Source organism: Bradyrhizobium sp. Kon69 (assembly GCF_055807515.1).
This window is the reverse complement of the sequence record NZ_JBVVOS010000022.1, coordinates 55,757-111,954: the sequence shown is the minus strand read 5'-3', so window position 1 is coordinate 111,954 and position 56,198 is coordinate 55,757. Positions and strand designations below refer to the sequence as shown.

The window sequence follows — 56,198 nt, the reverse complement described above, 5'->3', positions numbered from 1 at the left end:
TGTCCTTCCAGGTGTTGACCGGATTGAGGATCTCGCTCGGCACGCCCGGCAGCGCGGTCGGGACCGCGAAGCCGAAATATTTGTCGGTGCGGAATTCGACGTTGCGAAGCGAGCCGTCGAGCGCCGCGGTCAGCAGCGCGCGCGTCACCTTGATCGGCATGCGCGAGCCGGTGCCGTACTTGCCGCCGGTCCAACCGGTGTTGACCAGCCAGCAGTCGACATTGTGCTGGGCGATCAGGTCGCGCAGCATGTTGCCGTAGACGGACGGATCGAGCGGCAGGAAGGGCGAACCGAAGCAGGTCGAGAATTCCGGCTGCGGCTCATTGCCGAGACCACGCTCGGTGCCCGCGACCTTGGCGGTGTAGCCCGACAGGAAGTGATACATCGCCTGCGCCGGCGAGAGCTTGGCGATCGGCGGCAGCACGCCGAAGGCGTCGGCGGCGAGCATCACCACGTTCTTGGGCTGCGGCGCGCGGCCGGTGCGCGAGGCGTTCGGGATGAATTCGAGCGGATAGGCCGAGCGCGTGTTCTCGGTCTTGGAGCCGTCGTCGAAATCGACCACGCGGGTGTCTTCGTCCAGCACGCAATTCTCGAGCACCGCGCCGAAGCGGGTCGAGGCGGCGTAGATCTCGGGCTCGGCTTCCTGCGACAGCTTGATGCACTTGGCGTAGCAGCCGCCTTCGAAATTGAAGACGCCGTTCGGGCCCCAGCCGTGCTCGTCGTCGCCGATCAGCGTGCGGTTCGGATCGGCTGACAGCGTGGTCTTGCCGGTGCCGGACAGGCCGAAGAAGATCGCGGCATCGCCCTTGGCGCCGACATTGGCCGAGCAATGCATCGGCATCACGCCGCGCTCGGGCAGATAGTAGTTCAGCGTGGTGAAGACCGACTTCTTCATCTCGCCGGCATAGTAGGAGCCGGCGATCAGCACGATCTTGCGGGCGAAATCGATCGCGACGACGTTCTCCGACTTGCAGCCATGGCGCTTCGGATCGGCGCGGAAGCTCGGCATGTCGATGATGGTGAGCTCGGGCACGAACGCCGAGAGCTCGATCGCCTCGGGACGGATCAGCAGCGTGCGGATGAACAGAGAGTGCCACGCGAGCTCGGTGAAGACGCGGGTCTTGATGCGATAAGCCGGATCGGCGCCGCCATAGAGGTCCTGCGCGAACAGCGACTTGCCTTCGGCGTGCTTGAGGAAGTCCTGGTAGAGCGTCTCGAACTGCTCTGCGGTGATCGACTGGTTGCCGGCCCACCACATCTTCTTGTCGGTGGTGGCGTCACGCACCGTGAATTTGTCCTTGGGGCTGCGGCCGGTAAACTCGCCGGTGTCGGCGCAGAGCGCGCCATCGGCCGACAGCACCGCCTCGCCCGCGGAGAGCGAGTATTGATAGAGTTGCGGCGCACCGAGGTTCCAGTGAACCTGCTTGAGATTCTTTAAGCCGAATTTGTCGGCGCCGAAGGCACCGTTGCGCACGCCCGTCTCTTGCACGAAAAATCCTCCTAGAACCCACTCAGCGCGATCATGCTTGGCGCCGCCGCGGTCACCGTGATTGCAGGCCGTCCGGCCTCGGTTGGAACGACCTAATACTGATGAACGCTGGCGTTGCCAAGCTGATCCCTTAGGATTTGGTTTATTCAAGGACCGCGCCAAACGTCGCGCATGTCAGCTCTGAGCAGGCGCATCAAAAAATCAACAATGATCGCGCAACCAAATAGGCGTTTCGGCGTTTCCCAAGGTTATTGCGACGCACAACGCCGAATACAGTCTCGATGAATTTCCAAGCCCACCCTATCTTACCGCGCCTTCGCCGATGAGCGCGAACGGCCCCCACATTGCAGGATAGGCGTTGCGCGGAGACGAGGTGTCGTCAACATAGGTTAACATTGCGCGGCGCAAGGCTTCGGCACGCCCCATTTTTGGTTCGTTTTTGAGCAGCTCGAAAGTCATCGTGGTCAGGCGTGTGGCAGCTTCCGAATCCACGGCCCAATGCGAGACCAACAGTGCGCGCGCGCCGGCATAGAAGAACGAGCGTGCCAGTCCGGACAGGGCCTCGGCGCCCGGCTTGTCGCCCGCGATGGTGTTGCAGGCCGACAGCACAACCCAATCCGCATTGAGCTTGAGCTGAGCGACTTCACTCGCGGTGAGCAGACCGTCGTCGAACTCAGTCGGCTGATCGGGAATGGAGAGCGCGAGCGAGGGCTCACCCAGTCCCTTGATGTCGCCGGCAACGAGGCCGTGGGTGGCAAAGTAGATGATGCCGTATTGAGCAAGCGCTGCACGCTTGAGCGTCGTCTCGCTGGCGTCGCGGCCGAGATGAATATCGGCCTCGGCAGCCCCGACATCCCGGGCCACCGCGTTCAACTCATCGGCGGTGTCGGGCAGTTGCGGCAGCGCCTGAGCAAGCCGCGCGCGATCGACGCCGGCACCGCGCCAGAAATCACTATAGGCAACGGTCGCGATGCTGCGCGCGGCGATCTTGCCGCTCGCGGCGCGCCGTTCGGCGGGCGCTTCCAGTGCGGGATTGAACACGGGATCGCCAAAGCCGGTCATCGGCTTCACGCTTTGGTCCCGGCGCGCGAAGGCGCGCAGCGATTTCAGACTGACCACCGAGGGCAGCACCGAGACGGCCTGACGCCGCAGCAGCCAGGCAGCGCCGCGATAGCCTTCGAGCGTGTCCGGGATCGCAGCCTGCGGCTTCTCGGTGACGAGCAGATGAAACGGCAATGCGGTCAGCGCAGCCGACGGTACCACCAGCAGGCTGCGCTTGTCCTTTGTCAACGCCTCGACCGGACCGAGCAGCGCGACATGGAGTTCGTTGGCGAGCGCGAGATCGAACAATCCGGATTTGCCGGAGGCATCGCGCGCTTTGCCGACCTCGAGTCCCTTGCGGAATGCGGTCACCTTCTGCGTCAGCGCATCTGCGCCGAGTGGAATAGCCTTCCAGTCGACGCCCTCGCGCGTGATCGCGATGACATAGCTCTGCCTGTCGACAACGGAGTAGAGCACCATCGCCTCATCGGCCGACAGCAGCAACTGGATGTCCTTTGCCGTCAACGGCAGGGGATTGGAGAGCGACGCGTAGTCGGGAAACTCGACCGCGAGCGTCTTCTGCAAGCCCGCACGCTCGTTGGCAATCGTTGCAATCCGCGCGCGGCTGCGCTGCTCGGTTGCGAGATCGCGCTGCGCGGACTGCTTCGACACCGCGGTGACGATCGCCTTGTCGAGCGCCTCGGACTCAGCCGCGAGATCCTGGTCCCGGCGCACCAGCTCGGCGAGGCGGTCGCTGCCGGCGGCAAGCCGAACCGCGAGCTTGTTCACGGCGGATGCGGCGGAGGATTGTGTGCCGCGCTGGATCGCGGCGAGAGCCTCGTCCAGCGCCTTGTCGCCGGACAGCAGATCTTGTTGGCGCGCGGCGAACAGGACCGGCAACACGACGCGCAGCTGGGCGCGATCGCCCCGAAGCGTCTTTTCCGCGAACGGCAATGCGTCCGCGGTGCGCCCGGCCACGTAGAGGAAATAAGCGAGATTGCTGGTCGAGGTCATGACGTCAGGATGATCGGGCCCAAGCGCATTTTCGCGGATGACCAGCGCGCGGCGATAGAGCGGCTCGGCGTCGCCGTAGCGCTGCTGGTGCTCGTAGAGGCCGGCGAGATTGTTCAGCGAGCGGGCGACGTCGGGATGATTCGGTCCCAGCACCTTCTCGCGGATCGCGAGCGAGCGCTTGATCGGAGCTTCCGCGTCCGCATCGCGGTTGAGATCGCGATAGACCTGGCCGAGATTGTTCAGGACGGTGGCCACCGCCGGATGCTCGGGTCCGCCGGCCTTCTGGTAGATCGCGAGCGCCCGCTGAAACAGCGGCTCGGCGTCGGCATAGTGCTGCTGTTTCACGTAGAGCGTGGCGAGATTATTGAGCGACTGCCCGACATCGGGATGCTCGCGCGACAGTCCCTTCTCGCGAACGGCGAGCGCGCGCCTGAACAACGGCTCGGCCTCGGCGTAGCGGCTCTGCCGCTGGTAAAGCGCGGCGAGGTTGCTCAGTTCGGCGCCAAGCAGCGGGGTTTCGAGACCGAGCGACTTTTCCATCAGCATGATGGCGCGCTTGTAGAGCGGCTCCGCCAGATCGTCGTGGCCCTGACCGGCATGAACCTGGCCGAGGTTGTTCAGCGCGGCGGCGAGTTCGCGACCTGTGTCGCTCTTCTCCAGGCTCGCGACCATGCCTTGCGCCAAAGGCAGTGCTTCCGAATATCTGCCGGCGCTCATGAGGGTGTTGATCCGCGCGCTCTCCGCGGCGAGACCTTTCTGGGCAGGGCTTGTCTGAGCAAGGCTGGGCGTGACAAGCGATGCGGTGATCGCGAGCGTCAAACCCGCAACCAGCGTCAGTCTATTCCATTCTGCCATGACGCTCTCGCCGCCGCCTTCTGACCGGTAACGAACTTGGGTCGCGGCGATGGGCAGCAGCGTTCAATCTGTTGCGCTCTGGTCCATCCTGGTGCGCGCTTCGCCGGCGAGGCGAACCAGCATCTTGCGCAGCGCCGTGCCATCAGCGACCCGCTCCGGAAAATCCAGCCGCAAGGCGGTCTGGCCGTCCTGCATGTCCAGGCCCTCCGGATCGCAGCCGGTGCAGTGCCAGTCGCCCGCGGCAGCACCGAGCAGCTTTGTGGCATAGAGCCCCATGGCCTCGCGGTGGTCGGCATTCATGTGCTCGACCGCGCCCTCCTCCGCCGCCAGCAAGTCCTCGGCCCCCGTGAGGTCCGTCAGGAATTGCTCCGGCTTGAGATCGACGATCCGGCCGAAGCCGGCGACCAGATGGGTTCCCGTGGGCCGAATCCGGAAGAAGGAGAAATCCTTAAAGGAAACAAAGGCCTCCGCTGAGGGATGGGCATTGAGATACCGTCGCCGGAGCAGGTCCTTGTCCGCGTCGGCCGGCTCGGCACGGCCGGACAGCATGATTCGGGCACCTTCCAGCGGATCGCCCGCCGCCCGCTCGTCCAGCATCAGAGACACCCGGCTGTCGGCCAGGATGTTCCTGGTGTGCACGGCCAATGCCGAGATCAGCAGGATCGGAGAGCCGTCCGGATGGCTGGCCAGATTGACCAGGGAGCAATAGGGATCGCCGCTGCCGGCCATCAACGTCGCCAGAGCCCCCTGCCGTGACCGCCGCAGCAGCGATTTGGCGAGCTTTCCGGGGTCGAAATCGGGGGTCGGTTGCATCGGCTTTCTCGGGTCAGGTGGTTGCATGGAGGGCCTTTTTTCGGGTAAACCGGGGCCCGGTTATGGGTCGAGATGCGGCGAATCTGCCGTGTTTCGTGGAACTTGGTCACACTTCAGCCTAGCTTGCATTGCTCGGTGACAAGGTTCGAATGCCAACATCGGCACCCATGTATGCGGCGCATCAGTGGATTGCTCGCCGTTTTCAAGCCACGACCCAAACGGAAAGCAGAAAGCAGAGGCTCATGCCCACAATCGCTTTGGTCGACGACGACCGCAACATTCTCACATCCGTCTCGATCGCGCTGGAGGCCGAAGGCTATCGCATCATGACCTATACCGACGGCGCCTCCGCGCTCGACGGTTTCCGCACCACCCAGCCCGATCTTGCCATCCTCGACATCAAGATGCCGCGCATGGACGGCATGGAGACGTTGCGCCGGCTGCGGCAGAAATCCGACCTGCCGGTGATCTTCCTGACCTCCAAGGACGAAGAGATCGACGAGCTGTTCGGCCTCAAGATGGGCGCCGACGACTTCATCCGCAAACCGTTCTCGCAGCGCCTGCTGGTCGAGCGCGTCAAGGCGGTACTGCGCCGTTCGGCGCCGAAGGACCCGACCGTCACGCCGAAGGAGAACGACGCCAAGGCGCTCGACCGCGGCCTGCTGCGTATGGATCCTGAACGGCACACCTGCACCTGGAAGAACGAGCCGGTGACCCTGACCGTCACCGAATTCCTGATCCTGCAGGCGCTCGCGACCCGGCCCGGCGTGGTGAAGAGCCGCAACGCGCTGATGGACGCCGCCTATGACGACCAGGTCTATGTCGACGACCGCACCATCGACAGCCACATCAAGCGGCTGCGCAAGAAGTTCAAGGTGGTCGACAACGAGTTCGAGATGATCGAGACGCTCTACGGCGTCGGCTACCGCTTCAAGGAAGCCTGAGGCGCACGCGCCTCCACGAAAGACCGAGAGCATCGCCGGTTCTGATTCCATCGGCACCGGGATGGCTCTAGGATGCGGGGACCTTCGCACGAGCTGTCCTAACGCGGGCGTGAGCATTGCTTGACCGAACGCAGCCTGACGAGAACCAGAACGCCGAGGACCTCACCGCCCACGGCGCTCCGGATCAATTGGCCGAGGACAAGCTGGCCGTGCGGGGCTGGCGTCCGCTGAACTGGCTCAAGCGCGCCGGCCAGTTCTTCTTCGCGCTGTCCTTCTCGAGCCTGACCCGCCGCATCGTCTCGCTCAACCTCGCCGGCCTGGTCGCGCTGGTGGCGAGCATCCTCTATCTGTCGCAATTTCGCGCCGGTCTGATCGACGCACGCGCGCAGAGCCTGCTGGTGCAGGCGGAGATCATCGCCGGCGCGATCGCGGCCTCCGCGACGGTGCAGACCAACGCCATCACCATCGATCCCGACCGGTTGCTCGACCTCAAGCCGGGCGAGACCTATGGCGGCTCGGACGAGTATTCCCCGCTGGATTTTCCGATCAATCCGGAGCGCGTAGCCCCGGTGCTGCGCACGCTGATCTCGCCGACCAAGACGCGCGCCCGCATCTACGACCCGAACGGCAGCCTGCTGGTCGACAGCCGCAGCCTCGATACCGTGGTGCGCTTCCCCCTGCCGTCGGTCGCCGCCGAGAAGCCGGGCATGGTCGAACGCGGTATGGTCGCGGTCCGTACCTGGCTCAATCGCGGCGACCTGCCGCTCTATCGCGAGCTCGGCCCCGAGAACGGCAATGGCTATGCGGAGGTCGGCGACGCGCTCCAGGGCCAGAAGCGCTCGATGGTGCGGGTCAATGCGCGCGGCGAGGTGATCGTCTCGGTCGCGGTCCCCGTGCTGCGCTCGCGCGCCATCCACGGCGCGCTGATGCTGTCGACGCAGGGCGACGACATCGACCAGATGGTCACCGCCGAGCGCCTCGCCATCCTCAAGGTGGGCGGCGTCGCCGCCGCGGTCATGATCATGCTGTCGCTGCTGCTCGCCAGCACGATCGCAGGTCCGGTCCGCCGGCTCGCCGACAGCGCCGAACTGATCCGCCGCCGCATCAGGACCCGGGTCGAAATTCCCGACTTCACCCGTCGTCGCGACGAGATCGGCCATCTCTCCGGTGCGTTGCGCGACATGACCAGTGCACTCTACAGCCGCATCGAAGCGATCGAGATGTTCGCCGCCGACGTCGCCCACGAATTGAAGAACCCGTTGACCTCTTTGCGCTCCGCGGTCGAGACGTTGCCGCTGGCGCGCAACGAGAACAGCCGCGCGCGCCTGCTCGAGGTGATCGAGCATGACGTCAAGCGGCTCGACCGGCTGATCTCGGACATCTCCGACGCCAGCCGTCTCGATGCCGAACTGCAGCGCCAGGATGCGATCCCGGTCGATCTGCGCCGCCTGCTGACCACGCTCGTGTCCGTCGCCAATGAAACCAAACTCGGCCATGACGTCGCGGTCGAAATGCGTTTCGAGGGCCGCGGCCCGACCGACAATTTCGCCGTAACGGGTCACGATTCGCGGCTCGGACAAATCGTCTCCAACCTGCTCTCGAACGCACAGTCCTTCTCCGAACCCGGCAACAAGGTGCGCCTCACCTGCCGCCGCGTGCGCGGCGAGATCGAGATCGTGGTCGACGACGACGGGCCCGGAATCCGCGACGACGCGCTGGAGCGCATCTTCGAGCGCTTCTACACCGACCGCCCTCATCAGGGCTTTGGCCAGAACTCCGGCCTCGGTCTGTCGATCTCCAAGCAGATCGTCGAGGCGCATGGCGGACGCATCTGGGCGGAGAACCGTCCCGGCCCGGCGGACGAGGACGGAGCGCCTGTTGTTGTCGGCGCGCGCTTCGTGGTGAGGCTGCCGGCGCTATGAGCCAAGGCAGCTTGGACGAAGGCGGCCCCAGCGTTCACGCCTCGGCGGTCAAGGTTGGAGATCTGGCGGTGCTGATCCGCGGGCCCTCGGGCTCCGGCAAGTCGCGCCTTGCCTTCGATTTGATCATGGCGGGACGTAGCGGCGTGCTCGAAAGGGCCGTTCTGGTCGGTGATGACCGTGTCCATCTGGCGACACTCGGCCGCGAAATTGAGGTCCGCCCCGCCCCGGTCCTGGCCGGCCTGATCGAGATCCGGGGGCTCGGAATCCGCCGCTGCGACTTTGTGGAGCATGCGACCGTCGGCCTCGTGGTCGATCTGGACGCCGCGGATGCGGAGCGGCTGCCGCCGGCCGAATCCCTGAAAACAGCCATTTTAGGTGTCGAAATACCGCGAATCCCTGTAGGCCGCGACTATTCGCCCCTCCCTCTGGTTGTTGCGGCCTTGACCACTACCAAGAGTTCATCTTCCGTTAACCCTTCAGGCGATTGTTTGAAGGGAAATGGTAACCATATGAACCCCACACTCGCGACCGAATAGACCGGCGCAGCTCCCCTTATCCATCCGTCTAGATTCAGGGAGATACGCAACATCCCCTCTTGCGCGGGGGCTCTGGATGGTCAAAGTGGCGCGTTCGTGCGGTGCACCAAAAGCGCCCGCGAGGAGTTTTCCGATGATTGGTCTAGTACTTGTGACCCACGGGCGCCTTGCCGACGAATTCAAGGCAGCGCTTGAACATGTCATGGGCCCACAAAAGCAAATCGAAGCGATCACGATCGGCGCCGAAGATGATTCCGATCTCTGTCGAAGCGACATCATCGAGGCGGTTAACCGCGTCGATTCCGGCGACGGCGTCGCGATCCTCACCGACATGTTCGGCGGCACGCCATCCAATTTGGCAATATCCTGCATGAGCCGGCCGAAGGTCGAGGTGCTCGCGGGGATCAACCTTCCCATGCTGGTGAAGCTCGCCAAGGTGCGCGAGGAGCGTCCGCTCCCCGACGCGATCGCGATGGCCCAGGAAGCCGGCCGCAAATACGTCACCATCGCCAGCCGCGTCCTCGCCGGCAAATGAGCGACGAGGCGCCGCAAGCCGGGACGGGCGTGCCCGCGGGCGCGATCTCCAAGGACCTCCTGATCATCAACAAGCGCGGCCTGCACGCGCGGGCCTCCGCCAAGTTCGTCCAGGCCGTCGAGCGCTTCAGCGCGCAGGTCTGGGTGACGCGCGGCGGCGAAACCGTCGGCGGCACCTCGATCATGGGCCTGATGATGCTCGCCGCCGGTCCCGGCACCACCATCACGGTCGCCGCGTCCGGCGACGATGCCGAAGCCGCGCTCGCGGCGATCACCGAACTCGTTGAAAGCAAATTCAACGAGGAAGGGATTTAGGCGGCGTCGCCTCGATCACTTCCCCGGCGGCGCGATATAAATGTTCCAGCTCATCGATGGACCGGCCTTGCCGTGGGTGAAGCGGCGCGTCGTCATCACGACGCGCTCGGCGTTCGGCGCAACCTCGGACACCCATTTCTCGAACGCCGGCAGGCGACCGTCGGCCGGGTCGAACACGCCGATGAAGCCGTATCGCCTGACGTCATCGGGCGAAATCAATCCGGACCCCCAGGCTTCAAGCGGCGTGAATGCGGCCGGATGATCCGGGCTGTAGAACACCATCGGCTGGATCGACTCCATGGTGCCGGCGACGACCGCCCAGCGCGAGGCGAAGCGCGCGTGCCAGGCTTGCGTCAGCTCGCGCGCGAGATCCGAGCGCGCGCCGTAGGTCGCCGTGTTGCCGGCATTGGCCGCCATCTCGCGCGCGGCGATCCAGGGCGAGGCAGCGAGCGTGGCGACGCTGAGCACGAGCCAGATCGCGACAATGTTGAACAGCGCAGCACTCTGCACCCGCAATGTCGGGATCGCGACCAGCGAGAGCGGCACCAGAAAGAATAGCGAGATGCCCCAATCGGTCTTCATGTAGATGCTGAACGCCAGCGCGCCGAGCGCGGGCCCGACCGCGACGATGATCTGGATAATCCAGACGTTGCGCGCCTGCGAAGGGTTCACGCTCGCATTCGCGCCGCGCGCCCAGGCCCGCGTGACGATGCGCGTGGGCGAACGCAGCAGCAGCCTGAACCAAGGCGGCACCAGCGCCATCGCCAGCGCGGCCAGCGCCACCGGCAGTGCCAGCAACGCGGCATTATGCAGGGCATAGCCGGCCACGAGCTGATGCACCTGGCCGCTGTCCTCGAGGCTGTAGGTGTCGCCGGCATAGGTCAGCGGCACGAAATGCGCGTCCGCCAGCCAGACGATGTGCGGGATCATCGCCGCCGCCATCGTCGCGATCGCAACCCACGGCGCCGGCGACGCCAGGAACCTCATTCGCTCCGGATGGATCAGCGCGGCAAGCCCGATGGCGCCGATCATGGTCAGCACCCAATATTTGGTCATCAGCGCCAGCGCGCCGGCGAGGCCGAGCAGGACTCCGGATTGCCAACTCCGCTTCTCGAACGCATTGAGATAAGCGAGCACGAGGAGCGGCAAGGTGACGAGCTGGAGCAGGTCGGGATTGTACTTGAAGCCCTTGAAATTGAAGATCGGGTAGAGCGCGACCATCACCACGACCAGGAACGCGCGCCGCGCATCCACGACGCGTAGCGCGATGAGCCAGCAGATCACCATACCGGTGCTGACGGTCGCCATCGCGAGCGCATAGGTCGCCCAATCCGTCGCCGGGAACATCGTGAACCAGAGGCCGGCGACCCAGCCCGACAGCGGCGGGTGCTTGCCATAGCCCCAGAGGAATTTCTGGCCCCAGCCCCAGGCTTCCGCGACGTCCATGTGAACGTCCTGCGCGGCCTTCAAATTGATCAGGATGAAGGTCCAGAGCACCGCATGCAGGATCGCGAGCTGAATCACCAGCCACAGGCGCGCCTCGGGGCGGGTCGCGCTGGCAACCAGCCAGGCCCGAAAGCGGGCATAGCTCACCCGGGTCTTCGCGCGGGCTCGGGCAGACGGGATCGAGGTCGTGGACATGGGCCTGGACATCAGGCGTTGCGTAGCGCGTTTCGGGCCTTCGTGGAATCAGCTTGGCGTGAACAAAGGCCCTGAAAATACAGCAATATGGTTGCCGCACGGGGGTGTGAGTGGTATCCCGCGCCCATGACGACCGTCCCCATTTCCAACATCCGCAATTTCTCCATCGTCGCCCATATCGACCATGGCAAATCGACGCTGGCCGACCGCCTGATCCAGATGACCGGCGGCCTCACCGACCGGGAAATGGCGGGCAAGGAGCAGGTGCTCGATTCCATGGACATCGAGCGCGAGCGCGGCATCACCATCAAGGCGCAGACGGTGCGCCTCGCCTACCGCGCCAAGGACGGCAAGGATTACATCTTCAACCTGATGGACACGCCCGGCCATGTCGACTTCGCCTACGAAGTCTCGCGGTCGCTGGCGGCCTGCGAGGGTTCCCTGCTGGTGGTCGACGCCAGCCAGGGCGTCGAAGCGCAGACGCTCGCCAACGTCTACCACGCGCTCGATGCGGGGCATGAGATCGTTCCGGTCCTGAACAAGGTCGACCTTCCCGCCGCAGAGCCGGAGAAGGTCAAGCAGCAGATCGAGGACGTCATCGGCATCGACGCCTCCGAGTCCGTGATGATCTCTGCCAAGACCGGCCTCGGCGTGCCCGATGTGCTGGAGGCGATCGTCACCCGCCTGCCGCCGCCGAAGGGCGACCGCGACGCGACGCTGAAGGCGTTGCTGGTCGACAGCTGGTACGACGTCTATCTCGGCGTCGTGGTGCTGATCCGCGTCGTCGACGGCGTCATGAAGAAGGGCAGCCGGGTCCGCATGATGGGCACGGGCGCGGCCTATGACATCGAGCGCGTCGGCTTCTTCACCCCGAAGATGACGCAAGTCGACGAGCTCGGCCCCGGCGAGATCGGCTTCATCACCGCCGCGATCAAGGAAGTGGCCGACACCCGCGTCGGCGACACCATCACCGACGACAAGAAGCCTGTCACCGAGATGCTGGCGGGCTTCAAGCCGGCCATTCCCGTGGTGTTCTGCGGCCTGTTCCCCGCCGACGCCGACGACTTCGAGACCTTGCGCGCGGCGATGGGCAAGCTGCGCCTCAACGATGCCAGCTTCTCCTACGAGATGGAGACCTCGGCCGCACTCGGCTTCGGCTTCCGCTGCGGCTTCCTCGGGCTGTTGCATCTGGAGATCATCCAGGAGCGTCTGTCGCGCGAATTCGATCTCAACCTGATCGCGACCGCGCCGAGCGTGATCTACAAGATGAGCCTGACCGACGGGCAGGAAATCTCGATTCACAATCCTGTCGACATGCCTGATGTGGTCAAGATCGCGGAGATCCAGGAGCCCTGGATCGAGGCCACGATCCTCACCCCCGACGAATATCTCGGCAGCGTGCTGAAGCTGTGCCAGGATCGCCGCGGCGTGCAGAAGGAGCTGACCTATGTCGGCTCCCGCGCCATGGTGAAATACGATCTGCCGCTCAACGAGGTCGTGTTCGACTTCTACGACCGCCTGAAGTCGGTCTCCAAGGGCTACGCCTCGTTCGACTATCATCTTACCGACTACAAGCCGGCCGACCTGGTCAAGATGCAGATCCTCGTCAACAACGAGCCGGTCGACGCGCTCTCGATGCTGGTGCATCGCACCCGCGCGGAGGGGCGCGGCCGCGCCATGGTTGAGAAGATGAAGGACTTGATCCCGCCGCACATGTTCCAGATCCCGATCCAGGCGGCGATCGGCGGCAAGGTGATCGCGCGCGAGACGGTGCGCGCACTGCGCAAGGACGTCACCGCAAAGTGCTACGGCGGCGACATCACGCGTAAGCGCAAACTTCTGGAGAAGCAGAAGGAAGGCAAGAAGAAGATGCGGCAGTTCGGCAAGGTCGACATCCCGCAGGAAGCTTTTATTGCCGCGCTGAAGGTGGACAGCTAAGGCGACGGCTTCACCGATCATCAGCCACCGTCATGCCTGGGCTCGTCCCGCCTGCGCGGCCGAAGCCGCTTCGGCGAGGCGGAGGCCCGGGCATCCACGTTCTTGGTCAGCGGAAAAGCCGTGGATGGCCGGGTCAAGCCCGGCCATGACGACGAAGGCGAGACCAAAATCTGGTGGTGAGACAGGTCCGGTCCGAGCCTTTCGCGGCTGGATAATAAAAACGCGAAAACAACCCCATGCACAGTAGCCGGCACGTTGTTGCCATTGTGTTTTTCGATTTTTACGAATCCTGTTTGACTCGTCGGGCAAAACAGGGGCATGATGGCATCATGGCAGCGATGCGATCGACAGGCCGCGATGTCCCATCAAACCAGCCCAATCACGCTCGTACTCATGGCCCGAATACCGGCAGAAGGTGTCGCGGACTTTCGAGCCTACGAGGATGCGGTTCTGCCGCTCTTGCCCGAGTTCAATGGACGTCTGGACCGTCGGCTTCGAAATCCTGATGGCACCACCGAGATGCACATCGTCAGCTTCGCATCCGATCAGGACTTTCAAAACTATCGGAATGACCCTCGGCGGACAGGTCAAGCCTCGTTGCTGGAAAAATCAGCAGCCAAGCTGGAAGTGTTTCCGATGGCGGACGTCTGACGGACCTCACGCGAGGTCTTCGGTGCGATTGGAGGAAACACCGGCTCGACAAGGCATCGATGCACATTCCGGTCATTTGGACCAACGCACGATCAGCTCGTAGCTCGTAGCCTTCGGACGAATTGCTTCTACGCCGGAGGCAGCGTCACCCCGGTCAACTCACCCAGTCTGTCCAGAAGCCGCTCCTGAAAATCGGGATCGGTCGCTTCGTGGGCCGGCTCTTGTTGCCGGAGGTCATGCCAGTAGCGACCGCTGACCAGGGCGGCGGGATCATCGCTCGCGGCCAGCCAGGTCTGCGTCCGTTGTCCGGTGGCCACGCCGACCGGCGCGCCGGCACCGCCCATTTTGGTGCGCGCCCAGCCGGGATCGACGGCGTTGCTCAGCACCTGCGGCCAACGCCGCGCCAAGGCAAAGGCCAGTGCAACCACGTGCAGCTTGCTCTCCGCATACGCCTTGGCTGGATCCCAGGTTCGCCTGGTCCAGTCGAGATCGTTCAACGATCCCTCTCCGCCACGATGTAGTCCGCTGCTGAGATACACCAGCCGATCGGGGCGCTTCATCAGGGCGGTGAGCAAATAGGGCGCGAGCGTGTTGACCGCCAGGGTGGTGGCGTGGCCTTCGGGCGTCGGGCCGCGGCTGCGCTCGGTATAGACCCCGGCGTTGTGGATGACCGCGTCCATGCGTCCGATTGCGTTGACCTGGTCTGCCACGTGCCTCGTCTGGGCGGCGCTCTTGAGATCGCCGATGACGACCCGTGCGGAATGCGATTCGAGCCCGGCGATTGCCGCCGCACGTTCCGCCGATCGCGCGTGCAGGACGATTTGGTGGCCCTGTTCGAGGAGAGACTGGGCTGCTGCGCGGCCCAGACCGTCCGTGCTGCCCGTGATGAAGACGATTGCCATGGCCACTCCTGTCCGATCCCCGCTTCGGCGCCTGCGTCGAAACCTCAAGGAGAATGCAACATGTTCGACTGATCATGCCGTGCGCAGGTCGCTGCAAACGAAGACATCACAACCGAACAATCTTCCAGGATGCGCATTAACATTCGATAAGTTGGGAATGACCGCATGTCGAATTACGTCATGCTGCTGGTCGAGGACGACTCGCTCCAGCGCGAAGTTCTATCCGACCTTCTCAAGGACGAAGGGTTCGAAGTCGTCGAATGTGCCACCGCGGAAGCGGCGGAGCTTATCGTGGCGTCGACGGGCACGGAGCTTCGGGCGCTCATCACGGATCACAATCTCGCGGGAAGAATGACCGGGCTCGAGCTCGCAGAGTATGCGCGCAGTGCTCATCCGGGGCTCAACATCGTGCTGATGTCGGGGACGGTGATGGCGCCGCTGCCGCCCAACACGACCTTTCTGCGCAAGCCGTTTGCGCCCGCCCATTTGCTGGCGGCCGTGTAGAATCAGAATGCCCTCGAGGGTCATCCGCCCGAATTTTCTGCGCCGACGGCGTTCTCGCTCTCCGGCACCGTCAACCGGACGGAGTGACCCTGCCGCATGGCGAGCGATGCCGCGGCCACAGCCGCCTCGAAAGCGGCTTCCTTGGTCTGGTAAGTGTTCCGGATTTCGCCATCGTGGTCGACGTGCCAGGCACCATCCCTGCCGACAATATCATAGGCTGCGAGGCCCATGGTCTATCCCTCCTTCATGCGTCCGGTGTTGCCTTGGAGGCCTGGGTGCTGCTCACCGGGTCCGACGCCGGGAAACTGTCCTTCAAGCCCTTGTCCAACTCGTCGTCCCTGGCCTTGTCGCGCCGGATGCCGCGCTTGAGATCTTCCGCGTTCTTGTCCGGCGGTGCCGGATTGAATTTCTCGGTCATGCAAGTGTCCTTTCGCTACCTCAAACGCCTGGAGCTCCTGACCGTTCCTTTTCATGGAACCAATGCTGTCGCGGTTTGGTGTAGAATGGATAATTCAGAAAGCGCGCGCAGCTGGAGCGACCCATGGAATGCGCAATCCGACCCGCACTTCGAGATGACGCCGCCCATATCAGTGCTGTCATCGCGCGTGCACTGCGGGAAACGAACGCGAAGGATTATACGAACGAGATCATCGAAAGGATCGTGCGCAGCTTCAGCCCGGAGGCCGTGCGGCAGTTAATCGGACAACGCACCGTGTTCGTCGCCACCATCCGCGGCCGCGTCGTTGGAACTGCGAGCCTCGACGGGTGCGTAGTCCGCACGGTGTTCGTCGCTCCACACGTTCAAGCACGCGGCATCGGCAAGCTGCTGATGGCCGAGATCGAGCGCACGGCGCGCGCACGAAACATTGCTTCGTTGACCGTCCCTTCTTCCGTCACCGCCGAGACTTTCTACGCGCGGCTCGGGTTCAAAGCGGTGCACGACAGCTATCATGGCGACGAACGCACGACCATCATGGAGCGCCTGCTAAAGGACCCGGCCTAGATCCGGCTGGGGCTGTTCTCTGGGATTCAGCAGCCTGAGGGCTTATCGTATCGCCTAGCGCCGCGCGGCGAGCACGTTCAACGGAGCCGGCTGCAACGCCGCGCGCCTCTCGACGACGGCATGATTAAACAGTTCGAGCACCAGGCCGAAGGCTGCCAGCTCCTCCTCCTCGATGGCGCCGTCATCGTAGCAGCCAAGCGTTTCCTCGATGATAGCATCGACCTCCTGCTGCATGGCCAATAGTTCGTGGTCGAACTCCGCAGTGCGCACCTTGGAAACCAGCGCCAGAATCCTGTTGCGATGGCTGGTGTTCTCGTCCCTTTCATCCCGATTTAGGTATTGACGCAGCCAGGCGCCGGCCGAACCAATGCCGGAGAGAAGCAGGAGCGCAAACCAGAAATAGTCGCCGTATCTGTCGAGGAAGGTGCGCTCAGTGCCGTCGATCACGGCCGCCGCTCCCCGGTGTACCGGCAGCTCGGCTTCTTTCTCGGTGTCCGGCTTGGTGATTTGCGCAGCGCCAGGCACTTGCCTCGCAATCGCCTGGCGGAGGGCGAATTGCTGGCGGTAAAACGCCGCCACTGTCGTTTCGGACAAGGCATTCCGTGCGACAATCAAATGGCTGACGCTGACGGTCTCCACCTTGTCATCGGGCCAGGCTGGATTCGCATTGAAAATGCTTGGCGGAATTTCCTCCGATTCATAACGCGGGTGCTTCAAGGCGATGGCTTCCGATGCGTCGATCGCGAGAAATTTGGGCGCGCCACGCGTCCGGGCGGTCGCGGCGACCGCGTCGGCGGTTATCTTGCTGTCGAGCGGACCGACCGCCATGAAGGCGTCGAGGCTCGGGTCACGCGCCAGCTCCTCGAGCTGGCCCGTGCCGAATTGAGCGACCGTGACCTTGTCCGGCGCCACACCGGCGGCGCTCAGGATGACTCTCAGCAACGCGGCGTTCGCCGCCGTCGCGCCGATCACCCCCACCTTGTGCCCTGCGAGATCGGCGACCTCCTTGATTTTCGGCGCCGGCTTTCGCTTGGAGCCCTTGCCCGCAACTCCCGAAGAAGACCACAGCACGACGAAATTCTTGCGCAAGATGACGACCGTTTGCGCGTCGGCCGGCATTTCCAGATCGCCGCGACCGACCGCAAGGTCGGCCTTGCCGGCACCGAGCAGAGCCAGAGCTTCGGCCGCTCCGGCAGTCGCGATCGGAGACAGCCTCACGGTCCTGCTCTCGCCAGCAAAGGCATCGGTCATCGCCTCGATCACCTTGTGATCGTTGCTTCCCGGCGGTCCGACGGCAATCCGAAGTGTTATCGGCCGTAGCGCGTAATACAACGTGCCCGCAGCGGCACCGAAAACAAGAAATCCGATGGCTAAAATCAGCAGCAGGGTCTTCGTCTGTCTCCGCCCTCGGCGAGCCGCGTCACTGCGTTTCATGGGAGCATCAGACGAGGACATTTGCCGCTGCCGGTTGGAGGTCAAAATCGCTGCCTGTTTCGGAAGAGTATCATGCTGTTCTGGAAAACGATAATGTCCGAGCAGCACCAATAGTTTCTTGGGGCCAGCGTGAGCTCTTCGAGCTTGCGCCATCATCTCTGACTCCGCACTTCACGTAGCGATTGCCGGATTGACGCCACACCACCTTGATCGTCTTCGCCAAATAGATCACCATCGCGCGATTGACCGCTCACGGCAGAATGGGCGAGGAAACGCGAAATGAACGAGCTTCCTGGAGCTGGCCTGACTGAGCCGCCGGCGTCGACCATGCAGACGCTCGCGCACGCGCCGATGAGCGACGTCATCGATGCCTTGGCCGGCGGACGGATCACCGCGAGGGCGCTGGCCGAATTCTATCTTGCCCGCATCGCGGTCTATGACCGCGACGGGCCTAAACTCAACTCGGTCCGCGCACTCAATCCCGATGCGCTCGCGGGCACGCTCGACGGCACGAGGCCGTCGGCCCAGCGGCCGCTGGCGGGCGTGCCGATCCTGCTGAAGGACAATATCGCGACCGGCGACGAACAGCCGACCACGGCGGGCTCGCTGGCGCTGGAGGGCGCGCGCGCCAGGGATAACGCCACCATTGTCAAGCTGCTGCGGGGCGCCGGCGCGGTGATCCTGGGCAAGGCGAACCTGATGGAGTTCGCCAACATGCTCGCGATCGACATGCCCGCGGGCTATTCATCGCTGGGCGGCCAAGTGAAGAACCCCTATGCGCCGGCGCTGATGGACGATCGCGGGATTCCGGTGGTGTCTCCAGGGGGATCGAGCTCGGGTTCGGCGGTCGCCGTGACAGCCGGCCTCTGCGCAGCCTCAATTGGCACCGAGACCTCAGGCTCGCTGCTGCACCCCGCCAGCCTGAACGGCCTCGTCACCGTGAAACCGACCGTCGGGCTGATCAGCCGCGCCGGCATCCTGCCGATTGCGCACAGCCAGGACACCGCCGGTCCGATGACGCGCACGGTGCGCGATGCCGCGATGCTGCTGAATGTGCTGGCTGCCAAGGACCCGCTCGACCCAGCGACGCGAGAGCAGCGGCGGCCGACCGACTACACCGCCGGCCTCGTCACCGACGCGATGAAGGGCGCGCGCATCGGCGTGCCGAGCGACCCCGCTGACCCGCTGAACGATTGCTATTACGGCAAGCTGCCGCCGAAGTCGGCCAAGCTGATGGCCGAGGTGATCAAGGTGCTGGAGGATCTCGGCGCCGTCATCGTGCGCGCCAGCATGCCGACACTTGGCTGGATCGGTGGGCCGGGCACGACCATGGCCGTGCTCAACCGCAATCCGCTGAGCGCCCACAAAGGTACGGTCGCAAGACCGCCGGTCGTCTTTCTGTATGAGATGAAGCACGGTCTCAATCTCTACCTGAGGGATTGGGCGACCAACACTGACATCAAGACCATGGCCGACATCGTGGCCTTCAACGCAGCGAACCCCGACAAAGCGCTCCGTTTCGGACAGGACCACTTTCTCGCCGCTGACTTGACCAGGGGCGATCTGAGCGAGTCCGAGTACAAGTCCGCACGTGCCATGGACCTGCTCTCCGCCAGGACGCACGGAATGGACGCCTATATGAACCAGCACGAGCTCGATGCGGTGCTATTCCCCGGCGCCTATGGCGCCGCAATTGCCGCCAAAGCAGGTTACCCCGGCGTCATGGTGCCTGGCGGCTTCGTCTCGGGCACAGACGACGGCAAAGACACGCCCGACTATCCGCTCGGCGTCACTTTCGCAGGGCGCCCTTGGAGCGAGCACAAGCTGCTGCGTCTGGCGTATGCCTTCGAGCAAGCAACCAACGCACGCAAGCCGCCGCCGGGTTTGTCCGAGCTGTGATATCGCCCGCGTCAGCGCGAGCTCGAGAGATCGAACCGTCATTCCACGGCGCGCCAAATGGCGCGGGCGCGGAATGACGGTGGGACCAGCTTGATCCTCCCCGCCAGATAGACCACCATTGCCTCCTTACCGCTCACAGCAAGAATGGGCGAGGAAACGCGCATGAACGCAACTCCCGGATTTGGCCTCGTCGAGCGGGCACTGGCGATCGCACCGCTGATCGCGCGCGAAGCCGACGAGATCGAGCGGACGCGGCGGCTGACGCCGGCCGTCGTTTCCGCGCTGATCGAGAACGGGCTCTATCGCGCGCTGCTGCCGGAGAGCCTTGGCGGCGTCGAAGCGCCGCCGGAAGCTTTCATGCAGATGCTGGAGGAGATCGCGAAAGCGGACGCCTCCACCGCCTGGTGCCTCGGCCAATGCAGCGTCTGCGCGATGATCGCGGCCTCGCTCGACCACGACACCGCGCAGGAGATCTTCAACACGGCGCCGGGCATCCTCGCCTGGGGTGCGATCGGGCATGAGGCGCGCATCGTCGAGGGCGGCTATCGCGTCACCGCCCGCTGGGATTTTGCCTCGGGCTCGCGGCAGGCGAGCTGGCTCGGGGCGCATGTCCGCATCGTCGGGGCCGACGGCGCGCCGCGCAAGAATGCCGACGGCTCGGCGGAGGTGCGCACCATCCTGTTTCCGGTCGCGAGCGCCGTGCTGCACGACGTCTGGCAGGCGATCGGGCTCGCGGGCACCGGCACCGATTCCTACGAGGTCGCCGACCTCTTCGTCCCCGAGCGCTTCACCGCGTTTCGTGACGTGCCGTCCGCGCTCCGCGAGCAGGGTCCGCTTTACAGGATCGGCACTGGCTCCACATTCAGCCTCGGCTTTGCCGCGGTGTCGCTCGGCGTGGCGCGCGCGACGCTGGATGCCGCAATCGCGCTGGCGCGCGGCAAGCATCAGTCGCTGGCGGCCAGCGCCATGCACGACAACCCGGCGGTCCAGGGCCTGATCGGCCGCACCGAGGGCGATCTTCGGGCTGCGCGCGCTTATCTCTATGCGACGGCAAGCGCGATGTGGCGCGATCTCTGCGCGACCGGCGAATTCAGCGCGGCGCATCGGAGCTCGGTTCGCCTCGCCGCGACCTGGACCATCCACCAGTCGGCCAGGGTGGTCGACACCGCCTATCACATGGCCGGCGCCACGGCCGTATTCCGCAGCAATCCGTTCGAACGACGGTTTCGCGACATGCACGCCATCGCCCAGCAAATCCAGGCGCGCGACACGCATTACGAGGATGTCGGTAAGATGATCCTTTCCGGAGACCGCTGACGTCGACCAGTTGCGACAGTGCACGCACGCTGACCTATATTGAGTTCGCCAACCGGCGTCTTTGTCGCTGAACCTTTGTAGATTTTGCCGGACCAATTTCTATAGCAACAAAAAGAACAACAGCATTTCCGCTGTAACCGCGCCGAGCATGTGGACGTGATAATTCCGAATTGTTTCTAGCGCGCTGCCTTTGCGCAAGAGAGGTCCGTTATGGGCCGAACAGCTGGCAGGAAAGTCAGTCGCCATGCCATTCAGGGGCGTTCACCGGGATGGCGCCATGGTGGCATTCTCATCGTTGCCATCCTCTGCGTCGCATGCACTGTCCTGTACGCGAGCGAAGCCGTGGCTCAATGCTCGGCCCGAGACGTGCTGCGGAATCACCTCAAGCTGAAGCAAGCGCGCTCTGATGGGCCGCAGATCCCGATCACATCCGCCGTCGATCACCCCGTGTGGAAGACGATCAGGATCGGGACGTTTGCAAATGTCTTCGCCCTCAGCAACGCATTGGATGCGGCAGGTTGCGGCATCGGAAACTCGGCCGGCGAAATTCTCGCACGACCGACGTTTGCCGTCAGCGCCACGACAAGGAGCGTAGAGCTTTTCACGGTGTCGGCAGCCGAACTTGGCTTTCGGACCGACACCGCGTTGCTGACGGACATCTATGCGCGCGCCAAACAATTGGGTTTCGGCCTCGCGGCTGCAGAAGTCGGACCACAATTGAGGCTTCAATATTTCGGCCAGCCGATCGGTGAGTTTCTCATCATCGGAATGGAGCCGATCAGGACCTGGCAGGGTGCCCCCGTCATCTTGAATGTAGCCAATGGCGGCGCGGGACTCATTCTCATCGGCCAGGATGGCAGCGCCGATGCTCAGATCCCCACGGCATCCCGCTTCGTATTCGTGCGGTCCCATGAAACCGCTCCTGCCGAGGCCGTAACACTTGTCGGCCACTGAATTTCAACTGTGCCCAACTCAAGACGCAAGCCGGCATCCCGCAGCCTAGGCCACCAGCGCGGCATCCTCGCCTGCACCGTCGATGCCGCGCTGTGCCGCCAGCAGGCTAACGATCTCTGCATTCGGCCGGGCCTTGCTGAACAGAAAGCCCTGGCCTTCGTCGCAGCCCTCAGTGCGCAGACAGCTCAACTCGGCTTCGGTCTCGACGCCTTCAGCGGTGATGGTGACGCCGAGGCCTTTGCCGAGGCTGACGATGGAGCGAATGATCGCCTGGGCCTCGCGATTGGCGCCGAGATCGCGCACGAAAGACTGGTCGATCTTGATCTTGTCGAACGGGAAGCTGCGCAGATAGCTCAGGCTGGAATAGCCGGTGCCGAAATCGTCCATCGAGATACGCACGCCGAGCGCGCGCAGCGCATGCAGCGTCGCCAGCACCTGGGCGCTCTTTTCCAGCAGCAGCGTCTCCGTGATCTCGAGCTCTAGCCGTCGCGGCGGCAGGCCGGAATGCTTCAGCGCATCCGTCACCACCGAAAGCAGATTGCCGCTGCGGAACTGCAGCGGCGACAGGTTGACGGCGACGCGGACGTCGTCCGGCCAGGTCGCGGCATCGTGACAGGCCCGGCGCAGCATCAGGCCGCCGAGCGGATTGATCAGCCCGGTTTCTTCCGCGACCGGAATGAACTCGGCCGGCGAGACCATGCCGCGCTCGGCATGCGGCCAGCGCACCAGCGCCTCGAAGCCGGTGATGCGGCCGCTCTGGAGGTCGATCAGCGGCTGGTAGTACGGCCGCAGCACGTCGTTCTGGATGGCGTCGCGCAGCTCGACCTCGATCTTGCGGCGGGTCTGCGCTTTCGCATCGAGCGCCGCCTCGAAGAACGCGAACGAGCCGCGCGCATCCAGCTTGGCGCGCGACAGCGCCATGTCGGCGCTCTTGAGCAGCTTTTCGGAATCGTCGCCGTCGCCCGGCGCCATCGCGATGCCGATGGAGGCGCCGATCACCACGGAATGGCCGTCGAGTAGATAGGGATCGGCGATGGCTTCCAGCAGGCGCTTGGCCAGCAGCACCGCATCCTCGGGACGCGTGAGGCCGCTCTGCACGATTGCGAACTCGTCCGAGTTCAGCCGCGCCAGCGCGTCGTCCTCGCGCAAGGTCGAACGCAGCCGCTTGGCGACGCCGCGCAGCAGCTTGTCGCCGACCGCGTGCCCCAGCGTGTCGTTGACCGCCTTGAAATTGTCGAGCCCCAGCATCAGCAGGGCGACCTTGTCGGTGCTGCGCCTCGTATGCAGCAGCATCTCGTCGACCTGCTGGCGCAGCAGATTGCGGTTTGGCAGACCGGTCAGCCCGTCATGCTGGGCCATGAAGGCGAGCCGCGCCTCGGCGCGCTTGCGCTCGGTGATGTCCATCAGCGCGAGCAGCACCGCGGGCCGCTCGGCATAGGTCAGTTCGCGGGAATAGATCGCAAGGTCGATCAGGGCGCCGTCGGCCTTGACGTGCTTCCAGGTGCGTCCGGCCTGCTCCTCGCCGGTCGAATCGGCGGTCCAGGGCGGCTCGCTGTCGAAAGCCTGAAGGGAACGGATCGTCAGCCGTTCGAAGTCGGCGCGGCTGTAGCCGTAGTGGGCGACCGCGGCATCGTTGACGCCGAGGATGCGCTCGTCGTCCAGTGCGCAAACGATCATGGGGACGGGATTGCCGTCGAATAGCAGGCGGAACGAGGCCTCGCGCTGCTTCAACTCGGTGATGTCGACGCGCAGGCCGACGACGCCGCCGTCCTCGGTCAGCCGCTCGTCGATCAGGATGACGCGGCCGTCCGCCAGTTTCTGCTCGTGGCGCGCGCCGGGCTGATAGAGCCTTTGCAGCCGCTCGGCGATCCATTCTTCCTCGTGGCCGGCAGCCTCTGGATAGTCGCCGCGGGCGACGCCGATGCGCAGCGTGTCCTCGAGGCGCGCGCCTTCCTCGAACAGATCGGCGGTCTTGCTGTAGATCTCCGCGTATTGCTTGTTCCAGAGCACGTAGCGGCCCTCGGCATCGAGAAACACGATGCCTTGCGGCAGGATCTCGATGGCCTGGCGCAGGCGCTCATGGGATTTGCGCGCTTCCGCGATGGCGGCCTCAGCCTCGGCACGGCTGCGCAGAACTTCGTCGCGTTCGGACGGAGGATGAGGGGCGCGCGCAAAGCGCGGCTTGCGCGGGTGCAGGCCGGACCTGCCAAGCACGCTGCCCTTTCGCTTTTTCGGCTTTCGAAACCCCAAACTCAACTTCACTCGTCCCAGTCGCACCCAGCGACCGCAACTCTTGGGGCAAGTGTCTGAAAAAAAGGTAATCTTGGGTGGCATGGCGATGGGACGCACGGTCTGGCAGTCTCGAAAAAAAAGCCCTCATTGCCCGTTTGCAAGGCGCGGCAGTGCCGATGGGCGCTCCAGGCGCATCGCATTGTCGTCATCGGAGAACGAGATGACGCAAAATTGCGCGCCGCCTTGAATCATTTCCGGGATCGCACGCGATTGCATGCAGAAGGGCGTGAGCACGCGTCCCGCGCACGAATTTTGGTCAATGCATGAGAGGGTTATCGCGCCGTTAAAAATCGGCGGGCCGACGCCGCGGAACCGCGAGTTGAGACGATCTTTCATCCGCTGGACTGTTCCTTAACCCTGACGCGGTGTTGGGTTATAAGGATGTCAACATGAGTCCCCGCCGCCTCGCCCCTCTCCTGCTCGTCATGACGCTCCTGGCCGCCAGCGACGCGCTGGCCCAGGACAAGGGCAGCGTCAACCCAAAGCCGCTGCCGCCGCTCGCCAATCCGAACGATCCCAATATTGGCGCCAAGGAGCTGTTCGCGCGCAAGCTGCTGCCGTCGACCGGACCGGCGCACGTCATCGGCTCCTATGTGAAGGGCTGCATCGGCGGCGCCGAGCAGATGCCGCTCAACGGCGACAATTGGCAGGTGATGCGGTTGTCGCGCAACCGCAGCTATGGTCACCCCGCGATGATCGCGCTGATCAAGCGGCTTGCCGCCAGGGCGCACAAGGACGCGGGATGGCCCGGCATCCTGGTCGGCGACATCGCCCAGCCGCGCGGCGGGCCGGCACTGTCCGGCCATGCCAGCCACCAGATCGGCCTCGATGCCGACATCTGGCTGACGCCGATGCCTGACCATCGCTTATCGCGCGAGGAGCGCGAGGACATGTCGGCGGTGATGATGGTGCGCCCGGACCGGCTCGACATCGATCCGAAGGTGTTCACGCCGGGCCATGTGCTGGTGCTGCGCGACGCGGCGCAGGAGCCGGCGGTGCAGCGCATCTTCGTCAATGCCGCGATCAAGAAGGCGCTGTGCCGCGAGGCCAAGGGCGACCGTTCCTGGCTGTCGAAGATCCGGCCGTGGTGGGGCCACGACTATCATTTCCACATCCGCATGCACTGCCCCGCGGGCGCGAGCGACTGCGAGGGCCAGCCGTCGCAATCCGACGACGAAGGCTGCAAGCCCTCCGATCTCGCCTATTGGTTCAGCGACGGCGTGCTGCACCCCAAACCCCCGCCGGAGCCCCCGAAGCCGAAACCGCCGATGACGCTGGCGCAGATGCCGGCGGCGTGCAAGGCCGTGCTGCACGCGGGCAATGCGAAGCCGTAGGCACCACTGCTGTCGTCCTGGCGAAAGCCAGGACCCATTACCCCAAGGAGGAGTCGTGGGGCGAAGTGATAACCACGAGTCTTCGCCAAACTACTCGCTGTGGCTATGGATCCCGGATCTGCGCTCCGCTTCGCTGCGCTTGTCCCGGATGACGCATGGAGTTTGAGCCGACGGCTAGTTCGTACGGCCCAAATGCGCTACGATCGCCTTGCCGCCGTGCCGTAAGCCCGCGGCCCTCCCGGGATGCGCATCCCTTTCAACAAGCCTGACCGCCAGCCCGCGTCTTCGCGTGGCCAATGACGAGATACGACATGCGCATCCTCGCCCTCCTCACCGCGCTTTCGCTCGGCGCGAGCTCGGCCCTCGCTGCCGAAGAGCCCAGCGGCTGCGACAAGTTCAAATGGCCCATCCACAACGAACGCGCCGCACTGACTGCGCCGGACCTTGCCAAGCTGGCATCGGGAAGTGAGCAGGCCGCGGTCCCGTCATCGGCCATTAAACTTGGGCTGGTCACGCCTCAGGAGGCAAAACTGCCGACGCCTCCGGAGCGCGCGCCAAAGGACGGCACATTTGCCGGCTTCACCAGCATCAAGGCTCCGAAGGCCGGGCTCTACACGGTCAGCCTGTCCTCGGGCGCGTGGATCGACGTGGTCCAGGACGGGCATGCCCTCAAGCCCGTGGCCTTCAGCGGCGCGACCGATTGCGACGGCATCCGCAAGACCATGAAATACGAGCTGTCGGCGCAGCCCGTCGTGCTCCAGGTCAGCGGCGCGAAGGACAATTCGCTGTCGATCGCCATCCTGCCGACGGAATGAGCCAAACGGTCGCCTTTGACCTGAGGCCCTGGCCTGCTATCTTCGAGACCAGCGATATCCCTGCCGGCCGTAAGCCGCCGCCGGGACCCGTGGAACAGCGCTTCCGCCCGTCGCCCAGACCCACCAACGCCGGATCTGCGCGTGCTTCTTGCGCGCGCGATCTCGCACGGAGCGCATCCATGATTCGTATTGCCGGACTCTTCACCGCTTTCGTGATCCTCGCGGGTGCGGGCCTTTCGCCTGTCGCCGCCGAGGACAAGACCATCACCGTGTTCGCGGCAGCCTCGATGAAGAACGCGCTCGACGAGGTCGACGCGGCCTACACCGCCAGGACCGGCGTCAAGTTCAGCGTCAGCTATGCCGCAAGCTCCGTGCTCGCCAGGCAGATCGAGCAGGGCGCGCCGGCCGATGTGTTCGTCTCCGCCGACACCGACTGGATGGACTACGCGATCTCCAAGAAGACCATCAACGAGGCGACCCGGGTCAATCTGCTCGGCAACAGCATCGTGCTGATCGCGCCGAAGGAGTCCAAGCTCGACAACGTCGCGATCGCGCAAGGCTTTGACCTCGCAAAACTCGTCGGCGACGGCAGGATCGCGACCGGCGACGTCAAGTCCGTGCCGGTTGGGAAGTATGCCAAGGCGGCGATGGAGAACCTCGGCGCCTGGCAGGCCGCGGAGCCGAAATTCGCCATGGCCGATAGCGTGCGTGCCGCGCTGACGCTGGTCGCGCGTGGCGAGGCCAATCTCGGCATCGTCTATTCCACCGATGCCAAGGTTGAGCCCGGCGTGAAGATCATCGGCACCTTCCCGGCGGATTCGCATCCCGCGATCATCTATCCCGTCGCTGCAACCACGACAGCAAAGGGCGAGACCAGCGACTATCTCACCTTCCTGCGCTCGACCGCCGCCAAGACCATTCTGGAAAAATACGGTTTCAAGTTCCTGATCAGCCCCTCCACTTGATTTTGCGATTTGATGCTCGACATCTCTCCCGCCGAATGGACGGCGATCCTGCTCTCGCTCAGGGTTGCCGTGATCGCGACGCTGGTGGCAACGCCGTTCGGCATTGCGCTGGCTTGGCTGCTCGCGCGGCGTGATTTCTGGGGCAAGTCGGTGCTCGATGCGCTGGTGCATCTGCCGCTGGTGCTGCCGCCGGTCGTCACCGGCTATCTGCTGCTGCTGACCTTCGGCCGCCGCGGCCTCGTCGGCGGTTTCCTGGCGGACCATCTCGGCATCGTCTTCGCCTTCCGCTGGACCGGTGCCGCGCTTGCCTGCGGCTTGATGGCGTTTCCGCTGCTGGTGCGCCCGATGCGGTTGTCGATCGAGGCGATCGACCGCCGGCTCGAGCAGGCCGCCGAGACGCTGGGCGCCACTCCTTTCAAAGTGTTTTTCACGGTGACGCTGCCCTTGGCGCTGCCCGGCGTGCTCGCCGGCATGGTGCTGGGTTTTGCCAAAGCGATCGGCGAGTTCGGTGCCACCATCACCTTCGTCTCCAACATTCCCGGCGAGACCCAGACGATTTCGTCCGCGATCTATTCGCTGATCCAGACCCCGGACGGCGACGCCGCCGCGGGACGGCTCGTGATCGTCTCGCTCGTACTGGCGCTCGGCGCGCTGATTGCCGCCGAATGGTTCGCCCGCCGCGCCACCGCGCGCCTGCACGGGAATTGACCATGCTGCGTGTCGACATCGAAAAGCAGCTCGGCGAGTTCTCGCTGTCCGCGTCCTTCGCGAGCGAAGGCCGCGTCATCGGACTGTTCGGAGCGTCGGGCGCCGGCAAGACCTCACTGGTCAACATGATCGCGGGGCTGCTGCGGCCCGACCGCGGCACCATCGTGATCGACGGCGAGACCGTCGACGACAGCGCGGCCGGCATTCATGTGCCGACCTGGCGGCGCCGCATCGGCTATGTGTTCCAGGATGCGCGGCTGTTTCCGCATCTCAACGTCGCGCAAAATCTCGACTATGGCAGGCGAATGAACGGCCTCGCGCCCGACCCGGCGCAGCACAAGCGCGTCATCGAGCTGCTCGACATCGGCGCGCTGCAGGGTCGCCGCCCCGGAAAGCTCTCCGGCGGCGAGCGCCAGCGCGTCGCGCTCGGTCGCGCGCTGCTGTCGAGGCCGCGCCTGCTGCTGCTCGACGAGCCGCTCGGCGCACTCGACGAGGGCCGCAAGCTGGAGATCCTACCCTATCTGGTGCGGCTGCGCGATGAGGCCAATGTCCCCATGGTCTATGTCAGTCACGACGTCGCCGAGCTGCGCCAGCTCGCGACGCAGATCGTGATGCTGAAGCAGGGCCGCGTGACGTCGTTCGGCGGGGTGAAGGTGCTGACGTAGCCATACTGGCCGTCACACCCACCGCCGTCGTCCCGGCGAAGGCCGGGACCCATACCGCGTGATCTATCAGCGGCAGGTGGTGTGCGTACCAGCGAAGAAACGTAACTGCCGGTGTTCGCAAAACTACTCCCCGGGTAATGGGTCCTGGCTTTCGCCAGGACGACGTTGGGGCGGGCTCGTAGACCGAGACCATCACCGAGGATCGGCTGAGCAGATCGGCGAGGAAGTGCGTCAGCTCAGAATTGCCGAGCGCCTCGACGAGATGAACGTGGAGCGCGCCCGACAGCCGAACCGAGGCGGCGCGGTCCCCGTGCGTTGCGGCGGCGCGCTCTGCTACCGAGACCCGCCACTACCAGCCGCGATCGACGTTGCGCACCTCACCCGATCGCGCGTCCACATCGACCTCCATCCAGCGGCCGGCGCGATCACGGCCTTCGATCTGCCATTCGTCGCCGAGGAACTCGGTGTGCGAGACGGTCATGACGCCGATGTCGGTGGCGACGTCGAGCGCGACCTGCATCGAGATCTGATCGCCGGTGTCATAGGCCATCGCGGGCGCGGCCGATCCGAGCCCGATCGCGACGATGGCCGGCAAGATGAGCTTTCGCATGGATTACTCCTGTCGGATGCGTTTACGCCGCTAAGAACGAGCGGCATCGCGGAGCGTTCCGGGAGCAGCGGTCACGAAGACGCGCAAATCTTCGGCGGTTGCGGCGATTTGGTGGCGATTCCAGCGTTGTCGCCATCGCTCTCCGCCGTCGTCCGGCGAAAGCCAGGACCCATTACCCCAGGGAGGAGAGTGGGTGGGGGCAGATCGTCACCACCAGCATTCGCAAAACAGCTGACGGTGGTTATGGGTCCTGGCTTTCGCCAGGACGACATCGGGGAGGCATATCGCTTCAACGATTCTCACGGCCACGACGCGCGAAACGCCGCTAGACCCCGGCCACCGAGGTCCATAAATCCGCGAGCTTGCGCCGCAGCGCCTGCATACGCGTCAGCGGCGCGGGCGTTTCCTCGTCTTCCGGCAGGCGCAGGCCGACGACGTTGACTCTGCCACCGGAGATCGAGCGCGCAACAAGCACGATCGGATCCAGCACGAGCTCCGCGCCCTCTTTCGGTGCGCGGTCGAGATGGACGTCGAAATAATCAGCGAGCGTGTGCCCGCGCTCGTCCTCGCCGACCTCCACGCCGTAGATCTCCGCCAGCTCGGCGAGCGTGTGCTCGCCGGAGACCATGAAGTCCCCCAGCAGATGCGGGTCCGGCGCCGAGCTCGGCTGCATGTCGACGAAGAAGCGGTCGAGCGATTCGGCCTTTTCCGGCGGCGCCAGCAGGTAGATGTAATCGCCGGGCGCGATCGGCTCGGCTTCCGCCGGCGTCAAGATGCTCTCCTTGCGGATCACCAGCGTCGGCTTCGACCAGGACGGGATCAGGCCGCGGCGAAAATACAGGCTCTTGGACCGCACCGGATAGCCGACGAGCTGCTGCTCAAGCTGCCCAGGCAAGTCCAGTTCGACACGGCGCGGGCCGCGCTCGGCGCGCGGGAGCGCCACATGCAGCTTGCGCGCGGCCGGCCCCAGGGTCCAGCCCTGCAGCAGGAGCGAGATGATGACGACGACGAAGGCGACGTCGAAATAGAGATAGGCCTTGGACAGCCCGACCAGCATCGGGATCGAGGCCAGGAAGATCGCGACCGCGCCGCGCAGGCCGGTCCAGGCGATGAAGATCTTTTCGCGCCAGTTGAAGCGGAACGGCGCCAGGCAGACGAACACCGCGATCGGCCGCGCCACCAGCATCAGGACGAATGCGATCCCCACCGCCGGCAGCACGCTGCCGCCGAGCCGGCTCGGCGAGACCAGCAGGCCGAGCAGCACGAACATCACGATCTGCGCCAGCCAGGTCGCGGCGTCCAGGAAGGCCACCACCGAATTATGCGCGCGCGTCGGGCGGTTACCGATGATGATGCCGGCGAGATAGACCGCGAGGAAGCCCGAGGCGTGCATGATCTGCGAGCCGCCGAAGATGACGAGCGCGGCGGTGGTGACGAACGGCGCATGGAGGCCCTGCGGCAGCGCGACCTTGTTGAGCGCGATGACGACCAGACGCCCGCCGATCACCCCGACGACGGCGCCCAGCACGGCCTCCTGGGCGAACTCCATCACCACGTGCGCGGCCGTGCCCGTTCCCAGCGAGATGTATTCGACCAGCATCAGGGTGAGGAAGATCGCGAAGGGATCGTTGGTGCCGGATTCCACCTCCAGCGTCGCGCCGACGCGCGGGCGCAGGCGCAGGCCCTGGGTATGCACCAGCAGGAACACTGCGGCCGCGTCAGTCGAGGCTACCACGGCGCCGACCAGCAGCGACTCCGTCCAGTTGAGGTCGAGCGCATATTTTGCGAACGGTGCCGTGATCAGCGCGGTCAGCAGCACGCCGACGGTCGCGAGCACCATGGAAGGCGCAAGCACGGTGCGGATGCTGGCAAAGCGGGTCCGCAAGCCGCCGTCGAACAGGATCAGTGCGAGCGCGACCGAGCCGACCAGATAGGTGGTTCGGACGTCGTCGAACTGCAGCTGTCCGGGACCGGAATCGCCCGCGAGCATGCCAATCGCGAGGAAGACGAGCAGAAGGGGCGCGCCGAAGCGCAGCGCAAGCAGGCTTGACAGGATCCCGGCCAACACCAGGACGGCGCCGAGCAATATGGCGAGGCTGACAGTGTCGAGGGAAGCCATGCGGTGCTGCGGTTACTCCGGGAGATCGACGATTTCAGTCAGGGGGCCACCGGCCGGGTACTCCCTCGCCCCGCTTGCGGGGAGAGGGTGGGGTGAGGGGGAGCCTCCGCGGGGCTGGTGACAGTGGGACTCGCGGAGAGTCCCCCTCACCCGAAATTCAAGCTGCGCTTGAATTTCGACCTCTCCCCGCAAGCGGGGCGAGGTGAAGTGTGCCGCGACCAACAGATTTGCCCGTCTCGAAAACATGCGCTTCAGCATCCTTATCGTCGCCGCCCCTGCACGCCAACCCATTTTCTCCCGCTCGCGGCAATCTGCCCGCATTTTGCGGCCTTAACGCACTTCACTTAGCGGTGTATCGGTGGTCCGGCCGCGCCCTTTGTGGGATTCTCCGGCGCGCTCGAATCAATGCCTCCCGCCCGCTCCCCGACGAGACCGATAGACATGGACCTCAAAGACTTCATGGAGTTCGTGCAGACCACCGCGCGCAGCGTCGGGGCGGAAATCTCCTCGCCCTGGTTCTACCTGCAATTCGGGCTCATTCTGGCCGCGGCGGGCATCGCCTATGCCGCGGAAGCCGCCGTTCGCAGCCGCGTCGACATGACCTCGCTGGCGATGCGCTGGCCGCTGCCGCTCCGGCACTTCGCCCGAGTGATGGTCTCCAGCGCCTCGACGGCCGTGTTCACCCTGCTCGTGATCGTCTCCCGCGTGGTGATGTACCACGCGACCTGGCCGAGCCGCAGCTATCTCCTGATGGTCGCCGCCAAGCTGGGCCTGGCCTGGCTCGCGGTCCGGCTCTTGACCTCGGTGCTGCGCAACGCCTTCATCGTCAAGCTGGTGTCGATCACGGCCTGGTTCGTCGCGGCGCTCTCGATCGTGGGCCAGCTCGATGCGACGGTCGACCTGCTCGACTCCTTCGCCATCGTGCTCGGCGGCCTGCGGCTGACGCCGCTGCTGGTGATCAAGGCCGGCGCGCTGCTGCTCATCGCGCTCTGGCTCACCAACATCGCCAGCAATTTCGCCGAGAGCCGGATCAACTCGACCACCGATCTGACGCCATCGGTGCAGGTGTTGCTGGTCAAGATCATCCGCATCGGCCTGCTTGCGGTCGCGATCGTGATCGCGCTCGGCACGGTCGGCATCGATCTCTCGGCGCTCGCGGTGTTCTCCGGCGCGGTCGGCGTCGGCATCGGTATCGGCCTGCAGAAGATCGTCGCCAATTTCATCTCTGGGATCATCCTGCTCGCCGACAAATCGGTGAAGCCCGGCGATCTCGTCACCATCGGCGACAACACCGGGCGGATCAGCGCGATGAAGACGCGCTATATTTCCGTCGCCGCCGGCGATGGCCGCGAATTCCTGGTGCCGAACGAGGATCTGGTGACGCAAAAGGTCGTCAACTGGACCTACACCGACAAGAACACGCTGGTGAAGATCGCCTTCGGCACCAATTACGACGCCGACCCGCGGCTGGTCTGCAAGCTCGCCGCCGAGACCGCGGCCGCGCATCCGCGCGCACAGAAGGGCAAGCCGCCGAATTGCATCCTGACCGAATTCGCCGAAGCCGGGATGAAATTCTCGCTGACCTTCTGGATCGCCGACCCCGACGGCATGGACAACGTCAAGAGCGACGTGATGCTGGCGCTGTGGGAGGCCTTCAAGCGCGAGGGCATCCGGGTTCCCTACCCCGTCCGCGAAATCCGCATTCGCGGCGGCGCCCTGCCGGTGGAAACCACCGTAGAAGTCCCGAATTAGGCCCGCTTTCAGGCGCAAGGCAGGCAGGCCCGGCTTGCATGCAGGCCCGCAATCATTAAATTAGGGCCTTAAATCAGACCCTTGCGCCCACCTCGATACCGGCCCCGTGCCGAGAAGACCGCATCCGCATGAGCTACGTCGAAGCTACCGATACCTCGCTGCGCAAGACCGGGCAGATCAAGCTGCATGGACCAAGCGCCTTTGCCGGCATGCGCAAGGCGGGCGCGCTGGTGGCGAAGTGCCTCGACGAGCTCACCGACATCGTCGGGCCCGGCGTTCCGACCGACCGCATCGACCAATTCGTCCGCGACTTCGCCTTCAGCAACAATGCCTATCCGGCGACGCTGATGTATCGCGGCTACCGCTATTCGACCTGCACCTCGCTCAACCACGTGGTCTGCCACGGCATGCCCGGCGACCGTCCGCTGAAAGAGGGCGACATCGTCAACATCGACGTCACCTTCATCGTCGACGGCTGGTACGGTGATTCCAGCCGCATGTATGCAGTCGGCCCGATCGCGCGCAAGGCGGAGCGGCTGATCGAGGTGACCTATGAGGCGATGATGCGCGGCATCGCCGCGGTGAAGCCCGGCGCCACCACCGGCGACATCGGCCACGCCATCCAGAGTTTCGTCGAGCCGCAGGCCATGAGCGTGGTGCGCGATTTCTGCGGCCATGGCCTCGGGCGCATGTTCCACGACGAACCGAACATCATCCATATCGGCCGGCCCGGCGAGGGCGTGCAGCTCAAGCCCGGCATGTTCTTCACCATCGAGCCGATGATCAATCTCGGCAAGCCGCATGTGAAGATCCTCTCCGACGGCTGGACCGCCGTGACCCGCGACCGCTCGTTGTCGGCGCAGTTCGAGCACTCCGTCGGCGTCACCGCCACCGGCGTCGAGATCTTCACGCTGTCGGAGCGGCACGGCGAGAAGCAGATCGGGTGAGGGCGCGGCCGACGGCTGACCTGCGCGGTCGCCGGCTGGCGTGAACCGGGTCTGCTGCCGCAATTGACGGTTGCAAAAGCGATTATCCGCGGCAATGCTGGCGGCCGATGCCCGCCAAGCCCGACCACGACAAGAGCAAGCCGGAAGAAGCGCCGCACTATCTCGGCCATCGCGAACGGCTGCGCGAGCGCTTCTACAGCGCCGGAGCGGACGCGCTCAGCGACTACGAGCTTTTGGAGATGGCGCTGTTTCCGGCGCTGCCGCGGCGTGACACCAAGCCGCTGGCGAAGTCGCTGATCAAGATTTTCGGCTCGTTTGCCGAGGTCGTGCATGCGCCGGTGGCGCGCCTGCGCGAGGTGGACGGCATAGGCGAATCCGCGATCCACCAGCTCAAGCTGCTCGCGGCGGCGGCGCATCGCGTCGCCAAGGGCGGGGTCAACAGCCGCAACGCGCTGTCGTCCTGGAACGAGGTGATCGACTATTGCCGCACCAGCATGGCGTTCGCCGACAAGGAGCAGTTTCGCCTGCTGTTCCTCGACAAGCGCAACCAGCTCATCGCCGACGAGGTGCAGCAGACCGGCACCATCGATCACACCCCGGTCTATCCGCGCGAGGTGATCAAGCGCGCGCTGGAATTGTCCGCGACCGCGCTGATCCTGGTGCACAACCACCCCTCTGGCGATCCCTCGCCCTCGCAGGCCGACATCCAGATGACCAAGGCGATCATCGACATCGCAAAGCCGCTCGGGATTGCGGTGCACGACCACATCATCGTCGGCAAGAGCGGCCATGCGAGTTTGCGCGGGATGCGGCTGATCTAGCGATGTCGAAAGACCGGCGGCCCGGCGGTCAGCGCACCGCAGAATAACCGTTACTTGTCGGCGGCGGTCAAGAAGCTGTCCACGACGCGCCATACCTTGCGCGTAACGGTCGGCTCGCCGAGCCGGAACGCGGTGTTCGCCGAACGGAGGACGGCTTCGATCTGGAACGCGGAGAGCTCGGGATCCGAGTTGACGATGTCCTTTTGCTTGACCGCATGTTTCAACTCGGCGGAAAGTCGAGCGACCCATGCCCTTTGAGCGCCCGCCACCAGGTCGCGCAGCGGCCCTGGGTGGGAGTCAAGTTGAGTGAGGTTGGCCGCGAAGAAACAGCCGCCGGCGAAAAGCGGCCGTTCGGCATAGTGCAGCCATCGGTCAATCAACTCCCGAAATCTGTGGACGCCTTGCGGTTTTGCTTCGGCGGGACGAACGACGAAGTCGCGAAACATATCGAGGGCATAAGCGAAGGTATCCTTCTGAAGGGTCTGCTTGGTTTCGAACAAGGCTTGAATGCCGGCCTTGCTCATTCCGGTTTCGGTCGCAAGCCGCCCGAAACTCAGGCCCTCCAGGCTTTCCAGGGACGCGATATCGACGGCCCGGGCCAACACCAATTTTCGCGAGCGCAGGCCGCGAAGCAGTCGCTTGTCCGTGGTCTCGTCGACAGGCAGTCGGTCCGGCGAGGCCAGTCTCGAAGTCAATGGGCTGCGCGCGGGCTTGACTTTTGGTGACCTTGGCGCCCGCATTTGTACAATCCTAACACTATCCTCAGAGACTTAGCACATCCGGCAGTCGATGTGGCCACCTGCTGCTTCGCCGCAAGGCTCAGAGGATGATAAACATCCGATGATCGATGCGGCCCGGACCGTACTCACCGTAGCCAACGGTCACGATTCCACAAAGCCACGCATAGCGCTCGTCTGACGTCTCGAACCTGGGCGTCGGCCGCACATAGCTCTCGTCGAAGGACAACCGTTCGCCTTTCGCCAGACGCTGACGGCCATCTGGCGGGTACCTGAGGACGCCATGCGACTCATAATGGATGAGAACACCATCACGGGTGCGCATGGTTGCGCGAACGTCCATGCGACTGGTGCCGTCGGCGCCGAGGGAGACCCAGTCGCCGCCGCCCGGCAGCATTTCACCCCGGAAGCGTGGACCTTCGAAGCGACCGCCCTTGACCACAAAGGTCAACCGAGTGCCGAGGGGAGTCGAGATCACCTGGCCCAATTCCAGATCGATGCTGAGATCGCACAGATGCTCGACCGGCAACGCGTCGATCAACGCCCGGTCGAACAGCGGTTTCCTCTGGTTTGCGGCGAGAGTTGCGTTGGTCATGCTCGCCTCCGTCATGCGACTTCGAACGCTGCCTTGACCTGCGCAAAATCGAAGAACGTGTCCTTCCGTGTGACAAGTCCGTCGTCGTCCACCTCAACAACGTCCAGCGCACGAAATCCACGGCGCGTCTTGCCGGCTGGCTCGAATGTCAGTGTCCAGTCGAGCGTCCAGTGCCGCTCGCCGAACAAGAGGCGATGCGTCTCGGCGGCAAAACCGGGATAGCGCTCGAAGACCTGGGTGAACTCTGTGCGCAATGCGTCGATCCCACGAATCACGTTGGTCCGGCCGTGCGCCTGAAACGTTGATTGCGGCGCATGCATAGCAAGGATGGCAGCCGGATCGTGGGCTATCCAGGCGGCCAAATAGCGCTCCGCGACCGCCGCGATGTCAAACTTGGTGGCTGCGGTTTTGAACACAGTCGTTGCCGTCATGGTCGACCCTCCAAAGGATTGTTGAACTCGTACACGAGCCTATGATCTACAAAACATCATGTCAATACGGTCGACCGTATTGTTTTATTCGAGGCCTCAGGTAAGTTACCGTTACCGGCGTTCGTCTGAAGACACAGACGCGAGATAGTCCGGCCTGGAAACCGATTTGGTCCTTTCCCTGAACATTCGTGGAAGCCTGCTGATGGCTTCGGCCATGGCCGCTTTCACCATCAACGACGCGATCACCAAGGCGGTGTCCGCCGAGATGAACTTCGGTCAGATCATGCTGGTGCGCGGCTTGTTCGCGGTGGTGCTGATCGCAGCCCTCGCAAAGCATCAGCGGGCGCTGCGGCCGCTACGCGTGCTGATCATGAAGGCGGTCATGCTACGGGTGGCCGGCGAAATCGGTGGAACGATATTGTTGCTGGCGGCGATCGCGAACTTGCCTCTGGCGAATGCCACGGCGATCCTTCAGGTGCTGCCACTCGCCATCACGCTTGGTGCGGCCCTGACGTTCGACGAACCCGTCGGCTGGCGGCGTTGGCTGGCGATCACGGCCGGCTTTATCGGCGTTCTCATCATCGTTCGCCCGGGGGGCGAGGGATTCAACCAATTTTCCCTGCTCGTGCTGATCTCGGTCGTTTTCTGCGCGATCCGCGACCTCGCGACCAAGCGAATACCCGCGCCAATTCCATCGCTGTTCGTCACCCTGTTGACCGCGGTTAGCGTTACCATCGCCGGAGCCGGCATCGTCGTTCCGCTCGGCGGCTGGACGCCGCCATCCGGCCATGCGCTCGCACTGTTGGCGTTCGCCGCGGTTCTGATCCTGATCGGCTATCAGTGCATCATCCTGGCGCTGCGAACAGGCGATATCTCGGCGGTGGCACCGTTCCGCTACTCCGCGCTGATATGGGCCATGCTGTTCGGCTATCTGGTGTTCGGCGACAGGCCCGACACCATGATGGGGACGGGGGCGACGATCATCGTGCTGTCCGGTCTCTACGCGTTCTATCGCGAGCGCGCGCAGGCGCGACCGGTGGCGCCAAGCACGACCGGCCTGCCGCCCGATGGATTGTGATCGCCAACGTCAAACGCGATCGGGCCGATCGCTCAGTAGCAATAGCGCGGATCGACCGGAACGTAGGAGCCGTCCCGGCGCTGCATGTAGCAGCCGCGCTGATAGGCGTAATAGCCGGAGCGGCGGCGTTCGCCCTCGGAGGCGATTGCAGCGCCCGTGCCGGCACCGACGACGGCGCCGATGGCGGCGCCACGGCCTCCGCCGATGGCGCCCCCCACGATCGCTCCACCGACGCCGCCGAGGATGGCACCGCCAATGGCGTCCTGCGCTGCCGCCTCATGAGGCATCGCCATCACGACTGCCAGACATGCCGCGACAGCGAAACTTCCAATGCGAAGACCTCGAAGCATGCTCGCCCTCCCCTGTGGTCAGACAAGTCATAGCGCCGCAGCCGGATTCGGACCAGAAGAATCACCACGCCGGGACCCGGCACTTCTCGCGGTGGCGTCGGAGGCTCGGCTGGAAGGCGGCTCAGGCCATGCCGCGCGCGCCGCGGGCCAGCCGATTCATCTCAAGCATCGATCCAGCGCTGCACCGCCTCGGCGGTGTCGGCCGGCGTGGTGTTGAAGCAGATCGCGGCGTCGGGCGCCAGGCGGTGGACGAGGTTGAGCACCTTCTCGAACAGCAGCAGGCGCTCCCTGGGCTCGCGCAGGCCCGCGCCGATCACGATGCAGTCGAAATTCTCCTCGCGCAACGTCGCCGTGACGGCGGCTTCCGCCGCGGCATCGAGATCGATCAGGCAACTCGTGACCTCGTAACCGAGATCACGCAGGCGCAGCAGCTGCGCATCGATATAGTTGCGCACGAGTTCCGGCGTGAGCTGCGGGAATGCGCTGTAGTCCGCGTTGCCGGGCTCGATGCCGATCGCGAGGACGCGCGTGGTCATGCAGGACTCCTTGGCCGGACTGCCTCGTCTCGCTAACGGAGCAGCGGCCCTGCCGGTTCCCTCGCGGGCGGCCGCCCTGATCCCAATCGTGCCGCTCATTTTCCCAGCGAGGCTGTAACCCACTTCACACGCACCGCGCCGGCGGCCTGCCAGACTTGCGGGAGATCACGCTGGGCTCACGCCCTGTCACGGCACTTGGTTCACCTCATCTGACGCGGAGTTGCGATAATTCATTGCGGGAGCGGAAAATGATTTCATTCGAGAGTCTGAAAAGCGAATACGAGCAGAATTGGGCCAATCTCGAGATCCGGCCGTCACGCCTCTCCGACGCGAATGCGGTCGCGCGCAAGGCCATCAACGGCAAGGCGACCTATCAGCAGATCGAGCGATTGACCGGCGTCCCCTGGTATTTCGCTGCGCTCTGCCACTACCGCGAGTCCAATTTCGATTTCGACACTTATCTCGGCAACGGCGAAACGCTTCATCGCGTGACGACGCTCGTTCCGAAAGGGCGCGGCCCGTTTGCCACCTTCGTGGACGGCGCCGTGGACGCCTTCAGGATCGAGAATTTCGTCGGCGCTCACGATTGGGGGATCGCGCGGATTCTGTTTCGGCTCGAAGCGTTCAACGGCTTCGGCTATCACGCCAAGGGCTGCAATTCGCCCTATCTCTATGGCGGTTCGACGCTGTATGGCCCGCCCGAGGCAAGGGCCGGCAAATTCGTGCGCGATCATGAGTTTGATTCGAACCATGTCGATTCCCAGCTCGGCGCGGCTGTAATCCTGCATGCGATGATGTCGCTGGATCCTTCGATCGCCCTCGACGGCAGCCCGCAATTTGCGAGCCGCGCCGAACCAGAGGACGACGCCGCGTCGACGATCGTTCTCATGCAGCAGGCGCTCAACAAGCTCGGCGCCAATCCGCCGCTCGCCGAGGACGGCATCAGCGGACCGAAGACCAGAACCGCGGTCTCGCGGTTTCAGCAGCAGAACGGCCTGAGGGATACCGGACTTCTCGACGGCGCCACGGTCGCCGCCCTCACCCGCGCTGTGCAGTCGCGCCCCACCGGATCGAGCGGCGATGTGTCCAGGATCATGAAGCGGCTGGAGGATCTCGCGCAATTGCTGCGGCCACCGGTCGGCGCCGTGATCCCGGCAACGACGACATCGGGCAATACGCTGCCCGCCACCAATGATCCGATCAGCCTGTTCGAACGGCTCTTCTCCCTCGTCAACAAGACAGCTCCCATGCCAGGACCCCTCACCCCGACCAGCCCCGCCCCCGTCGATCAGTTGAAGCAGGTCGTCGACCTGCTCGGCACCTTGCTCAACCGAGACGACAAGCCCGTCCTCGGCCAGGTCAATGGTGCGCTCGGCGACACCATCGGCAAGATGCTCGACGGCAAGAAAACTGCGCTCGGCATCGGCGGCTCGCTGATCACGGCGCTGCTCTCCTCGGTGACGGCGAGCCCCAACGCGGGCGGTCTTGCCGGGTTGCTCGGGACGCTGGTGTCGGCGGTGCCGGGCCTCGGGCAGTTCGCGATGCCGATCTCGCTGGCGCTCACGGCCTGGGGCGTGCTCGGCAAGATGGAGAAGTGGGCCCAAGGCACCGCGCCGCCGCCCAAGCCGACGACGTAGTCTGCGGCCATCCTTCGAGACGCCCGCCTATGGCGGGCCCTCAGGATGAGGTCGCGTTTCGCGGCGCCTACTGACGCAGCATGATCAGGGGATCGGCGGTGTCGGGGACGCGCCGCCATTGCGCGTTGTCGTCGGCCTCGAACTGCCAGACCTCGCCGGCCTTCGACAGCAGGATGATCTGGCCGCGCTCGAGCCGCCATTGCGTCGGGTTGAACTGCGCAATGGCCGCGTCGCATTTCGGCTTGAGGAAGACCTGGAAATTGTCCGGCCCGGCCTCCGTGTTGGTCAGCGTCAGCCCGCAGACCGGCTGGCCGTTGCCGCGCACGATCGACCAGTCGCCGATCATCTGGTCCATCGACTTCGCCATCGAGCGGGCGGCGGCGAGGTCCTGCAGGATGTAGACGCCCTCGCCCTGCCGCAGACCTTCGAAGATGCCGGCCTCGACCTCGGTGAAGTCGATCACCGCTTCACCGCTCGCATCCTGCAAGCGGACGATGTCGAGACCCCTGACGCTCCAGGCGACGATGTCCTTGGTGAAGGGCAGCGCGGCCTTGCAGGCCGGCTCCAGCTCGAGCTTGAAGCCTTGAGCAGCAGTGTCGGCCTTGAGCGTGACGACGCAGGTCTTGCTGCGCTCGGTGGTCGAGAGCTCCCACTGCCCGGGCATCTCCTTCTTCAGGGTCGTCGTATCCTGCGCCTGCGCGATGCCGATCGCGGCCAAGGAGGCCGCGACGGCGAATGCAACGACCCGAAGAACTCTCATCAGCGCCCCTTGAAAGGCGTTTCCGCAACCGGCGTCAACGGCGCCTTGCCTGAGAACCAGGACTTGAGATTGTCGACCACGAGCTGGTCCATCGCGTTCCGCGTCACCACCGACGCCGAGCCGATATGCGGCAGCAGCACCACGTTCTGCATGGTCTTGAGCTCGTCCGGCACGTTCGGCTCGGCCGCGAACACGTCGAGACCGGCGGCGAGGATGGTGCCGGACTTGAGCGCCTGGACCAGAGCCGGCTCGTCGATCACCGAGCCGCGCGCGACGTTGACCAGCACACCGCGCGGGCCGAGCGCCTTCAGCACCTCGGCATTGATCATCTTGTTGGTCGAAGCGCCACCGGGCACGATCACCATCAGCGTGTCCACCGCCTTCGCCATCTCGATCAGGTCGGGATAGTGCTTGTAGGAGACGTCCTTGGACGGATTGCGGGTGTGATAGACCACCGGCACCAGCGAGGCGTCGAGCCGGCGCGCGATCGCCTGTCCGATCCGGCCCATGCCGACGATGCCGACCTTGCGGTCGCGGAGCGAGCCGACGCTGAGCGGATAGTTCTGGGTCTGCCAGAGACCGGAGCGCACATAACGATCGGCCTTGATGAACTCACGCACCGTGGAGATCAGAAGGCCCATCGCGACGTCGGCGACCTCCTCGGTCAGCACGTCTGGCGTGTTGGTGACGATGATGTTGTGCTCGGCGGCGTATTTGGCGTCAACGTGGTCGTAGCCGACGCCGAAGCTCGCCACCATCTCGATCTTGGGCAATTGCGACAGCGAATCCCGGTCGGCGCGCACGGTGTGATAGGTCACCGCCACGCCGCGGATCTTTTCGCGGATGGCCGGCGTCAGCCGCTCGAGATCGCCCCGCGTCTCCGCCTTGTGCACGACAAAATGATCGGAAAACCCGTTCTCGAGGATCGGCCGGACCGGCCCATAAATCAGAAGGTCGATCTTTTCGGACGAAATCGAACCGGTGGTCATCAGTTGTCCTTTCCAAGCGCGCTCTCGTGCCAGCGCCGTAAAACGAGGTGGGAAACTAGCGCCAGCACCCCATAGATGACAATCCCGGCCAGCGACAACAGCAGCAGCGCTGCGAACATGCGGGGTATGTTCAATCGGTAGCCGGATTCCGCGATCCTGTAGGCGAGCCCGGACCCGGCCCCGGCCGTTCCCGCCGCGATCTCGGCCACGACCGCGCCGATCAGCGACAGGCCACCGGCGATGCGCAGGCCGCCGAGAATGTAAGGCAGCGCCGCTGGCAGCTTGAGAAAGCGCAGGGTTTGCTGCGGCGAGGCGCCATAGAGCTGGAACAGGCCGGCGAGGTTGCGATCGACCGAATTGAGCCCGAGCGTGGTGTTGGACAGCACCGGGAAAAAGGCGACGATGAAGGCGCAGACCACGACGGCGGTCTGCTGCTCCAGATAGATCAGTAGCAGCGGCGCGATCGCGATAACCGGCGTAACCTGAAGCACCACGGCATAGGGGAACAGCGATGCTTCCACCCATTTGGACTGGTTGAACAGCAGTGCCAACGCGATGCCGCCGACGCTGGCGGCGACAAAACCTTCAAGCGTGGTCAGCAGCGTCGCGGCGAGCGATTGTGACAGCACCGCCCAATCCTTGATCAGCGTCAGCAAAATGACGGAGGGCGCCGGCAGCACGTAAGGCGGGATGTCCTTGATGCGGACCACGAGCTCCCAGGCGAGCAGTCCCGCCGCGAACACGATGACGGGCAGCACGAAGCGCACCGCGCGTCTTGCGCCGGACGGCTTCGCAGTGACGGAAGCTTGCGCGTTCATAGCGTGGACTGCCCTGCATAGGACGGCGCCAGCGCCGCCGACACTTTCCGGCAATAATCGGAATAGGCGACTGAAGTGCGAAACTCCTCGCCGCGCGGCTCGACCGTCTCGATGCGGAAGTCGGCCTGGATGCGGCCCGGCCGCGCCGTCATGACCACCACGCGCTGCGACAGATAGACGGATTCGAACACCGAATGCGTGACGAAGATGACGGTCTTGCCGAGCCTGCGCCACAGCGCAAGCAAATCATCATTGAGGCGGAAGCGCGTGATTTCGTCGAGCGCCGCGAACGGCTCATCCATCAGGAGGATATCAGGATCGGTGACGAGCGCGCGCGCCAGCGACACCCGCATCTTCATGCCGCCAGAGAGCTCGCGCGGAAAGGCGTCGGCGAAATCGCCAAGCCCGACGCTCGCCAGCGCCTCATCGGCACGCGTGCGCGCTTCCGCCTTCGGAACGCCTGCGAGCTTCAGCGGCAGCCGCACGTTCTCGCGCACGCTGGTCCAGGGCATCAGGGTCGGCTCCTGAAACACGAAGCCGATGCCATGACCTGGTTGAACAAGACCTGGCTGGGGTCCGCCCTCGCGACGCGCCAGCCTCACGATTCCTGACGATGGCGCGCTGAGCTCGGCGATCAGCCGCAGCGCGGTGGATTTGCCGCAACCTGACGGTCCCAGCAGCGAAATGAACTCGCCCTTGCGCACCGCAAGATCGAGCGGGCCGAGCGCCAGCACGCCGTTGTCATACGTCTTCGTCACGCCGCGCAGGCTGACGGCAAGGGCCGTCAGGCCGGTCTCGACCGCCGCCGACGTTTGGACTGATGACATCGGCCTTGCGCTACGGCTTGCTCGGGCGCAGCTCGGCGCCGACGCCCTTGTTGACGAAACGCAGCGTATAGGATTTGCGGAAATCGAGGTCTGCCTTCACGACGCCCGCCTTCACCATCTTGTTGAAGAAGGAGGTGTAGCGCTCGTCGCTCATCGCGCCGATACCGTTCTTCAGCGAATCGCCGGAATCAACGATGCCGTACTCCTTCATCTTGGCGACGGAATAGGCGAGCAGCTCGTCGGTCATTTCCGGATTGAGCTTCTTGATCATGGCGTTGCCCGCGGAATTGTCGCGGTAGATGTAATTGTACCAACCGACCATGGAGGCATCGACGAAGCGCTGCACCAGGTCGGGCTTCTTCTCGACCACGTCGCGGCGGCTCTCGATCAGGGTCGAATAGGTGTTGAAGCCGTAATCGGCGAGCAGCAGCACGTTGGGCTTGAAGCCGGCGGCCTTCTCGACCGCGAAGGGCTCGGAGGTGACGTAACCCTGCATCGCGCTCTTGGGATTGGCGATGAAGGGCTGCGGATTGAAATTATAGGGGCGAACGTTCTTCTCGCTGAAACCGTATTCGGATTTGAGCCACTGGAAATAGCTGGTCATGCCCTCCTTGGAGACGAACAGCGTCAGCGGCTTGAGGTCCTCGATCTTGGCGACCTTGGCATCGGGCTGCGTCAGCATCACCTGCGGATCCTTCTGGAAGACCGCGGCGATCGTGACGACCGGGACGTTATTGGCGACCGCGTCGAACGACATCAGCGTGTTCGCGGCCATGAAGAAATCGATCTTGCCGGCGATCAGCAGCATCCGGTTGTTCTCGTTGGGCCCGCCGGGGACGATGGTGACGTCCAGCCCATATTTCTTGTAGGTGCCGTCGGCGACCGCCTGGAAGAAGCCGCCATGCTCGGCCTCGGCCACCCAATTGGTGCCGAACATGACCTTGTCCAGGGTTTCGGCGCGCGCCGGGACGACCGAGACGAAAGCGGCCATCAAGCCCGCCGTTAAGGCTCGCCGCAGATGAGAAGGGCTCATGATGGGACTCCGTCGATCGCTTCTAGCCGATGTCCAAGCAACGCGATAAAACCGCAAGACATTCAGGGACGCGAGCCGGCCTGGCCCGCGTCCCCTGATAACCCAAATTACGTGACAAATTCGGGCAAAGAAACCTTGATGACGCCTTCCCGCGACTGGACCGAGATCCGCTGGGCCGATGCCAGCCCCGCCGAGGTGTCGCGCTGGATCGCAGTGCTGCCGCTGGCGGCGACCGAGCAGCACGGCCCGCATCTGCCGCTCGAGACTGACGTGCTGATCGCCGACGCCTATCTGGCGCGGGTGCGCGAGCTCCTGCCCGAGAGCGCTCCGGCCAGTTTCCTGCCCGTTGAACCGATCGGGATTTCCACCGAGCATATCGACTATCCGGGCACGCAGACGCTGCCGACCGACATCGCGTTGAAAAAATGGACCGCGATCGGCGAAGACATCGCGCGCCGCGGATTGAAGAAGCTCGTCATCATCACCAGCCATGGCGGCAACAGCGCGGCCATGATGCTGATCGCGCAAGATCTTCGCGCTCATCAGAAGCTGTTCGTGGTGACCACGTCGTGGTCGCGGCTGTCGGGCGCGGACCAGCTGTTCCCGGCCGACGAAGTACGGCACGGCATCCACGGCGGTGCAGTCGAGACCTCGATCATGCTGGCCCGCTATCCCGATCAGGTGCGCGTTGATGCGATCGCGGATTTTCCCGCGAGCAGCATTGCGATGGAGCAACAATATCGCTGGCTGTCGACGCAGCGACCCGCACCGTTCGCCTGGCAGGCGCAGGATCTCAACCCAAGTGGCGCTATCGGCAATGCGACGCTAGCCGTCGCCGCGAAAGGCGAGCGGCTGATCGACCAGGGCGCCCGCGCTTTTTGCGAGCTGCTTGCCGAGGTTGATAACTTCGACGTGAACAGGCTCGCCAAAGGCCCTCTCGGTTAGCGCCTATCCTCCTGGAAACATTCGGGAAAGAGCCAGACTCGACCTCCGCTTTTGCCGGTTTCGAACCGGACGCGCGGAGCCTCCGTCCAACTCGGTACGCGGGCCACAACGGACCGCCTCAACCCGGATGGAGTTTCACATGTCGATCAAGACCAAGATTTTTGCAGTTGCCCTCACCGCGCTCACCCTGACCGGCAGCGTCGTCGCCACCACCTCGCAGGCGCAAGCCAAGCCGCTCGGCTGGGGCGTCGGCGTCGGCCTGGGCATCGCCACCGCCGCTGTCGTCGGCTCCGCGATCGCCGCCAGCAACGACCCCTATTACAACGGCTATCACCGCTGCGGCTGGGCCGCCCAGTACAACGCCTTTGGCCAGTACGTCGGCCGCGTTCGTACCTGCTTCTGATTTGAGGCCCTGAGGCCGATCTCACGTGGATCCTGCGTCCGACACGGGCGCCTCATCCACCCCGTGTCGTGCCCCCGACCCCGCCCGGATGTCCCCCCGGGCGGGGTCAACTGTTTTAGCGCCTCGGGAATTTGTTGCAGTCCCGTCACACAGCGGTGCGAACCATCCCCTGCGGCAATCTGCACTAGTTGCTATTGCGAATTAATCGCAATAACGTTGGCAACAGGTTCAGGGGCTTGGGAAGAAGTCGCGCCGGATCGAGATCATCTCGACCGACCGCAGAGCACCTAATCCTGATGACAGGGTCGCCGCGAATCGGCAGGGATAGTGCGGCGAGTGGACACACTCGCTTTGGGGGCGTGCGTTTTGACGTTGAGGGGTCACCGTTACAGGTATTTGCGGACGGCCGCGGCGATTGCCTCGGGCGTCTTGGCTTTGCCCGCCACCAGCCGCGCGGCCGATCTGCCGCTGAAGGCACCTGCGCTGAAAGCGATCTACGACTGGACCGGGCTCTATATCGGCGCGCACGCCGGCTACAGCCTCGGCTCGTCGCGCTTCGCGCTGAACGACGGCACCGGGATCAACGACAGCGGCGTCTTCAGCGGCATGATCGGCGGCGTGCAGGCCGGCTACAATTACCGGCTCAATTCCGGTTGGCTTGTTGGCGTTGAAGGCGATTTCTCGTTTCCGAACTACATCACCTCCAACTCGATCGTGTCCTTTCTGGCGACACCCGCCAACACCGTCACGCAGCAATGGGACTACACCGCGAGCCTGCGCGGCCGCGTCGGCTACACCAGCGGCCCATGGCTGGTCTACGCCACCGGCGGCTTTGCATGGATGGGCGAGCGCTATTTCGACACGCCGGCCGGAGGCGAAGCAGTCCCGAAAATCCTGAACACGCGGCCCGGCTGGATCGCCGGTGGCGGCCTCGAATACGGCTTCGCGCCGCATTGGAGCGCGCGGGTCGAATATCTCTACAGCCGCTTCGACGGCGCCAATGTCGTCTTCTCCACCGGCGCCCAGTACAATTCGTCGTCGCTCGACTTCCAGTCGGTCCGGCTCGGCCTCAACCGCAAGGTCGATTGGCCGGGCATGCCGAGCTACGATCCCAAAGGTTCGGGGATCGGCTCGCTAATCGACACGGAATCGGATCGCTGGGAGATCCACGGCCAGAGCACGTATCTGCCGCAAGGCTATCCGTCATTCCCCGCGCTCTACACCGGGCCGAATTCGCTCTCGCCATCAAGGCAGGCCAAGGCGACCTGGAGCAACAGCCTGTTCCTGAATGCAAAGCTGTGGGACGGCGGCGAGGTCTATTATAATCCCGAACTGCTGCAGGGATTTGGACTGAACGACACCGTCGGCGCGGCCGGTTTCCCCAACGGCGAAGCGCAGAAGTCGAACTTTCCCTATCCGCACTACAACACATCGCGATTGTTCGTGCGCCAGACGTTCGGCTTTGGCGGCGAGCAGGAAGAGCTCGCGAGCGGCCAGTTGCAGCTCGGACAGAAGGTCGATGTTTCCAGGCTCACGGTGCAGGCCGGCAAATTCCCGGTGATCGACGTGTTCGATGGCAACGCCTACGCCAAGGACACCCGCAAGGACTTCATGAACTGGTCGCTGTGGGCGCCAGGCGCCTTCGACTATTCCGCCGACAAGGTTGGCCTCACCTACGGCGTCACCGCCGAGCTGAACCAGAAGCAGTGGGCGTTGCGCGGCGGCTACTTCCTGATGGTCTCCGAGTCCAATTCGAATCATTTCGACACCAGGGTCGGCGAGCGCGGCCAGTACGTGCTCGAGCTCGAAACGCGCTTCTCGCTGTTCGGCCAGCCCGGCAAGCTCAGGACCATAGGCTGGCTCGACAGCGCCAATATGGGCAGCTTCCGCGAGACGCTGAACAATCCCGCGCTTAACCTCGACATCGCGCAGACCCGGCGCGGCCGTCTGAAGTATGGCTATGTGCTCAACCTCGAGCAGGCGATCACCGACGATGTCGGGCTGTTCGGCCGCTGGAGCTGGAATGACGGCAAGACCGAGACGCTGGCCTTCACCGACATTCACCGCAGCCTGTCCGGTGGTCTTTCGATCAAGGGCACGAAATGGGGCCGGCCCGATGACGTGATCGGCGTCGGTGGCGCCATCAATGCCATCTCGCAGGATTATCGCGACTTCCTGGCCGCCGGCGGCCTCGGTGTTCTCATCGGCGATGGCGCGCTCAACTACCGCCGCGAGCGCATCCTCGAAACCTATTACGCCTACGCGCTGAACAAGAGTCTCACCCTCACCGCCGACTACCAGCTGATCGTCAACCCTGCCTACAACGCTGATCGCGGCCCGGTGTCGGTATTCTCGGGACGGCTGCACGGCGAGTTCTGAGCGCGGCTCAGAACAGCAGCGCGACGCCCGAGACCAACAGCAGCGCAAGCACGATCTTGCGGAACGTGGCCTCATCGATGCGGCCGAACAGTTTCAGCCCGAGCCACGTTCCCGCGAAGAGAAACGGCAGGCCGAGCGCGAACAGCTTTGCGGTCTCGAACGTCAGCGCTCCCTTGGCGCCCAGGAAGAGTGCCGCCGTGGCGAACACCACGACTGCGACGGGCTGGAACGTGGCGCGCTGGACCTCCTTGGGCAGGCCGCGCAGATTGCACCAGATGGTGACGATGATGCCGGCAAGGCCAGTCAGCCCGCCGAGCAGGCCGTTGACGAAACCAATGGTCATGTCGGCGGCCGGCGGCACGATGGTCGCGACCTTGAGCTTTGGCCTGAAGAACGCATAGAGGCTGTAGACGATCAGGATCGCTCCAACTGCGATGCGGACGCTCTTGGGATCGGCCGAAGTCAGGAGTGACACGCCGACCGGCACGCCCACGACGGCACCGATCATGAAGGGCCATAGCCGGCGCCAGTCGAGCGCGCTGCGCAGCTTCCAGACCGAGTAGCCCTGCACCAGGAGGCCGAAGCCGACGATCAGGCTGGCGCTCTGAAGCGGCGTCAGCACATAAAGCCACAGCGATGCCGCGACGAGGCCGAAGGCAAAGCCGGATAGGCCGGCGACGAATGCACCGGCAAAGGTGGCCAACAGGAAAAGCGGTAGTTCGATTGTGATCCCATCCATTGCTCGCTCCAAACGTCAGCGAGCAGCGCTTGCGTGGGATCACCACTTCACGGGGAGGCTGCAACATCCCCGGTGGTGCGAGTCTAGGTGAAGCCGCTTCCCTTCACAATGACCTTCTTAGGCGGCCCGGATCGCATCCAGGAACTTCCCGACCTCGACCTTGAGGCGGCTGCTCTCGCCGGACAGCGACTTCGCTGACGCGAGCACGGTGGAGGAGGCCGATCCGGTCTGGCTCGCGCCGCGCTGCACGTCGACGATGCTGGCGGAGACCTGTTGGGTGCCGCGTGCCGCCTGCTGCACGTTGCGGGAAATCTCCCGCGTCGCCGCGCCCTGCTCCTCGACCGCGGAGGCGATCGCCGATGCGATCTCGGACATGCGGGTGATGGTGTCGCTGATCGACTTGATGGCGCCGACGGAATCCTCTGTCGCGCTCTGGATTCCCGTGATCTGCTGGCTGATCTCGCCGGTGGCCTTGGCGGTCTGCTCGGCCAGCGCCTTGACCTCTGAGGCGACCACGGCGAAGCCGCGCCCGGCCTCGCCGGCGCGCGCCGCCTCGATCGTGGCATTGAGCGCCAGAAGATTGGTCTGGCCCGCGATCTGACTGATGAGCTCGACCACGTCGCCGATCCGGCCCGCAGCCTTGGCGAGCTCGCCGACATAGTCGTTGGTCCGCGCTGCCTGCTGCACCGCTTCGCTGGCCACGCGCGCGGAGTCCTGGACCTGCCGGCCGATCTCGTCGACCGAGGACGCCATTTCCTCCGCAGCCGCGGCAACGGTCTGCACGTTGCTGGAGGCCTGCTCGGAGGCGGCCGCGACCGTCGCGGTGACCTTTTCCGATTGATCGGCGGTGCTCGTCAGCGTTCCCGCCGACACTTCCAGCTCCGACGACGCCGACGACACCGTGTTGATGACGTCGCCGATCAACGCTTCGAAATCGCGCGCGATCTGGTCCATGCGCTGACTGCGCCGGAGTTTCGCCTCGGCTTCGACCGCGGCGGCCTCGTCGGCGGCCTTCTTGGCGGAGAGCGAGTCCTTGAAGTGCTGGAGCGAGCCCGCCACCTGGCTGATCTCGTCATTGCGGCCGGTCACGGGAATCTCGACCTCGTGCTGTCCGGCGGCAAGCGTTGCGATCACGTCCGCGAGCCGGCTCAGCGGCGTCACCACGCGCCGGCGCAGCATCATGGTCACGCCACCGAGCGTCCCCAGCAATGCCAGCACCGCCACGCCCGCGAGCGCGAACATCGCCAACGCGCCGTCGCGCGCGGCCGAGGCGCGCTCGGCCGCTTCGGCCAGCGCGGCATCGCGCACGCCGTAGAACATCTGGATGGCGGGCACAATGACTGTGGCCAGCTCTTCGGCATTGATGCCGTACTTGCCGTCGCCACGTGCCGCGGGCATCTCCTTGTCCACGGCAGCGGCTGCTTTCCCAAAATAGGAATCCGTCGCCGCCCTCAGCGCCGTGGCGATGCGGGGCGGGCTTCCGAGTTCGTCGATGCCGGCCTCGATGCGCTCGCGGTCGGCCTCGACACGCCCCTGCATACGATCCATCAGCGAGAATTCGGGAGCCGTGAGCGGTCGGCGTGCGCTCAGCGCAGGGGACAGCGTGGCGGCGCGGCTGCCGGCCGAGACGCGCAGATCCTGCGCCGTTCGCGCCAGGCTCAGCAGCGCCGCAAGCGAGGAATCAGCATTGATGACCTTCGCTTCGAGCCGGTTCATGATCGGCTCGATATTGCCGATGACCTCGGCAACGCCCGGAAGGAAGCCCTTGACCACAGCGCTGTCGCGTGCCGCCAGGGGAAGGCTCATCGCGCGGTCTGCCGCCGTGGTGATGTCCTTGAGCCGCCGCGCGGTACGGTCCAGGTTTTCGATCATCGGTCCGGAATCATCCAGCAACATGATGGCACGCCTGGCCCCCTCGAATGCGGCATCGACCGCTTTCGCGGCCTTCGCGGCGGCTTCGATCTGGACCTGCGTCGCAGAATTCTCCTGGAAGATCGGGGAAATGTAGGGAGCACGAAGGCCGGCAACGTGCTGACTGACCATCAGGGTCGCGCCAAAGGCGTCGACCGTCTTGATCGCGTCGGAGCGGTTCGTGAAGATGCGCGCCTGGGGTATGAGCACCTCGGCGCCAAGGATGACTGCAAACACCGTCACCGTCAGCATCGACAGCGCAAAGAGCTTCCCGATCCGCATCTGATCCCCCGAATACATTCCTGCAAATGCCGAAAACTTAGCCGGTTGCCGCTAAGAGCCCGTTAAGCAACGGCATGCCCGTAGTTCCGCGGGGTCTTGGGCTTCGAGTGCCTTCCGGACGGTGTCGCCGAAGTTCCTTCGCGATGCCGGATGTGACAGAATCGTCGGCATTTCTCCCCCGAATACCTATATCAAGGCCGGTGCCGCCATCCGCGCCACACTCCCTTACCTCGGAACATCAATGCTCTCCGCCGAACTCGCCATCGTCGTCGTCCTGATCGTCATCAACGGCTTGCTGTCCATGTCCGAGCTGGCCGTGGTCTCGTCACGCCCGGCCCGGCTGTCGATGCTCGCCGCAAAGGGCGTCGGCGGCGCCGAGCGGGCGCTGACGCTCGCGGCCGATCCGGGCAAATTCCTCTCGACGGTGCAGATCGGGATCACGCTGGTCGGCGTCCTCTCCGGCGCGTTCTCGGGCGCGACGCTCGGACAGCGGCTGACGCAATGGCTGCTCGAGCTCGGCCTGTCCGCAGGAATTGCCGACATCGTCGGAGTGGGCCTGGTTGTCACGCTCATCACCTACGCCACCCTGATCGTCGGCGAGCTGGTGCCGAAGCAGGTGGCGCTGCGCGACCCCGAGAGCATCGCGGTCAGGGTTGCACCCGCGATGCACGTGCTTGCGAAGGTCTCGCTGCCGCTGGTCTTCCTGCTCGATCTCTCCGGCAAGCTGATCCTCACGCTGCTCGGCCAGGGCGGCAAGTCGGAGGAGAAGGTGTCGGAAGACGAGATCCATCATCTGGTCAGCGAGGCCGAAACCGCGGGCGTGCTCGAGTCGGGCGAAAAGGAGATGATCGCGGGCGTGATGCGGCTCGGCGACCGGCCGGTCGGCGCGATCATGACGCCGCGCACGGAGGTCAACGAGATCGACCTGAACGATACGCCGGAGAGCATTCAGGCAATCATCGCCAAGAGTCCGCATTCACGCTTTCCCGTGTCCGACGGCGACCGCGACAAGCCGATTGGCGTGCTCCAGGCCAAGGACCTGCTGGTCGCCTTCATGAACGAGCGCACGCCGGATTTGCGCGTGCTGGTTCGCGAGGCGCCCGGCATTCCCGCGTCGGCCGATGCGCGCGACGTGCTGGCGATCCTGAAGGCTGCGCCGGTGCATGTCGGCCTCGTCTACGACGAATACGGCGCCTTCGAAGGCATCGTGACGACGGCCGACATTCTGGAATCGATCGTCGGCGCCTTCCATTCCGAGGAAGGCCCGCCGGAACCGGCCTACGTCAAGCGCGCGGACGATTCGCTGCTGGTCTCAGGCTGGATGCCGGTCGACGAATTCGGCGAGCTGCTCGGCATCGAACTGCCGCCGCACCGCTACAACACGGTCGCCGGTCTCGTGCTGCAACAATTCAACGTGCTGCCTGATGTCGGCGACGCCTTCGACTTCGGCGACTGGCACATCGAGGTGGTCGATCTCGACGGACGGAGGATCGACAAGATTCTCGCGAGCCGACGGGGCGAAGTAGAGACGGGGTGAGCGAGCGGCGACGTGTTGGAATGCAGATGGCCGCACCAATCTCCACTCGTCGTCCCGGCGAAGGCCGGGACCCATAGCCACAAGACTGAATTTTGCGAAGACTGGTAGTTACGTGCTACTCCTACCTGCGCATTGTCGATAAATCACGCGGTATGGGTCCCGGCCTTCGCCGGGACGACAGTTGAGATTGCCGACCCAGCCCTCACCCGAACCTCACCCCGATCCGCTTTTCCTTGCGCCAGATCACGGTGCAGGCGAGATGTGTTCCGTCGGCCTGGACGAACAGGCTGAAATTGTCGGGGATGCCGACGGGACTGCTGACGTCGAGCGCGGCGCCGGTATCGGACAGGTTGCGGATAGTGCAGTCGATCGCGCCGCCGCTGCCGAACTCGATCGTTCCGGCCTTCAGCACGCGATGCCTTGCCTTGTCGCGCCGCTCGTCCATGGGGACAATCTACACCCAAAGTTGAACCAAACGTTAAACGCAGCCCATGTTGTTGTGCCTTTGCGCGCGGGACCTGCGGCCTTGCAAGTGGACCGGCGCCTACAGCGCCGGCTGGAACGTCTCGGTCCGCGCCATCCGCCAGGCGTCGCGGAAGCGCGGATCTTCGGTGCCTTCGAGCAGTTCGCCCGGACGCAGCGACGGATAAAGCTGCGCGAAGGATCTCACGTCCGTCGTCGAGGTGCGCTGGGAGAAGTGGATCGGGCGCAGCTGCTGCGGATGTTCGAGACCGGCCGCGGCGATCAGCTCGGTCAGCGAGTGCAGCGTCGCCAGGTGATAATTGTGCACGCGGTCGATCTTGAGCGGCACATAGAGCGCGCGCGCCCGCGTCGGGTCCTGGGTCGCGACGCCGGTCGGGCAGCGGTCGGTGTGGCAGCTCAGCGACTGGATGCAGCCGAGCGAGAACATGAAGCCGCGCGCCGAATTGCAGTAATCCGCGCCGATCGCCATGGCACGTGCCATGTCGAAGGCGGTGGCGATCTTGCCGGAGGCGCCGATCTTGATGCGGTCGCGCGCGTTGATGCCGATCAGAGCGTTGTGAACGAAACTGACGCCCTCCCGCATCGGCATGCCCAGATGGTCCATGAACTCCAGCGGCGCGGCGCCGGTGCCGCCCTCGTTGCCGTCGACGACGATGAAGTCGGGATAGATGCCGGTCTCGATCATCGCCTTGCAGATCGCCAAAAATTCCCAGGGGTGGCCGATGCACAGCTTGAAGCCGGTCGGCTTGCCGCCGGAGAGCTTTCGCATCTCACCGATGAACTGCATCATGCCAACAGGCGTCGAGAAGGCGCGATGCGAGGCCGGCGAGATGCAATCCTCGCCCATCGCGACCCCGCGGATCTTTGAGATCTCTTCCGAGACTTTCGCCGCCGGCAGCACGCCGCCATGACCGGGCTTGGCGCCCTGGCTGATCTTGAGCTCGACCATCTTGATCTGGTCCTGCCTCGCGACGCGCGCGAAGGCTTCGGGATCGAAGGCGCCGTCGAGATGACGGCAGCCGAAATAGCCCGAACCGATCTCCCAGATGATGTCGCCGCCCATCTCCGCGTGATAGGGGCTGAAGCCGCCCTCGCCGGTGTCGTGCGCGAAGCCGCCCTTCCTGGCGCCGGCATTCAGCGCGCGCACGGCGTTCGGGCTGAGCGCGCCAAAACTCATCGCGGAAATGTTGAACACCGAAGCCGAATACGGCTTGGCGCAATCCGGGCCCCCGATGGTGACGCGGAATTTCTCCTCAGCATGCGTCTTCGGCGAGACCGAGTGATGCATCCACTCATAACCCTCGCGGTAGACGTCCTCTTGCGTGCCGAACGGACGCTTGTCGAGCTGCATCTTGGCGCGCTGATAGACGACCGCACGGATGTCGCGCGAGAACGGCATGCCGTCCTTCTCGCTCTCGAAGAAGTACTGCCGCATCTCCGGGCGTATCTCTTCGAGCAAAAAACGGATATGCGCCGAGATCGGGTAGTTGCGCAGAACGGCGTGGCCCTTCTGCATGAGGTCGCGGACGCCAAGAGCCGTCAAGGCGCCGAAGATCAGGATCGGGATCAGCAGAATGTCGAAGATCTTGCGGTCGGCGATGCCGATGCCGATCAGCAGCGCGGTGACCACCGCGCAGATCGTCAGGACGATGAAGCGTGGGGAGAATGGCAGCAGCAGGGTCTCCATGATCCCCTCTTCCGCCAGCGGCAGCCGTTTGGGCGATAAGTTGGGCGATTCCTGCGTCTTATTCTCGTCGGCCACGATTCCCATCCTCTCGCCAGCATGAGGCGGTACGATACGCCCGCGCCTGTCATACGGATATGACGCGGCGGTTGTTTCAGGCTAGCGAATTCGGCGGGGACAAATCAATCAGCCCGATGGGCGGGCTGCTGCGGTGCAGCAGGGCTCGGGAGGGACGGACATTAACCGGTCAAGGCGCTTTACCCAGGCAAGCGTCCTGGCTTTTGCCAGGACGACACCGAGAGGGCCTACCGCTCGACGAACGCCTTTTCGATCACGAAATGACCGGGCTTGTTGCCGGAGCCCTCGACGAAGTCGCGGCCCTCGAACATCAGTTTCAGCTCTTCGAGCATCGCCGGGCTGCCGCACATCATGATGCGGTCGGTCGCGATGTCGAGCGGGCCCTGGCCGATGTCGTTGAAGATCTGCTCGGAGCTGATGAGGTCGGTGATGCGGCCGCGGTTCTTGAACGGCTCGCGGGTCACGGTCGGGTAGTAGATGAGCTTGTCCGCAAGCAACTCCCCGAAGAGTTCGTCCTCGCGAAGGCCGGCGACGAGCTTCTCGCCGTAGGCGAGCTCGGAGACCTGACGGCAGCCATGCACCAGCACGATGCTGTCGAATTGGTCGTAAACCTCGGGGTCCTTGATCAGGCTGGCGAAGGGCGCTAGGCCCGTGCCGGTCGAGAGCAGCATCAGCCGCTTGCCGGGGATGAGATTGTCGGTGATCAGCGTGCCGGTCGCCTTGCGGCCGACCAGGATGGTGTCGCCTTCCTTGATCTTCTGGAGGCGCGACGTCAGCGGGCCGTCCTGAACCTTGATCGAGAAGAACTCGAGCTCTTCCTCGTGATTGGCGCTCGCCATGCTGTAGGCGCGGAGCAGCGGGCGGCCCTCAACCTCGAGGCCGATCATCGCGAACTGGCCGTTCTGGAAGCGGAAGCCGGAATCGCGGGTTGCGCGAAAGCTGAACAGGGTGTCGGTCCAGTGCTGGACGGAAAGAACCTTCTCTCGGTAAAACGCGCTCATGATTTTCGATATTCCGAATAATTGCGGTTTTAGGGCAAAAGCGCTGCCCGGCCCCTGAAAGCGGAGCGGACACCATTGCCATGGCGGAGGATTTCGCGTGTGTGATCTACGCCATTGAGACCAATAATCAACCTCGTTCCGGATGCAATTGATGCCGGTCAAACCGGCATTTGCGGCGGAAATGGTCACATCATTACTGGAACTGCTGTCCGGCGCAGGCGAAGGGCAATT

Annotated in this window: 53 protein-coding genes and 1 pseudogene (1 of these 54 cut by a window edge); 26 read left to right on the top strand and 28 right to left on the bottom strand. The window is 64.4% G+C overall.

Annotated features, from left to right (window positions below; translation table 11 throughout):
* The 3 genes from AC0L3U_RS27210 to AC0L3U_RS27200 all read right to left on the bottom strand — a co-directional run.
* Positions 1-1,489: the 5' portion of a phosphoenolpyruvate carboxykinase gene (locus AC0L3U_RS27210; RefSeq protein WP_456767288.1), read on the bottom strand. It extends 128 nt beyond the left edge of the window; the window shows 1,489 of its 1,617 coding nt (coding positions 1-1,489); its start codon is at positions 1,487-1,489; its stop codon lies off the left edge, out of view.
* 300 nt (positions 1,490-1,789) lie between these two features.
* On the bottom strand, positions 1,790-4,399 hold the full coding sequence (locus AC0L3U_RS27205; protein WP_473363888.1) for a CHAT domain-containing protein: 2,610 nt from the start codon (positions 4,397-4,399) through the stop codon (positions 1,790-1,792).
* Positions 4,400-4,462: 63 nt separating this feature from the next.
* Complete coding sequence (locus tag AC0L3U_RS27200; protein ID WP_473363887.1) at positions 4,463-5,212, bottom strand: HugZ family pyridoxamine 5'-phosphate oxidase; 750 nt, start codon at positions 5,210-5,212, stop codon at positions 4,463-4,465.
* 242 nt (positions 5,213-5,454) lie between these two features.
* Between AC0L3U_RS27200 and AC0L3U_RS27195 the strand changes: the two genes are divergently transcribed.
* The 5 genes from AC0L3U_RS27195 to AC0L3U_RS27175 all read left to right on the top strand — a co-directional run bounded on the left by AC0L3U_RS27195 (position 5,455) and on the right by AC0L3U_RS27175 (position 9,463).
* The gene (locus tag AC0L3U_RS27195) at positions 5,455-6,156 is read left to right on the top strand and encodes a response regulator transcription factor (RefSeq protein WP_007597749.1); all 702 of its coding nucleotides are present in this window, start codon (positions 5,455-5,457) and stop codon (positions 6,154-6,156) included.
* 116 nt (positions 6,157-6,272) lie between these two features.
* Entirely contained in the window at positions 6,273-8,078 is a 1,806-nt protein-coding gene (locus AC0L3U_RS27190; RefSeq protein WP_473363886.1) for a stimulus-sensing domain-containing protein, read from the top strand.
* Positions 8,079-8,089: 11 nt separating this feature from the next.
* A complete protein-coding gene (locus AC0L3U_RS27185; protein ID WP_473363885.1) occupies positions 8,090-8,614 on the top strand; it encodes an HPr kinase/phosphorylase in 525 nt (174 codons plus the stop codon).
* Positions 8,615-8,747: 133 nt separating this feature from the next.
* Entirely contained in the window at positions 8,748-9,149 is a 402-nt protein-coding gene (locus tag AC0L3U_RS27180; protein ID WP_007597752.1) for a PTS sugar transporter subunit IIA, read from the top strand.
* Positions 9,146-9,463: an HPr family phosphocarrier protein gene (locus AC0L3U_RS27175; protein ID WP_018460059.1), complete on the top strand. Its 318-nt coding sequence runs from the start codon at positions 9,146-9,148 to the stop codon at positions 9,461-9,463. Before AC0L3U_RS27180 ends, AC0L3U_RS27175 begins: the two co-directional genes overlap by 4 nt.
* Before the next feature lie 15 nt (positions 9,464-9,478).
* On the opposite strand, the gene AC0L3U_RS27170 is transcribed toward AC0L3U_RS27175, so the two are convergent.
* A complete protein-coding gene (locus tag AC0L3U_RS27170) occupies positions 9,479-11,104 on the bottom strand; it encodes a glycosyltransferase family 39 protein (protein ID WP_473363916.1) in 1,626 nt (541 codons plus the stop codon).
* Between the two features lie 126 nt (positions 11,105-11,230).
* Between AC0L3U_RS27170 and lepA the strand changes: the two genes are divergently transcribed.
* Entirely contained in the window at positions 11,231-13,042 is a 1,812-nt protein-coding gene (lepA, locus tag AC0L3U_RS27165; RefSeq protein WP_456767285.1) for a translation elongation factor 4, read from the top strand.
* Positions 13,043-13,399: 357 nt separating this feature from the next.
* A complete protein-coding gene (locus tag AC0L3U_RS27160; RefSeq protein ID WP_473363884.1) occupies positions 13,400-13,693 on the top strand; it encodes a putative antibiotic biosynthesis monooxygenase in 294 nt (97 codons plus the stop codon).
* Positions 13,694-13,821: 128 nt separating this feature from the next.
* On the opposite strand, the gene AC0L3U_RS27155 is transcribed toward AC0L3U_RS27160, so the two are convergent.
* A complete protein-coding gene (locus tag AC0L3U_RS27155) occupies positions 13,822-14,595 on the bottom strand; it encodes an SDR family NAD(P)-dependent oxidoreductase (protein ID WP_473363883.1) in 774 nt (257 codons plus the stop codon).
* 165 nt (positions 14,596-14,760) lie between these two features.
* Between AC0L3U_RS27155 and AC0L3U_RS27150 the strand changes: the two genes are divergently transcribed.
* Positions 14,761-15,099: a response regulator gene (locus AC0L3U_RS27150; RefSeq protein WP_473363882.1), complete on the top strand. Its 339-nt coding sequence runs from the start codon at positions 14,761-14,763 to the stop codon at positions 15,097-15,099.
* Positions 15,100-15,119: 20 nt separating this feature from the next.
* Here the strand turns inward: AC0L3U_RS27150 and AC0L3U_RS27145 are convergent, their stop codons facing one another.
* Positions 15,120-15,329 carry a hypothetical protein gene (locus AC0L3U_RS27145; protein WP_027514367.1) on the bottom strand — a complete coding sequence of 70 codons (210 nt, stop codon included), beginning with the start codon at positions 15,327-15,329 and terminating at the stop codon, positions 15,120-15,122.
* Positions 15,330-15,343: 14 nt separating this feature from the next.
* A complete protein-coding gene (locus AC0L3U_RS27140) occupies positions 15,344-15,517 on the bottom strand; it encodes a hypothetical protein (protein WP_473363881.1) in 174 nt (57 codons plus the stop codon).
* A 123-nt stretch (positions 15,518-15,640) separates the two neighbouring features.
* Here AC0L3U_RS27140 and AC0L3U_RS27135 point away from each other — a divergent pair, with 123 nt between their 5' ends.
* Positions 15,641-16,102: a GNAT family N-acetyltransferase gene (locus AC0L3U_RS27135; RefSeq protein WP_473363880.1), complete on the top strand. Its 462-nt coding sequence runs from the start codon at positions 15,641-15,643 to the stop codon at positions 16,100-16,102.
* Between the two features lie 54 nt (positions 16,103-16,156).
* Here the strand turns inward: AC0L3U_RS27135 and AC0L3U_RS27130 are convergent, their stop codons facing one another.
* Positions 16,157-17,557: a TAXI family TRAP transporter solute-binding subunit gene (locus AC0L3U_RS27130; protein WP_473363915.1), complete on the bottom strand. Its 1,401-nt coding sequence runs from the start codon at positions 17,555-17,557 to the stop codon at positions 16,157-16,159.
* 258 nt (positions 17,558-17,815) lie between these two features.
* On the opposite strand from AC0L3U_RS27130, the gene AC0L3U_RS27125 reads away from it, so the two are divergent.
* From AC0L3U_RS27125 to AC0L3U_RS27115, 3 genes are all read left to right on the top strand, one after another.
* Complete coding sequence (locus AC0L3U_RS27125; protein WP_473363879.1) at positions 17,816-19,435, top strand: amidase family protein; 1,620 nt, start codon at positions 17,816-17,818, stop codon at positions 19,433-19,435.
* A gap of 162 nt (positions 19,436-19,597) precedes the next feature.
* A complete protein-coding gene (locus tag AC0L3U_RS27120) occupies positions 19,598-20,752 on the top strand; it encodes an acyl-CoA dehydrogenase family protein (RefSeq protein ID WP_473363878.1) in 1,155 nt (384 codons plus the stop codon).
* Positions 20,753-20,962: 210 nt separating this feature from the next.
* A complete protein-coding gene (locus tag AC0L3U_RS27115; RefSeq protein WP_473363877.1) occupies positions 20,963-21,706 on the top strand; it encodes a hypothetical protein in 744 nt (247 codons plus the stop codon).
* Positions 21,707-21,751: 45 nt separating this feature from the next.
* On the opposite strand, the gene AC0L3U_RS27110 is transcribed toward AC0L3U_RS27115, so the two are convergent.
* The gene (locus tag AC0L3U_RS27110; protein WP_473363876.1) at positions 21,752-23,920 is read right to left on the bottom strand and encodes a putative bifunctional diguanylate cyclase/phosphodiesterase; all 2,169 of its coding nucleotides are present in this window, start codon (positions 23,918-23,920) and stop codon (positions 21,752-21,754) included.
* Between the two features lie 162 nt (positions 23,921-24,082).
* Positions 24,083-24,334 (bottom strand): hypothetical protein, encoded by a 252-nt coding sequence (locus tag AC0L3U_RS27105; RefSeq protein WP_473363875.1) that lies wholly within the window; start codon positions 24,332-24,334, stop codon positions 24,083-24,085.
* A 53-nt stretch (positions 24,335-24,387) separates the two neighbouring features.
* Here AC0L3U_RS27105 and mepA point away from each other — a divergent pair, with 53 nt between their 5' ends.
* From mepA to modC, 5 genes are all read left to right on the top strand, one after another.
* Positions 24,388-25,332: a penicillin-insensitive murein endopeptidase gene (gene mepA / locus AC0L3U_RS27100; protein ID WP_473363874.1), complete on the top strand. Its 945-nt coding sequence runs from the start codon at positions 24,388-24,390 to the stop codon at positions 25,330-25,332.
* 311 nt (positions 25,333-25,643) lie between these two features.
* Positions 25,644-26,147 carry a hypothetical protein gene (locus AC0L3U_RS27095; protein ID WP_473363873.1) on the top strand — a complete coding sequence of 168 codons (504 nt, stop codon included), beginning with the start codon at positions 25,644-25,646 and terminating at the stop codon, positions 26,145-26,147.
* Positions 26,148-26,326: 179 nt separating this feature from the next.
* Positions 26,327-27,112 (top strand): molybdate ABC transporter substrate-binding protein, encoded by a 786-nt coding sequence (modA, locus tag AC0L3U_RS27090; RefSeq protein ID WP_473363872.1) that lies wholly within the window; start codon positions 26,327-26,329, stop codon positions 27,110-27,112.
* A 12-nt stretch (positions 27,113-27,124) separates the two neighbouring features.
* The gene (modB, locus tag AC0L3U_RS27085; protein WP_473363871.1) at positions 27,125-27,820 is read left to right on the top strand and encodes a molybdate ABC transporter permease subunit; all 696 of its coding nucleotides are present in this window, start codon (positions 27,125-27,127) and stop codon (positions 27,818-27,820) included.
* Between the two features lie 2 nt (positions 27,821-27,822).
* Positions 27,823-28,485, top strand: a complete 663-nt coding sequence (gene modC / locus AC0L3U_RS27080) for a molybdenum ABC transporter ATP-binding protein (RefSeq protein ID WP_247463567.1) — start codon at positions 27,823-27,825, stop codon at positions 28,483-28,485.
* A gap of 160 nt (positions 28,486-28,645) precedes the next feature.
* On the opposite strand, the pseudogene AC0L3U_RS27075 reads toward modC, so the two are convergent.
* The 3 genes and pseudogenes from AC0L3U_RS27075 to AC0L3U_RS27065 form a co-directional block, all read right to left on the bottom strand.
* Positions 28,646-28,816 (bottom strand): annotated as a pseudogene (locus AC0L3U_RS27075) (GntR family transcriptional regulator); the annotation flags it as partial.
* Between the two features lie 18 nt (positions 28,817-28,834).
* Positions 28,835-29,095 (bottom strand): PepSY domain-containing protein, encoded by a 261-nt coding sequence (locus AC0L3U_RS27070; protein WP_085352012.1) that lies wholly within the window; start codon positions 29,093-29,095, stop codon positions 28,835-28,837.
* A gap of 325 nt (positions 29,096-29,420) precedes the next feature.
* Positions 29,421-31,214 carry a potassium/proton antiporter gene (locus tag AC0L3U_RS27065; RefSeq protein ID WP_473363870.1) on the bottom strand — a complete coding sequence of 598 codons (1,794 nt, stop codon included), beginning with the start codon at positions 31,212-31,214 and terminating at the stop codon, positions 29,421-29,423.
* A gap of 435 nt (positions 31,215-31,649) precedes the next feature.
* Between AC0L3U_RS27065 and AC0L3U_RS27060 the strand changes: the two genes are divergently transcribed.
* From AC0L3U_RS27060 to radC, 3 genes are all read left to right on the top strand, one after another.
* Positions 31,650-32,966, top strand: coding sequence for a mechanosensitive ion channel family protein (locus tag AC0L3U_RS27060; RefSeq protein WP_473363914.1), 1,317 nt, complete (start codon positions 31,650-31,652; stop codon positions 32,964-32,966).
* Positions 32,967-33,094: 128 nt separating this feature from the next.
* Entirely contained in the window at positions 33,095-33,913 is an 819-nt protein-coding gene (map, locus tag AC0L3U_RS27055; RefSeq protein WP_018460078.1) for a type I methionyl aminopeptidase, read from the top strand.
* Positions 33,914-34,020: 107 nt separating this feature from the next.
* Complete coding sequence (gene radC, locus AC0L3U_RS27050) at positions 34,021-34,734, top strand: RadC family protein (protein WP_473363869.1); 714 nt, start codon at positions 34,021-34,023, stop codon at positions 34,732-34,734.
* A 50-nt stretch (positions 34,735-34,784) separates the two neighbouring features.
* Here radC and AC0L3U_RS27045 read toward each other — a convergent pair whose 3' ends face one another.
* The 3 genes from AC0L3U_RS27045 to AC0L3U_RS27035 form a co-directional block, all read right to left on the bottom strand.
* Positions 34,785-35,474 carry a TetR family transcriptional regulator C-terminal domain-containing protein gene (locus tag AC0L3U_RS27045; protein WP_473363868.1) on the bottom strand — a complete coding sequence of 230 codons (690 nt, stop codon included), beginning with the start codon at positions 35,472-35,474 and terminating at the stop codon, positions 34,785-34,787.
* A gap of 79 nt (positions 35,475-35,553) precedes the next feature.
* Positions 35,554-36,066 carry a DUF3237 domain-containing protein gene (locus tag AC0L3U_RS27040; RefSeq protein ID WP_473363867.1) on the bottom strand — a complete coding sequence of 171 codons (513 nt, stop codon included), beginning with the start codon at positions 36,064-36,066 and terminating at the stop codon, positions 35,554-35,556.
* 11 nt (positions 36,067-36,077) lie between these two features.
* Positions 36,078-36,497: a nuclear transport factor 2 family protein gene (locus AC0L3U_RS27035; protein ID WP_473363866.1), complete on the bottom strand. Its 420-nt coding sequence runs from the start codon at positions 36,495-36,497 to the stop codon at positions 36,078-36,080.
* 166 nt (positions 36,498-36,663) lie between these two features.
* Between AC0L3U_RS27035 and AC0L3U_RS27030 the strand changes: the two genes are divergently transcribed.
* Positions 36,664-37,575, top strand: coding sequence for a DMT family transporter (locus tag AC0L3U_RS27030; RefSeq protein ID WP_473363865.1), 912 nt, complete (start codon positions 36,664-36,666; stop codon positions 37,573-37,575).
* Positions 37,576-37,607: 32 nt separating this feature from the next.
* Here AC0L3U_RS27030 and AC0L3U_RS27025 read toward each other — a convergent pair whose 3' ends face one another.
* Together AC0L3U_RS27025 and AC0L3U_RS27020 are read right to left on the bottom strand one after the other, a co-directional pair.
* Complete coding sequence (locus tag AC0L3U_RS27025; RefSeq protein ID WP_473265082.1) at positions 37,608-37,925, bottom strand: glycine zipper domain-containing protein; 318 nt, start codon at positions 37,923-37,925, stop codon at positions 37,608-37,610.
* A gap of 161 nt (positions 37,926-38,086) precedes the next feature.
* A complete protein-coding gene (locus AC0L3U_RS27020; protein WP_456767263.1) occupies positions 38,087-38,461 on the bottom strand; it encodes a hypothetical protein in 375 nt (124 codons plus the stop codon).
* A gap of 248 nt (positions 38,462-38,709) precedes the next feature.
* On the opposite strand from AC0L3U_RS27020, the gene AC0L3U_RS27015 reads away from it, so the two are divergent.
* Entirely contained in the window at positions 38,710-40,098 is a 1,389-nt protein-coding gene (locus AC0L3U_RS27015; RefSeq protein WP_473363864.1) for a peptidoglycan-binding protein, read from the top strand.
* Positions 40,099-40,165: 67 nt separating this feature from the next.
* Here the strand turns inward: AC0L3U_RS27015 and AC0L3U_RS27010 are convergent, their stop codons facing one another.
* From AC0L3U_RS27010 to AC0L3U_RS26990, 5 genes are read right to left on the bottom strand one after another with little or no spacing between them, the layout of a single operon-like run.
* Positions 40,166-40,858 carry a protease inhibitor Inh/omp19 family protein gene (locus AC0L3U_RS27010; RefSeq protein WP_473363863.1) on the bottom strand — a complete coding sequence of 231 codons (693 nt, stop codon included), beginning with the start codon at positions 40,856-40,858 and terminating at the stop codon, positions 40,166-40,168.
* Positions 40,858-41,847 (bottom strand): 2-hydroxyacid dehydrogenase, encoded by a 990-nt coding sequence (locus AC0L3U_RS27005; protein WP_007604945.1) that lies wholly within the window; start codon positions 41,845-41,847, stop codon positions 40,858-40,860. Before AC0L3U_RS27005 ends, AC0L3U_RS27010 begins: the two co-directional genes overlap by 1 nt.
* A complete protein-coding gene (locus AC0L3U_RS27000; RefSeq protein ID WP_473363862.1) occupies positions 41,847-42,665 on the bottom strand; it encodes an ABC transporter permease in 819 nt (272 codons plus the stop codon). Before AC0L3U_RS27000 ends, AC0L3U_RS27005 begins: the two co-directional genes overlap by 1 nt.
* Positions 42,662-43,492: an ABC transporter ATP-binding protein gene (locus tag AC0L3U_RS26995; protein WP_473363861.1), complete on the bottom strand. Its 831-nt coding sequence runs from the start codon at positions 43,490-43,492 to the stop codon at positions 42,662-42,664. Before AC0L3U_RS26995 ends, AC0L3U_RS27000 begins: the two co-directional genes overlap by 4 nt.
* 10 nt (positions 43,493-43,502) lie before the next feature.
* Positions 43,503-44,525: an ABC transporter substrate-binding protein gene (locus AC0L3U_RS26990; RefSeq protein WP_026233942.1), complete on the bottom strand. Its 1,023-nt coding sequence runs from the start codon at positions 44,523-44,525 to the stop codon at positions 43,503-43,505.
* Positions 44,526-44,663: 138 nt separating this feature from the next.
* On the opposite strand from AC0L3U_RS26990, the gene AC0L3U_RS26985 reads away from it, so the two are divergent.
* The 3 genes from AC0L3U_RS26985 to AC0L3U_RS26975 all read left to right on the top strand — a co-directional run bounded on the left by AC0L3U_RS26985 (position 44,664) and on the right by AC0L3U_RS26975 (position 48,252).
* Complete coding sequence (locus AC0L3U_RS26985) at positions 44,664-45,470, top strand: creatininase family protein (RefSeq protein ID WP_473363860.1); 807 nt, start codon at positions 44,664-44,666, stop codon at positions 45,468-45,470.
* 139 nt (positions 45,471-45,609) lie between these two features.
* Positions 45,610-45,873 (top strand): hypothetical protein, encoded by a 264-nt coding sequence (locus tag AC0L3U_RS26980; RefSeq protein ID WP_007597808.1) that lies wholly within the window; start codon positions 45,610-45,612, stop codon positions 45,871-45,873.
* 396 nt (positions 45,874-46,269) lie between these two features.
* Positions 46,270-48,252: a carbohydrate porin gene (locus AC0L3U_RS26975; RefSeq protein WP_473363913.1), complete on the top strand. Its 1,983-nt coding sequence runs from the start codon at positions 46,270-46,272 to the stop codon at positions 48,250-48,252.
* A 7-nt stretch (positions 48,253-48,259) separates the two neighbouring features.
* Here the strand turns inward: AC0L3U_RS26975 and AC0L3U_RS26970 are convergent, their stop codons facing one another.
* Complete coding sequence (locus AC0L3U_RS26970; RefSeq protein ID WP_473293012.1) at positions 48,260-48,991, bottom strand: sulfite exporter TauE/SafE family protein; 732 nt, start codon at positions 48,989-48,991, stop codon at positions 48,260-48,262.
* Between the two features lie 117 nt (positions 48,992-49,108).
* Positions 49,109-51,184, bottom strand: a complete 2,076-nt coding sequence (locus AC0L3U_RS26965) for a methyl-accepting chemotaxis protein (RefSeq protein WP_473363859.1) — start codon at positions 51,182-51,184, stop codon at positions 49,109-49,111.
* A 241-nt stretch (positions 51,185-51,425) separates the two neighbouring features.
* Here AC0L3U_RS26965 and AC0L3U_RS26960 point away from each other — a divergent pair, with 241 nt between their 5' ends.
* Positions 51,426-52,721 carry a hemolysin family protein gene (locus AC0L3U_RS26960; protein WP_473363858.1) on the top strand — a complete coding sequence of 432 codons (1,296 nt, stop codon included), beginning with the start codon at positions 51,426-51,428 and terminating at the stop codon, positions 52,719-52,721.
* 202 nt (positions 52,722-52,923) lie between these two features.
* Here the strand turns inward: AC0L3U_RS26960 and AC0L3U_RS26955 are convergent, their stop codons facing one another.
* The 3 genes from AC0L3U_RS26955 to AC0L3U_RS26945 all read right to left on the bottom strand — a co-directional run bounded on the left by AC0L3U_RS26955 (position 52,924) and on the right by AC0L3U_RS26945 (position 55,967).
* Positions 52,924-53,166 (bottom strand): PilZ domain-containing protein, encoded by a 243-nt coding sequence (locus tag AC0L3U_RS26955; protein WP_473363857.1) that lies wholly within the window; start codon positions 53,164-53,166, stop codon positions 52,924-52,926.
* A gap of 99 nt (positions 53,167-53,265) precedes the next feature.
* Entirely contained in the window at positions 53,266-54,975 is a 1,710-nt protein-coding gene (locus AC0L3U_RS26950) for an FMN-binding glutamate synthase family protein (protein WP_473363856.1), read from the bottom strand.
* A 218-nt stretch (positions 54,976-55,193) separates the two neighbouring features.
* On the bottom strand, positions 55,194-55,967 hold the full coding sequence (locus AC0L3U_RS26945; RefSeq protein WP_007597827.1) for a ferredoxin--NADP reductase: 774 nt from the start codon (positions 55,965-55,967) through the stop codon (positions 55,194-55,196).
* Between the last annotated feature and the right edge of the window lie 231 nt (positions 55,968-56,198).

Coding starts and splice junctions, on each gene's coding strand:
- radC (WP_473363869.1), top strand. CDS start 34,021: ATGCCCGCCAAGCCCGACCACGACAAGAGCAAGCCGGAAGAAGCGCCG.
- AC0L3U_RS27170 (WP_473363916.1), bottom strand. CDS start 11,104: ATGTCCACGACCTCGATCCCGTCTGCCCGAGCCCGCGCGAAGACCCGG.
- AC0L3U_RS27045 (WP_473363868.1), bottom strand. CDS start 35,474: ATGCGGGCGCCAAGGTCACCAAAAGTCAAGCCCGCGCGCAGCCCATTG.
- AC0L3U_RS27200 (WP_473363887.1), bottom strand. CDS start 5,212: ATGCAACCGACCCCCGATTTCGACCCCGGAAAGCTCGCCAAATCGCTG.
- AC0L3U_RS27025 (WP_473265082.1), bottom strand. CDS start 37,925: ATGCTTCGAGGTCTTCGCATTGGAAGTTTCGCTGTCGCGGCATGTCTG.
- AC0L3U_RS26965 (WP_473363859.1), bottom strand. CDS start 51,184: ATGCGGATCGGGAAGCTCTTTGCGCTGTCGATGCTGACGGTGACGGTG.
- AC0L3U_RS27105 (WP_473363875.1), bottom strand. CDS start 24,334: ATGAAAGATCGTCTCAACTCGCGGTTCCGCGGCGTCGGCCCGCCGATT.
- AC0L3U_RS26970 (WP_473293012.1), bottom strand. CDS start 48,991: ATGGATGGGATCACAATCGAACTACCGCTTTTCCTGTTGGCCACCTTT.
- AC0L3U_RS27125 (WP_473363879.1), top strand. CDS start 17,816: ATGAACGAGCTTCCTGGAGCTGGCCTGACTGAGCCGCCGGCGTCGACC.
- mepA (WP_473363874.1), top strand. CDS start 24,388: ATGAGTCCCCGCCGCCTCGCCCCTCTCCTGCTCGTCATGACGCTCCTG.
- AC0L3U_RS27155 (WP_473363883.1), bottom strand. CDS start 14,595: ATGGCAATCGTCTTCATCACGGGCAGCACGGACGGTCTGGGCCGCGCA.
- AC0L3U_RS27005 (WP_007604945.1), bottom strand. CDS start 41,847: ATGACCACCGGTTCGATTTCGTCCGAAAAGATCGACCTTCTGATTTAT.
- AC0L3U_RS27195 (WP_007597749.1), top strand. CDS start 5,455: ATGCCCACAATCGCTTTGGTCGACGACGACCGCAACATTCTCACATCC.
- AC0L3U_RS26960 (WP_473363858.1), top strand. CDS start 51,426: ATGCTCTCCGCCGAACTCGCCATCGTCGTCGTCCTGATCGTCATCAAC.
- AC0L3U_RS27130 (WP_473363915.1), bottom strand. CDS start 17,557: ATGTCCTCGTCTGATGCTCCCATGAAACGCAGTGACGCGGCTCGCCGA.
- AC0L3U_RS27010 (WP_473363863.1), bottom strand. CDS start 40,858: ATGAGAGTTCTTCGGGTCGTTGCATTCGCCGTCGCGGCCTCCTTGGCC.
- AC0L3U_RS27205 (WP_473363888.1), bottom strand. CDS start 4,399: ATGGCAGAATGGAATAGACTGACGCTGGTTGCGGGTTTGACGCTCGCG.
- AC0L3U_RS27120 (WP_473363878.1), top strand. CDS start 19,598: ATGAACGCAACTCCCGGATTTGGCCTCGTCGAGCGGGCACTGGCGATC.
- AC0L3U_RS26945 (WP_007597827.1), bottom strand. CDS start 55,967: ATGAGCGCGTTTTACCGAGAGAAGGTTCTTTCCGTCCAGCACTGGACC.
- AC0L3U_RS26950 (WP_473363856.1), bottom strand. CDS start 54,975: ATGGGAATCGTGGCCGACGAGAATAAGACGCAGGAATCGCCCAACTTA.
- AC0L3U_RS27175 (WP_018460059.1), top strand. CDS start 9,146: ATGAGCGACGAGGCGCCGCAAGCCGGGACGGGCGTGCCCGCGGGCGCG.
- map (WP_018460078.1), top strand. CDS start 33,095: ATGAGCTACGTCGAAGCTACCGATACCTCGCTGCGCAAGACCGGGCAG.
- AC0L3U_RS27180 (WP_007597752.1), top strand. CDS start 8,748: ATGATTGGTCTAGTACTTGTGACCCACGGGCGCCTTGCCGACGAATTC.
- AC0L3U_RS27065 (WP_473363870.1), bottom strand. CDS start 31,214: ATGGCTTCCCTCGACACTGTCAGCCTCGCCATATTGCTCGGCGCCGTC.
- AC0L3U_RS27145 (WP_027514367.1), bottom strand. CDS start 15,329: ATGGGCCTCGCAGCCTATGATATTGTCGGCAGGGATGGTGCCTGGCAC.
- AC0L3U_RS26955 (WP_473363857.1), bottom strand. CDS start 53,166: ATGGACGAGCGGCGCGACAAGGCAAGGCATCGCGTGCTGAAGGCCGGA.
- AC0L3U_RS27020 (WP_456767263.1), bottom strand. CDS start 38,461: ATGACCACGCGCGTCCTCGCGATCGGCATCGAGCCCGGCAACGCGGAC.
- AC0L3U_RS27115 (WP_473363877.1), top strand. CDS start 20,963: ATGGGCCGAACAGCTGGCAGGAAAGTCAGTCGCCATGCCATTCAGGGG.
- AC0L3U_RS27095 (WP_473363873.1), top strand. CDS start 25,644: ATGCGCATCCTCGCCCTCCTCACCGCGCTTTCGCTCGGCGCGAGCTCG.
- AC0L3U_RS27035 (WP_473363866.1), bottom strand. CDS start 36,497: ATGACGGCAACGACTGTGTTCAAAACCGCAGCCACCAAGTTTGACATC.
- AC0L3U_RS27160 (WP_473363884.1), top strand. CDS start 13,400: ATGTCCCATCAAACCAGCCCAATCACGCTCGTACTCATGGCCCGAATA.
- AC0L3U_RS26995 (WP_473363861.1), bottom strand. CDS start 43,492: ATGTCATCAGTCCAAACGTCGGCGGCGGTCGAGACCGGCCTGACGGCC.
- AC0L3U_RS27040 (WP_473363867.1), bottom strand. CDS start 36,066: ATGACCAACGCAACTCTCGCCGCAAACCAGAGGAAACCGCTGTTCGAC.
- AC0L3U_RS27070 (WP_085352012.1), bottom strand. CDS start 29,095: ATGCGAAAGCTCATCTTGCCGGCCATCGTCGCGATCGGGCTCGGATCG.
- AC0L3U_RS27015 (WP_473363864.1), top strand. CDS start 38,710: ATGATTTCATTCGAGAGTCTGAAAAGCGAATACGAGCAGAATTGGGCC.
- modA (WP_473363872.1), top strand. CDS start 26,327: ATGATTCGTATTGCCGGACTCTTCACCGCTTTCGTGATCCTCGCGGGT.
- AC0L3U_RS27150 (WP_473363882.1), top strand. CDS start 14,761: ATGTCGAATTACGTCATGCTGCTGGTCGAGGACGACTCGCTCCAGCGC.
- AC0L3U_RS26980 (WP_007597808.1), top strand. CDS start 45,610: ATGTCGATCAAGACCAAGATTTTTGCAGTTGCCCTCACCGCGCTCACC.
- AC0L3U_RS27000 (WP_473363862.1), bottom strand. CDS start 42,665: ATGAACGCGCAAGCTTCCGTCACTGCGAAGCCGTCCGGCGCAAGACGC.
- AC0L3U_RS26985 (WP_473363860.1), top strand. CDS start 44,664: ATGACGCCTTCCCGCGACTGGACCGAGATCCGCTGGGCCGATGCCAGC.
- modC (WP_247463567.1), top strand. CDS start 27,823: ATGCTGCGTGTCGACATCGAAAAGCAGCTCGGCGAGTTCTCGCTGTCC.
- modB (WP_473363871.1), top strand. CDS start 27,125: ATGCTCGACATCTCTCCCGCCGAATGGACGGCGATCCTGCTCTCGCTC.
- lepA (WP_456767285.1), top strand. CDS start 11,231: ATGACGACCGTCCCCATTTCCAACATCCGCAATTTCTCCATCGTCGCC.
- AC0L3U_RS27135 (WP_473363880.1), top strand. CDS start 15,641: ATGGAATGCGCAATCCGACCCGCACTTCGAGATGACGCCGCCCATATC.
- AC0L3U_RS27140 (WP_473363881.1), bottom strand. CDS start 15,517: ATGACCGAGAAATTCAATCCGGCACCGCCGGACAAGAACGCGGAAGAT.
- AC0L3U_RS26990 (WP_026233942.1), bottom strand. CDS start 44,525: ATGAGCCCTTCTCATCTGCGGCGAGCCTTAACGGCGGGCTTGATGGCC.